Annotated in this window: 47 protein-coding genes (1 of these 47 running past the window's edge); 14 read left to right on the top strand and 33 right to left on the bottom strand. The window is 54.1% G+C overall.

Going from position 1 to position 57,671, the window contains the following annotated elements; all coding sequences use genetic code 11:
• Positions 1-178: 178 nt before the first annotated feature.
• From ACQG2G_RS14135 to ACQG2G_RS14270, 28 genes are all read right to left on the bottom strand, one after another.
• Entirely contained in the window at positions 179-796 is a 618-nt protein-coding gene (locus ACQG2G_RS14135) for an HAD family hydrolase (protein ID WP_426769274.1), read from the bottom strand.
• On the bottom strand, positions 793-1,605 hold the full coding sequence (locus ACQG2G_RS14140; RefSeq protein ID WP_426769275.1) for a glycosyltransferase domain-containing protein: 813 nt from the start codon (positions 1,603-1,605) through the stop codon (positions 793-795). The genes ACQG2G_RS14135 and ACQG2G_RS14140 overlap by 4 nt, the downstream gene beginning before the upstream one ends.
• Positions 1,560-2,378 (bottom strand): glycosyltransferase, encoded by an 819-nt coding sequence (locus ACQG2G_RS14145; protein WP_426769276.1) that lies wholly within the window; start codon positions 2,376-2,378, stop codon positions 1,560-1,562. The genes ACQG2G_RS14140 and ACQG2G_RS14145 overlap by 46 nt, the downstream gene beginning before the upstream one ends.
• 3 nt (positions 2,379-2,381) lie before the next feature.
• Entirely contained in the window at positions 2,382-3,437 is a 1,056-nt protein-coding gene (locus tag ACQG2G_RS14150; protein WP_369118605.1) for an EpsG family protein, read from the bottom strand.
• 3 nt (positions 3,438-3,440) lie between these two features.
• Entirely contained in the window at positions 3,441-4,316 is an 876-nt protein-coding gene (gene rfbA, locus ACQG2G_RS14155) for a glucose-1-phosphate thymidylyltransferase RfbA (RefSeq protein WP_369118606.1), read from the bottom strand.
• A 52-nt stretch (positions 4,317-4,368) separates the two neighbouring features.
• On the bottom strand, positions 4,369-5,268 hold the full coding sequence (gene rfbD, locus ACQG2G_RS14160; protein ID WP_369118607.1) for a dTDP-4-dehydrorhamnose reductase: 900 nt from the start codon (positions 5,266-5,268) through the stop codon (positions 4,369-4,371).
• 2 nt (positions 5,269-5,270) lie between these two features.
• Positions 5,271-6,353 (bottom strand): dTDP-glucose 4,6-dehydratase, encoded by a 1,083-nt coding sequence (rfbB, locus tag ACQG2G_RS14165; protein WP_369118608.1) that lies wholly within the window; start codon positions 6,351-6,353, stop codon positions 5,271-5,273.
• Between the two features lie 354 nt (positions 6,354-6,707).
• On the bottom strand, positions 6,708-7,604 hold the full coding sequence (galF, locus tag ACQG2G_RS14170; protein WP_251999479.1) for a GalU regulator GalF: 897 nt from the start codon (positions 7,602-7,604) through the stop codon (positions 6,708-6,710).
• 175 nt (positions 7,605-7,779) lie between these two features.
• Positions 7,780-9,171 carry a colanic acid biosynthesis protein WcaM gene (gene wcaM / locus ACQG2G_RS14175; RefSeq protein ID WP_369118609.1) on the bottom strand — a complete coding sequence of 464 codons (1,392 nt, stop codon included), beginning with the start codon at positions 9,169-9,171 and terminating at the stop codon, positions 7,780-7,782.
• Between the two features lie 12 nt (positions 9,172-9,183).
• Positions 9,184-10,404 carry a colanic acid biosynthesis glycosyltransferase WcaL gene (wcaL, locus tag ACQG2G_RS14180; protein ID WP_369118610.1) on the bottom strand — a complete coding sequence of 407 codons (1,221 nt, stop codon included), beginning with the start codon at positions 10,402-10,404 and terminating at the stop codon, positions 9,184-9,186.
• Positions 10,401-11,681: a colanic acid biosynthesis pyruvyl transferase WcaK gene (gene wcaK, locus ACQG2G_RS14185; RefSeq protein WP_021558691.1), complete on the bottom strand. Its 1,281-nt coding sequence runs from the start codon at positions 11,679-11,681 to the stop codon at positions 10,401-10,403. Before wcaK ends, wcaL begins: the two co-directional genes overlap by 4 nt.
• 17 nt (positions 11,682-11,698) lie before the next feature.
• The gene (gene wzxC, locus ACQG2G_RS14190; protein WP_023622057.1) at positions 11,699-13,177 is read right to left on the bottom strand and encodes a colanic acid undecaprenyl disphosphate flippase WzxC; all 1,479 of its coding nucleotides are present in this window, start codon (positions 13,175-13,177) and stop codon (positions 11,699-11,701) included.
• A 1-nt stretch (position 13,178) separates the two neighbouring features.
• On the bottom strand, positions 13,179-14,573 hold the full coding sequence (gene wcaJ / locus ACQG2G_RS14195; protein WP_014832616.1) for an undecaprenyl-phosphate glucose phosphotransferase: 1,395 nt from the start codon (positions 14,571-14,573) through the stop codon (positions 13,179-13,181).
• Positions 14,574-14,619: 46 nt separating this feature from the next.
• Positions 14,620-15,990: a colanic acid biosynthesis phosphomannomutase CpsG gene (gene cpsG, locus ACQG2G_RS14200; RefSeq protein WP_013097871.1), complete on the bottom strand. Its 1,371-nt coding sequence runs from the start codon at positions 15,988-15,990 to the stop codon at positions 14,620-14,622.
• 109 nt (positions 15,991-16,099) lie between these two features.
• Positions 16,100-17,536: a mannose-1-phosphate guanyltransferase gene (cpsB, locus tag ACQG2G_RS14205; RefSeq protein ID WP_045294484.1), complete on the bottom strand. Its 1,437-nt coding sequence runs from the start codon at positions 17,534-17,536 to the stop codon at positions 16,100-16,102.
• A gap of 3 nt (positions 17,537-17,539) precedes the next feature.
• Positions 17,540-18,763 (bottom strand): colanic acid biosynthesis fucosyltransferase WcaI, encoded by a 1,224-nt coding sequence (wcaI, locus tag ACQG2G_RS14210; protein WP_013097872.1) that lies wholly within the window; start codon positions 18,761-18,763, stop codon positions 17,540-17,542.
• A complete protein-coding gene (locus ACQG2G_RS14215) occupies positions 18,760-19,239 on the bottom strand; it encodes a GDP-mannose mannosyl hydrolase (RefSeq protein ID WP_348595883.1) in 480 nt (159 codons plus the stop codon). Before ACQG2G_RS14215 ends, wcaI begins: the two co-directional genes overlap by 4 nt.
• 2 nt (positions 19,240-19,241) lie before the next feature.
• Positions 19,242-20,207 carry a GDP-L-fucose synthase gene (gene fcl / locus ACQG2G_RS14220; RefSeq protein ID WP_013097874.1) on the bottom strand — a complete coding sequence of 322 codons (966 nt, stop codon included), beginning with the start codon at positions 20,205-20,207 and terminating at the stop codon, positions 19,242-19,244.
• A gap of 2 nt (positions 20,208-20,209) precedes the next feature.
• Positions 20,210-21,331, bottom strand: coding sequence for a GDP-mannose 4,6-dehydratase (gene gmd, locus ACQG2G_RS14225; protein ID WP_003863514.1), 1,122 nt, complete (start codon positions 21,329-21,331; stop codon positions 20,210-20,212).
• Positions 21,332-21,355: 24 nt separating this feature from the next.
• Positions 21,356-21,904 (bottom strand): colanic acid biosynthesis acetyltransferase WcaF, encoded by a 549-nt coding sequence (gene wcaF, locus ACQG2G_RS14230; protein WP_013097875.1) that lies wholly within the window; start codon positions 21,902-21,904, stop codon positions 21,356-21,358.
• A gap of 15 nt (positions 21,905-21,919) precedes the next feature.
• A complete protein-coding gene (gene wcaE, locus ACQG2G_RS14235) occupies positions 21,920-22,666 on the bottom strand; it encodes a colanic acid biosynthesis glycosyltransferase WcaE (RefSeq protein WP_013097876.1) in 747 nt (248 codons plus the stop codon).
• A gap of 16 nt (positions 22,667-22,682) precedes the next feature.
• A complete protein-coding gene (gene wcaD, locus ACQG2G_RS14240; RefSeq protein ID WP_013097877.1) occupies positions 22,683-23,903 on the bottom strand; it encodes a colanic acid polymerase WcaD in 1,221 nt (406 codons plus the stop codon).
• Positions 23,878-25,095 carry a colanic acid biosynthesis glycosyltransferase WcaC gene (wcaC, locus tag ACQG2G_RS14245; protein ID WP_047023870.1) on the bottom strand — a complete coding sequence of 406 codons (1,218 nt, stop codon included), beginning with the start codon at positions 25,093-25,095 and terminating at the stop codon, positions 23,878-23,880. Before wcaC ends, wcaD begins: the two co-directional genes overlap by 26 nt.
• Complete coding sequence (gene wcaB, locus ACQG2G_RS14250; protein WP_248766572.1) at positions 25,092-25,583, bottom strand: colanic acid biosynthesis acetyltransferase WcaB; 492 nt, start codon at positions 25,581-25,583, stop codon at positions 25,092-25,094. Before wcaB ends, wcaC begins: the two co-directional genes overlap by 4 nt.
• Positions 25,583-26,425 carry a colanic acid biosynthesis glycosyltransferase WcaA gene (gene wcaA / locus ACQG2G_RS14255; protein WP_014832623.1) on the bottom strand — a complete coding sequence of 281 codons (843 nt, stop codon included), beginning with the start codon at positions 26,423-26,425 and terminating at the stop codon, positions 25,583-25,585. Before wcaA ends, wcaB begins: the two co-directional genes overlap by 1 nt.
• Before the next feature lie 108 nt (positions 26,426-26,533).
• A complete protein-coding gene (gene wzc / locus ACQG2G_RS14260) occupies positions 26,534-28,696 on the bottom strand; it encodes a tyrosine-protein kinase Wzc (protein WP_151347962.1) in 2,163 nt (720 codons plus the stop codon).
• 2 nt (positions 28,697-28,698) lie between these two features.
• Positions 28,699-29,142 (bottom strand): low molecular weight protein-tyrosine-phosphatase Wzb, encoded by a 444-nt coding sequence (gene wzb, locus ACQG2G_RS14265; RefSeq protein ID WP_013097882.1) that lies wholly within the window; start codon positions 29,140-29,142, stop codon positions 28,699-28,701.
• Positions 29,143-29,148: 6 nt separating this feature from the next.
• Positions 29,149-30,288, bottom strand: coding sequence for a polysaccharide export protein (locus tag ACQG2G_RS14270; protein WP_014170829.1), 1,140 nt, complete (start codon positions 30,286-30,288; stop codon positions 29,149-29,151).
• A 691-nt stretch (positions 30,289-30,979) separates the two neighbouring features.
• On the opposite strand from ACQG2G_RS14270, the gene ACQG2G_RS14275 reads away from it, so the two are divergent.
• A complete protein-coding gene (locus ACQG2G_RS14275) occupies positions 30,980-32,563 on the top strand; it encodes a TerC family protein (RefSeq protein ID WP_029881804.1) in 1,584 nt (527 codons plus the stop codon).
• A gap of 74 nt (positions 32,564-32,637) precedes the next feature.
• Here the strand turns inward: ACQG2G_RS14275 and asmA are convergent, their stop codons facing one another.
• The 3 genes from asmA to udk all read right to left on the bottom strand — a co-directional run bounded on the left by asmA (position 32,638) and on the right by udk (position 35,822).
• Positions 32,638-34,488, bottom strand: a complete 1,851-nt coding sequence (gene asmA / locus ACQG2G_RS14280; protein ID WP_061772704.1) for an outer membrane assembly protein AsmA — start codon at positions 34,486-34,488, stop codon at positions 32,638-32,640.
• Between the two features lie 22 nt (positions 34,489-34,510).
• Positions 34,511-35,092 carry a dCTP deaminase gene (gene dcd, locus ACQG2G_RS14285; protein WP_013097886.1) on the bottom strand — a complete coding sequence of 194 codons (582 nt, stop codon included), beginning with the start codon at positions 35,090-35,092 and terminating at the stop codon, positions 34,511-34,513.
• A gap of 88 nt (positions 35,093-35,180) precedes the next feature.
• Positions 35,181-35,822, bottom strand: a complete 642-nt coding sequence (gene udk / locus ACQG2G_RS14290) for a uridine kinase (RefSeq protein ID WP_008500855.1) — start codon at positions 35,820-35,822, stop codon at positions 35,181-35,183.
• A 344-nt stretch (positions 35,823-36,166) separates the two neighbouring features.
• Here udk and ACQG2G_RS14295 point away from each other — a divergent pair, with 344 nt between their 5' ends.
• Positions 36,167-39,496, top strand: coding sequence for a diguanylate cyclase (locus ACQG2G_RS14295; RefSeq protein WP_028028088.1), 3,330 nt, complete (start codon positions 36,167-36,169; stop codon positions 39,494-39,496).
• Here the strand turns inward: ACQG2G_RS14295 and alkA are convergent.
• Positions 39,461-40,333 (bottom strand): DNA-3-methyladenine glycosylase 2, encoded by an 873-nt coding sequence (alkA, locus tag ACQG2G_RS14300; protein WP_045294491.1) that lies wholly within the window; start codon positions 40,331-40,333, stop codon positions 39,461-39,463. The two genes, ACQG2G_RS14295 and alkA, sit on opposite strands and share 36 nt — an antisense overlap.
• A 130-nt stretch (positions 40,334-40,463) precedes the next feature.
• Between alkA and yegD the strand changes: the two genes are divergently transcribed.
• From yegD to yegS, 11 genes are all read left to right on the top strand, one after another.
• The gene (yegD, locus tag ACQG2G_RS14305; RefSeq protein ID WP_013097890.1) at positions 40,464-41,816 is read left to right on the top strand and encodes a molecular chaperone; all 1,353 of its coding nucleotides are present in this window, start codon (positions 40,464-40,466) and stop codon (positions 41,814-41,816) included.
• Between the two features lie 177 nt (positions 41,817-41,993).
• Complete coding sequence (locus ACQG2G_RS14310; protein ID WP_061772107.1) at positions 41,994-43,196, top strand: MdtA/MuxA family multidrug efflux RND transporter periplasmic adaptor subunit; 1,203 nt, start codon at positions 41,994-41,996, stop codon at positions 43,194-43,196.
• Positions 43,196-46,318, top strand: coding sequence for an MdtB/MuxB family multidrug efflux RND transporter permease subunit (locus ACQG2G_RS14315; protein WP_369118611.1), 3,123 nt, complete (start codon positions 43,196-43,198; stop codon positions 46,316-46,318). Before ACQG2G_RS14310 ends, ACQG2G_RS14315 begins: the two co-directional genes overlap by 1 nt.
• Positions 46,319-49,396: a multidrug efflux RND transporter permease subunit MdtC gene (gene mdtC / locus ACQG2G_RS14320; RefSeq protein ID WP_369118612.1), complete on the top strand. Its 3,078-nt coding sequence runs from the start codon at positions 46,319-46,321 to the stop codon at positions 49,394-49,396.
• Complete coding sequence (locus tag ACQG2G_RS14325) at positions 49,397-50,812, top strand: MFS transporter (protein ID WP_248766574.1); 1,416 nt, start codon at positions 49,397-49,399, stop codon at positions 50,810-50,812.
• Positions 50,809-52,212 carry a two-component system sensor histidine kinase BaeS gene (gene baeS, locus ACQG2G_RS14330; protein ID WP_057072583.1) on the top strand — a complete coding sequence of 468 codons (1,404 nt, stop codon included), beginning with the start codon at positions 50,809-50,811 and terminating at the stop codon, positions 52,210-52,212. The genes ACQG2G_RS14325 and baeS overlap by 4 nt, the downstream gene beginning before the upstream one ends.
• Entirely contained in the window at positions 52,209-52,931 is a 723-nt protein-coding gene (gene baeR, locus ACQG2G_RS14335; RefSeq protein ID WP_013097904.1) for a two-component system response regulator BaeR, read from the top strand. Before baeS ends, baeR begins: the two co-directional genes overlap by 4 nt.
• Positions 52,932-53,094: 163 nt before the next feature.
• The gene (yegQ, locus tag ACQG2G_RS14340; RefSeq protein ID WP_040022494.1) at positions 53,095-54,456 is read left to right on the top strand and encodes a tRNA 5-hydroxyuridine modification protein YegQ; all 1,362 of its coding nucleotides are present in this window, start codon (positions 53,095-53,097) and stop codon (positions 54,454-54,456) included.
• Positions 54,457-54,803: 347 nt separating this feature from the next.
• A complete protein-coding gene (locus tag ACQG2G_RS14345) occupies positions 54,804-55,046 on the top strand; it encodes a hypothetical protein (RefSeq protein WP_013097906.1) in 243 nt (80 codons plus the stop codon).
• Positions 55,039-55,254 (top strand): membrane protein insertion efficiency factor YidD, encoded by a 216-nt coding sequence (gene yidD / locus ACQG2G_RS14350; protein WP_071829996.1) that lies wholly within the window; start codon positions 55,039-55,041, stop codon positions 55,252-55,254. Before ACQG2G_RS14345 ends, yidD begins: the two co-directional genes overlap by 8 nt.
• A 124-nt stretch (positions 55,255-55,378) precedes the next feature.
• The gene (yegS, locus tag ACQG2G_RS14355) at positions 55,379-56,278 is read left to right on the top strand and encodes a lipid kinase YegS (protein ID WP_038420159.1); all 900 of its coding nucleotides are present in this window, start codon (positions 55,379-55,381) and stop codon (positions 56,276-56,278) included.
• Positions 56,279-56,322: 44 nt separating this feature from the next.
• Here yegS and fbaB read toward each other — a convergent pair whose 3' ends face one another.
• Positions 56,323-57,375, bottom strand: coding sequence for a class I fructose-bisphosphate aldolase (gene fbaB, locus ACQG2G_RS14360; RefSeq protein WP_008500869.1), 1,053 nt, complete (start codon positions 57,373-57,375; stop codon positions 56,323-56,325).
• 251 nt (positions 57,376-57,626) lie between these two features.
• Here fbaB and ACQG2G_RS14365 point away from each other — a divergent pair, with 251 nt between their 5' ends.
• Positions 57,627-57,671, top strand: the start of a protein-coding gene (locus ACQG2G_RS14365; protein WP_248766575.1) for a nucleoside permease. Its footprint extends 1,233 nt past the window's final position; only the first 45 of its 1,278 coding nucleotides appear in the window; it begins with the start codon at positions 57,627-57,629; the stop codon falls past the right edge of the window.

Genomic DNA, 57,671 nt, shown 5'->3' on the forward strand with positions numbered 1-57,671 from the left:
GTTAATACAATAAAAATAGAAAGAGCCAGACATTCTGTATATGTATAATCATTATAAATTAGAAAAACACATATCATTATTGGTATAATGTATGAAAGAACCCAAGCAATTCTTTTTTTATTACTATTTAATCTTGTATTAAAAGAATAAAGAATGGGAAAGAAAAAGAACAAATGATTCATATAATGATATCCACTTTAAAACCATTCCGTTCCCAAAAAGCAATGTTTTTGGGTTTTGAAAGTATTGTGACTTTTTCAGATTTTTTAGCGAGTTTGAGATCTGAAATATTATCCGTAATTACCCAGTTCACTTCAGAGAAATATTTGTGCTTGTTTCCTAATAAATCCTGACTTAATTTTCCTGTGCAAATATCATTTTTAAAGTCTAAACTACTCGAATATGCAATTCCTTCAAAAATCTTTTCATTCTTAATTATTGCTTCGATTACTATATTTAATGATGCGGAGGCTAATATAAATTTATAATTATTTATCTCCTTATTAATAGCATTAAATGTTGATAATATTTTCAGTCGATCAAGCTTGTTCTTATAAAATTCATTTGCTATATCTTCTAATTCTTTTTTTTTAAAACCTCTTAACCTTTTAATGTAAAGATATCTATAAATATCTTTATGTAAGAACCTACCCATAATAATTAATGTATATTTAATCGGTTTTACTTTTAGTAGGATTATTTTTTTATTCTTCTTATTCAAGACAAAATCAACATAATCAAAAGTGGTGTTACTCCTATAGAGTGTATGGCATACGTCGACAATCGCAGTTTTCACTTTTTCACCTTCTTAATAAATCGGCTCAAAATACCATATACCCAGTTTACATTGCTATTGATTAATATATAGAGGCATATTTTTTTTGGTAATGGAAGATTCATTTCATTTTTATGCAATTTAATTTTGAAAAATCGATGCGATTGTTTCCCTCCCCAAGGGAAAGGTTTACATTTCAAACAATTTTTCCACATTAAATAACACAGACTGAGTTGGTCTCTTCCAGAATTAGACTTTAACTCCTCATACCATAAATTCATAAGATTCGTGATTTCAGGTTTATTATGGTTCCTGAAAATAGTGTTGTTTTCGTATAGTCCATTGTGTTCCGGATAGCATTCGCTTTTATATTTTTCTATTTGGGATTTAATTTTTTCAGATACACCTTTGCCAAGATTTATACATATATCAGCCTCTTCATATAAACAATCTCTATCAGGGTGTGGAGGTATAGATATGTCATATTCAGACAATGCTTCGTCAAATGCAAGATTAATATCATCTGATTGAATCTGAATATTTCCGTCGATATATAAACTTTGATCATAGTTTTTTAAAAATAGATGTGGGAAAAATTTATATTTACGGTTAAGTATAGCCTTATTATTTAATTTATCGTTAGAAATATATACTACATGCCATTTTGAAGATTGCACATCTTGATTATCAGTGAAACATATATAATCAATATTTGATTCTATTCTCTTAGGTTCTTGTAAAAGATCATAATCACCAAATATCGCAGTATATACAACTCTTTTTATCATCGGCATTTTTTGTACATTATTCTCTTGATAAATTTTGGACATAATGCAAAAACTCCCCTTGCAATTATAAGACCATATATTTGAGGATCGAATTCTCTCATTTTTATAGCAAAAGATAACCTGATTTTTAATTCACTTAATGCTTTTTTGAAACCAGAACGACGCTCAAGTGTTTTATCATCTAATCTATAATTTAATAATACAGCGTCAACATTACCAAATCTATAACCGTATATTAATAATTTGAACCATAATGCAAGATCTTCACTCAATCTCGTTTGTAAAGGATAACGGTTCTGTTTATTATCAAAAACTCGCACTCGAAACATTACCGTAGGATGTATGAAGGGACATTTGTAAAATGTATATTTAACAAGATCTTCATGAGTGAGTGGAATCTTTTTAATATCTAATGCATAACTCGAGCCAAATTCATGGCAGAATGAGCCTATCACATCTACTTCTTGTTTTTTATGAAAATAATTTATTTGCTCCTCTAGCCTGTGAGGTAAAGAGATATCATCGCTATCCATTCTTGCAATAAATTTATATTCTTTTTTCGCAACGACAACATCTATGAGTTCATTAAGCGAATGAGCTAAACCTTTGTTTATATCTCTTCTAAAAATTTCAATTTTTTTATGACTACTGTAGTTATGCAATAAATCATTAATATTTTTACTAACCTGGCCATCGACCATTATGAATAATTTTATTTCACTATACGTTTGAGAAAGTATACTTTCGATTGCTTGTTTTATATATAAAGAATTGTCTTCTCTATATACGCTCATTATTACCGCAATTTTTTCCATTTCTTATTCAGCCTGATAGTAAATAAGTTCAAGCGGGACACTTCCATGTTTATTTGCATCATACATGACTTCATACGAGGAAAATGCCAACGTTAGTAAAATCACTCCTGTACTCAACATGAAACTAAGATTGTCTTTGAACATGATTTTTTTAATGATTATACATAACAGTATAAATCTTAAATAAATTAAATAGAAGCTAATTCTCTCGAATATGTCATAGTTAATGAAAACAACATTAATGATAGTTCCGATAATAAATAGGTTAACCAGCATCGGCTCATCTATTTCGTATTGATATGCTAGTATGAACATAGCTAGTACGATCCAGAATATAACCCCTAGCCCACTTCCTTCAGGAATAATCACCATGTCGTTGAAGCGCTGTATATAAAGTTCTGAATAATATGGCACATGGCTTATGATATTGATTAGAATAGTATGGACAGCATCGACTTTCATTAATATAAATGCTAAAACCAGTAGAACACACCAAATATAAGATTTTATTCTTCTTCTAGGGACTAAATAGGCAAATATAAGAATGGCAGAACTGAAATGTAAAAAAACTGTTGATATGGTTACGCATAAAACATATTTCAATAGTTCTCTGCTAGGGATAAATCTCATGTAATATATGAAGAATGCCGTTGCTAATGCTTGTCGCACTTGATTGTCAGCATAAAATATAAAGCCTGTCGAAAACATCAGTATTGGCGCAAAATTATATATGTTATATTTTTTTATTCCGATATAACATAGCATGTATGTAAGAAATGTATAAAACGCCATCAAAAAATTAAAACCGTAATCAAACGGACTCAATAATTTGGATAGAATTATATAAGTTGGTTCAATCGCCGAATACAAACCAACGTTAATTTGATTATATATATTCTCATATTGCGCATAATCATTTCCAATTCCTTCTCTTAACCCATAAAATATCGCATAAAAAAAAGGAGTAGTTAGCAATAAGAAATTAACATTTCTTTTAAAGATCAATGAATGCATCGTTAGGAATACTGAAAATCCTATATATAGCAGGAGCGATGACATAAATTAATCCATTGACAATTTTAGGAGATAACGACCATAATTATTTTTACTAAGGGGGAGCGCGAGTTTTTTTAACTGTTCTGTATCAATAAACCCTTTGCGATACGCAATCTCTTCCGGGCAAGAAACCTTAAGCCCCTGACGCTCTTCAATCGTCGCAATAAAATTACTTGCCTCAATAAGGCTCTGATGAGTACCCGTATCCAGCCATGCATAGCCACGCCCCATCATCGCAACGGACAGACGCCCCTGCTCCAGATAAATACGGTTAATATCGGTAATTTCCAACTCACCGCGCGCTGAAGGCTTAAGGTTCTTCGCCATTTCCACTACATCATTGTCGTAGAAATAAAGACCCGTTACAGCATAGTTGCTTTTAGGTTCCAGCGGCTTCTCTTCCAGACTGATGGCCGTACCATTTTTATCGAACTCCACCACGCCATAACGTTCAGGATCGTTGACGTGATAGGCGAATACCGTTGCACCCTCGCCTTTACTCACTGCGGCTTCCAGCTGTTTAGGCAGGTCATGGCCGTAGAAAATATTATCGCCCAGCACCAGCGCACAGTTGTCGTCACCAATGAACTCTTCGCCAATAATAAAGGCCTGAGCCAGTCCATCAGGGCTTGGCTGTACTTTATACTGAAGGTTTAATCCCCACTGACTGCCGTCGCCCAGAAGTTGTTCAAAGCGCGGGGTATCCTGTGGCGTACTGATGATCAGAATGTCTTTAATCCCTGCCAGCATCAGTGTAGACAGCGGATAGTAAATCATTGGTTTGTCGTAAATGGGCAGCAGTTGTTTACTCACCGCCATAGTCACAGGGTAGAGACGAGTGCCGGATCCACCAGCAAGAATAATACCTTTACGCGTAGCCATTATAATTTCTCTGTAAACGCAAAATGCCCGAATCCGGACATTTATTTAATGATTAAAGTGATTGGGCTGTAAAAAGCTCAGCTAACATGCGCTTCACGCCAACATCCCATGCTGGCAATACCAGACCAAAGTTATCCTGGAATTTCTCTGTGCTTAACCGCGAATTCTGCGGCCGACGAGCAGGTGTCGGGTAAGCACTTGTTGGCACTGCGTTAAGCTTTTCAATCGCCAGTTCAATGCCAGCCTTTCTGGCTTCATCAAATACCAGCGCTGCATAGTCATACCAGGTTGTCGTATCGGATGCTACCAGGTGATAAAGACCAGCCACTTCTGGTTTTACCATCGCTACACGAATAGCATGCGCGGTACAGTCTGCCAGTAATTCTGCTCCCGTAGGCGCACCTACCTGATCGTTAATAACAGAAAGTTCTTTACGCTCTTTCGCCAGACGCAGCATGGTTTTCGCGAAATTGTTCCCTTTACCCGCATAGACCCAGCTGGTACGGAAAATAAGATGGTTAGGGCAATGTTCTTGCAGCGCTTTCTCACCATCACGTTTAGTCTGCCCATAAACATTCAAAGGCGCTGTTGCATCCGTTTCACGCCATGGTTTATCGCCATCGCCCGGAAAAACGTAATCTGTTGAATAATGAACAACCCAGGCCCCAATTTTTGCAGCTTCCTTCGCAATAGCTTCAACGCTGGTTGCGTTCAGTAACTGCGCAAACTCTGGCTCAGATTCTGCTTTATCTACGGCAGTGTGAGCAGCTGCGTTAACGATCACATTAGGTTTGATAGCACGAACCGTCTCAGCAATCCCTTCCGGATTGCTAAAATCACCACAATACTCTTTCGAGTGCACATCAAGGGCAATTAAATTACCTAATGGAGCGAGTGCTCGCTGAAGTTCCCAACCCACCTGCCCTGTCTTGCCGAACAGAAGAATATTCACAATTATCGTTCTCCGTAGTTCTGTTCGATCCAGGTCTTATAGGCACCGCTTTTAACGTTGTTAACCCAGTCCTGGTTGCTCAAATACCATTCCACAGTTTTACGAATTCCACTTTCAAACGTCTCTTCCGGCTTCCATCCCAGCTCAACGCCAATTTTATGCGCATCAATCGCGTAGCGGCGGTCATGCCCGGGGCGGTCAGCGACGTAGGTGATCTGCTCGCGATAGGAGCCTTCTTTCGGCACGATTTCATCAAGCAGATCGCAAATGGTGTGCACCACTTCCAGATTTTGCTTTTCGTTATGCCCACCGATGTTGTAAGTCTCACCCGGTTTACCCTGAGTTACGACGGTGTACAGCGCACGCGCATGGTCTTCAACGTACAGCCAGTCGCGGATCTGGTCGCCTTTGCCGTAAATTGGCAGCGGTTTACCGTCCAGGGCATTCAAAATCACCAGCGGGATCAGCTTCTCAGGGAAGTGATACGGCCCGTAGTTATTGGAGCAGTTGGTCACGATCGTAGGGAAACCATAGGTACGCAGCCATGCGCGAACCAGGTGATCGCTGGACGCTTTAGACGCAGAATATGGGCTGCTCGGCGCATAGGCTGTGGTTTCTATAAACAGCGGGAGCTCAGCAGAGGCAGGATGTTCATCAGGATGAGGTAAGTCACCGTACACTTCATCCGTAGAGATATGGTGGAAGCGAAACGCCGCTTTGGCCTCGTCATCCAGCGTCGACCAATAAGACCGTGCGGCTTCCAGAAGCACATAGGTACCGACAATATTGGTCTCAATAAATGCAGCGGGGCCGGTAATAGAACGGTCAACATGACTTTCTGCCGCAAGGTGCATGACCGCATCCGGTTTATGCTCGGCGAAAATGCGATCCATTGCCGCTTTATCGCAAATATCCGCATGTTCAAATACATAACGATCGCTATCATTAACGTCGGTCAGTGACTCCAGGTTACCGGCATACGTCAGTTTATCCACATTGACGACTTCATCATGGGTATTTTTAATAATATGTCGTACCACTGCTGAGCCGATAAAGCCGGCCCCGCCCGTCACAAGAATTTTCACGTGATCTGTTCCGTCTATTGAATTTGTCGAGATATTGGCGTTCTGATACCGGGTAATTAATATCGGCTTCAGAAATTTTGCACGCTACCGCCCCTGGCTTAACAGCTACCAGTGCACTGAGCGAAGTTTGAATAAATGATTTTTCTGGTCTGGATTCAGACAAAAACTGCCGTTAATTGTCGTCCTAAATGACCTCAGAAACAAGCACAAATCGTTACAAATCTGACCAGATTTAAATCAGATAAATCCATGTTATCATTAGAATTAATAACAAAAAACGGCAGCTACCATTTTGGTTATGTTTCAACATACCCAAATGATGACTGCCGCTTGTGCAAATCAAGTAAGAAAAAATCAGTCGTTAGCTAACAACTTCTCAATCCGGCTTCTGAACTTCGCCCCTTCCTTCAGGTTGCGCAGCCCATAGTTCACAAACGCCTGCATGTAGCCCAGCTTCTTACCGCAGTCGTAGCTCTCACCGGTCATCAGCATCGCGTCAACAGACTGCTTCTTCGCCAGCTCGGCAATGGCATCGGTCAACTGGATACGATCCCAGGCGCCTGGTTCGGTTTTTTCCAGCTCGGCCCAGATATCCGCGTTCAGGACATAACGACCAACCGCCATCAGGTCTGACTCCAGCGTCTGCGGCTGATCCGGTTTTTCGATGAACTCAACGATGCGGCTCACCTGCCCTTCTGTCTCCAGCGCTTCTTTGGTCTGGATAACAGAGTACTCGGACAGATCGCCTTTCATGCGTTTCGCCAGCACCTGGCTGCGGCCTGTTTCGTTGAAACGCGCCACCATCGCCGCCAGGTTATAACGCAGCGGATCCGCAGAAGCGGTATCAATGATGATATCAGGCAGGACCACGATAAACGGGTTGTCGCCCACGACAGGACGAGCACACAGGATGGAGTGGCCCAGGCCCAGCGGCTGCGCCTGACGCACGTTCATGATGGTGACGCCAGGAGGACAAATGGACTGCACTTCGGCCAGCAGTTGACGTTTAACACGCTGCTCCAGCAGCGCTTCGAGTTCGTAAGAGGTGTCGAAGTGGTTTTCAACCGCATTCTTGGACGAGTGCGTAACCAGAACGATTTCTTTGATCCCTGCAGCAACAATCTCGTCGACGATGTATTGAATCATCGGCTTGTCGACGATCGGTAGCATCTCTTTAGGAATGGCTTTTGTGGCTGGCAGCATATGCATGCCCAGTCCGGCTACCGGAATGACTGCTTTCAAATTAATCATTATTTCTTCCACCTTAAAATGGTTGACGAATTATAGCTCTTAAACCTGTTTTCGCCAGTATGATTTGCCGTAATCCTGTAATGATATTACGCCTTAGCACCACAAATTACAGTAGTTGTAATCTGAATAGAATGCGATTCCGTGCCAGGAATAGTCGCAAAAAGCCAACTGACGATTATCTGTGCGGCAGCGCAAAATTCAGCCGTTCCGTATTCACCACATGCTGATCCACCCGGTCAATATCCACCGAGCTCTGCCCTTTCTCATTCACTGCTTTGATGTTTGCCAGTGACAGCAACGTCTCGTCTTTCGCCATAAACTTACCCCGCACATCCTTACGCAGGTCGAAGTTCAGCTTCAGCGCGGGTCCGATTGCTGCTTCCTGCATCACATTGATATTGCGTAAGAAAAGGTGCTGAGGTTTGTTATGCAGTTCAAGCGTTGCGCGCTGCATCTCGACGTTGGTGATGGCCACAAACGAGGTCGCATTACCGGATGAAATTTGTATGCCGCGCAGCTTATAGGCAAGCTGGATATTATCCAGACGAATATCGTTAAGCTTGAAGTTCTGCGGAATCGACAGGTAGTCACCTTTAATCACGCCGTAACCGATTAACATGCCGGCACTATTGACCATATCGACATTATCAATAACGAAATTATCACAGCCATAAATTGCTACCGTGGCATTGTCTATTCCCGCCTTTTTACTGAAATCAGGCGTAATATTTTTGGCTTTAATATTGCGGATAATAAAGTGTTTACCGTTCTCAACGTGCACCAGCTGGCGGCAGTTGCTGCCGGTGATATTGGCAACCACAAAGTTCTTCACGGTCTGTTTTTCCGGGTAGTCGTTGTCGTAGGTACTGCCCGCAAGGCCAATACCAATCCCCCAGTTAATCTTCCCGTTGGTGCAGTTGATGTTGTCGATCACATGGTCGGAGATCAGAATATTGCGGTCATTGATGGCCACATTCCACTCGATCGCATCGCCCTGCAGGTGGCTGAATTTGCTGTTGGTGATGCGGGCGCCATCCACCTGGTTGTGAAACCCCTGGCGCAGGATGGCGTAATTGGCCTGGCTCACGCGGATGTTATCAATGACCAGATTACGCATCACGCTGGGCTTTTTGCCGCCAATGTAGATTTGCGTTACCGGGCCAAATCCGCTCATCGCCAGCCCTTTGATGACACAGTCAGAGCCACGAACGTCAAGGGTAATATTTTCGGTACGGCCTTCGCCCTCACCGATGACTTTGCTGCCCTCCTGCAGGACAAAGCGTCCCCGGCCATTGCCGGTTAACGCCCCGCGAATCAGCAGCGTTTTGCCGTCAGGAATGAAAATGCCCGTGTTGATGTTTTTGCAGGTGAGCCCTGCAGGCACAACGACGGTGTCGCCTTCGTTAAACGCCTGCTTAAAGGCGGCGATCCAGTCGTTGTTAGTGTACTGATTTACAGAGACCGTCTTGCCGGTTGCCGCCCGCGCAACGCGGGGCGACAGTAGCGGCATTGCCGCCAGGACGGACAGAGAAGAGACAAAGCTGCGTCGGGTAATCTTTTTCAGCATACAACCTCGGCGTTACAACGTTTGCAGCAGGCTCGCTAACTGGCGATTGATCACCTGCTGGTTAAAATCTGCCTCGACTTTTTGTCGGGCATTGTGCAGCACGGGCTCCAGCGCCTGCTGGTCGATATCGCTAAACGCGGCCAGCCGATCGGCCAGGGCCATGGCGTTATTTTCGGGGACCAGCCAGCCGGAATGATCTGACTTGATCAGCTCCGGGATCCCGCTGTGCAGCGTCGATACCACCGGAATCCCCACCGCCATCGCCTCCATCAGCGCCACCGGTATGCCTTCCATGTCGCCATCGGCGCCCGTAACGGACGGCAGCAGAAACACGTCGGCTTCATCGAGCATGGCCTTCACCTCGTGGCTCGGCTTAAAGCCCGGCATCTCCACGTGCGTTTCCAGCTCATACTGTTCAATAAGCGTACGCAGACGACGCTCCCACGGGCCGATACCGAGTATGCGATAACGGAAATCCACCCCGCGCGCCTTGAGCTGGCGGCAGGCTTCAATCGCCACATGCAGCCCTTTTTTCTCGGTCAGTCGGGCAACGGAGATAATCTGCAGCGGTTTACCCGGCACCTTGACCGGACGTCGGGTAAAGCGCGCCAAATCCACCCCCATCCGCGAGACGGTGATTTTCTCGCCCGGGCAGCCCATCTTTTTGAGGCGTCCGGCCCACAGGTCGCTGATGGGCAGCATCATGTCGCCGCGCTGGAACAGCTGCTGATACTCCGGCGTGTAGTGGTTCAGCACTTCACGGCTGGAGATATCAATGCCGTGGAAGATCGTGGCGATCTTCCCGTCAATCACCCCCAGCTCGCGCAGTTTGGCTGCGGTCACCCCTGCCGGGCCAAAGTGGGCGATATAGACATCAGCGCGGTACGGCTGCGCCGTTTGCCCACAGATGGCCGACAGGATCAAATTGCGCGACTCCGCGCCATAGCGGGAGATGTTCAGCGCTCGCCAGGTCGACGCGCGATGGAGCCCGCGTAAAGTCTGGCTGGCACGGTAGCGCAGCTTGTTCACTTTTCCGGATGGCTCATCCTGCAGCCAGCGGGTTTTCGCCTCCAGCCCATACTGGGTATACGCCGCATGGGTGTTTTGCGTATCGCCCTTTTGCAGGGCGATAATTTCCACGTCATATCCCATATCGATAAACGCGGTGATTTGATTGAGTACAAAGGTTTCAGACGACAGTGGAAATTTCAGTAAGAAGAAACCAACCTTCATTTCCCCTCCCGCACGCGGTCAAGCACCGACTTCACCATCCCCATTCCCTTTTCGCGCTCGGCTTTCACTGCCACGGCCAGGCGCTCATTCACGGCGGGCAGTTGCCCAAGGGTGTCGCCCACCATTGCGCCGAGCGAGCCATCCAGCAGATGACGGATATCCACGGCCATTTCCGGCATCCCCAGCTGCTGCATAATCCCGGCAGACTTGTGCTCATAGTTGATGGCAATGGCTGGCGTGCCAAAGTTCATCGAGATGATGGCAGAGTGCAGACGGGTACCCACGGTCAGGTCACAGGCTGAGAGCAGTTTGCCCATCTCCAGATCGTTCAGTTCGTCCATCACCACGTGATACCGGGACGGATCGTTCACCAGATGGCGCAGGTTCAGCGCCACCATGCGATCATCCTTGTTGTAACTATCGATACCGGTACAGGTGGAGAGCGCCAGCACCTGATAACCGCTGTCCAGCACGCGGTTAACGACCTCGGCAAAGGCCTTCTCGTAGGCGGCCTGAGTCGTACCTAAACGCTTATCAAAAGGTGCCAGCTCGCGCAGGGTAATGGCGACGGTTTTCTGTTTCGCCGCCACGTCCAGCCAGTGCTGCACCGCGTAGCTCGGCTGGAAGCTGTCGTCCTGGTGATCCACCAGCCACGCGGTATCCACGCCGTGCTCGACTTTCGAAGTGTCGATCTCGCTGCGCTTCATCATGTCGAGGCTGACTGACTCACGCAAAATCAGGGCATCGCAGTGGCCAAACACATAGTTTGCCAGCTGGTTGAACTGAGGTTCCTGGAATGGCCCGACACTGTGACCAATCATAAACAGCGGCTTCTTCGCCATAAAGGTACAGAGCGCATGCTCAAACTGCGGCACGCCGTAGAGATCGACGAAGAACGAACCGCCCACCTGAATGATCGCGTCATAGCCGGAAAGCAGACGCACAAAATCGGTAAAGCCCTGCGCGATGGCGATGTTGCGCAGCTTGCCGGTGTCGGTTACGCGAGAAAGCAGCACCTGATGCTGGTAGCGGCGACGCAACACTTTCTTCACGCGTCCCATCACGCCCGCAGCGTTATTGTGCTGTTTCATCTGGCTGTAGAGCGGGTCGCCCATCACCGGGCGGTTCAGTAACCAGGATGAGCTGACCGGGTAACGGCTCATCACGTCCACTTCTGTCTCAGGCTTAAGGGTGTTAATTGCATCCAGTAAACCGCGCAGGATGGCGCTGTCGCCACGGTTGCCGCAGGTATGGTTGCCAAGAATTAATAATTTCATAATGGCCTCTTAAATAACTAGCCTGCGCGAAGCAGCGTTTTCATTTTTTCGTTACGGCAAAACTGGCGCTTCATCTCCACCACCAGCGCATTGCGTGACAGCACAATCATCACCCCAAACGCCAGCGCGCCCGCGGCAACCTGCACTGCCAGCAGCGCGGCCAGCGGCAAATGGCCCTTCAGGAGCACGCCCAGACCGTAGCTCACCACCAGGGTCGGCAAGGAGAGATAAAACGGCAGCCACAGGCTCAGGATGTACTGACGGTAGCTGGAGCCCAGCACCGGCTTGATCATGATGAAGTAGCTCAGCACGGTGTTGATGATTTGCACCAGCAGAAAGCCCAGCGTGACGCCAATGGCGCCCGCCATGTGTCCGCCGACGATAATTGCCGGAATAAACAGGAAGGTTTTAAATACGTTGAATTTAAAGCTGATATCCACGCGCGCTTTCGCCATCAGCAGGGAGCCAATCGGGTTACCCACGGAGCGCAGCAGCCCCACCACGCAGAGCAACTGCAGGATCGGGATGATGCTGTTCCACTTCTCGCCAAATACCAGCGGCACAAAGTTGCTCGACACCACCATCAGACCCAGCAGTACCGGGAAGTTAATAATGCCGACCACGGAGAGCAGCTTGTAGAAGTTGACGCGCAGCTTTTCAGTGTCGTCCTGAATTTTGGCGAACGCCGGGAACAACACGCGGGTGATAATCGGGTTGAGCTTCATCGGCGGGACGACCGCAACGTTGTAGGCCAGGTTATAACCCCCCGCGACGCTCGCCCCCAGAATGCGCGCCAGCACCAGCGTGGAAAGGTTGGTATTGACGTAGTTGATGATGCTGTCGGCCGTCAGCCAGGCGCCAAAACGCAGGTTCGAGGAGACGGACGCCAGGGAAAAATGCAGCCCCGGGCGGTAGATCTTGCGGCCAAAGTAGCCGAACAGCAGCGTACGCACGGTAGAGTTCACCAGATACCCCAGAATGGCGGTCATGGCCAGCGGCCAGAAATGGGCGCTCACCACCGTGAAGGTAAAGCCCGCCAGCACGGCGCTGGTTTCAATCATGCCGATCTTGTTGAACTCCAGCTCTTTTTGCATCAGCGCGCGGAACTGCTGCCCGTGCGGGATCACCACAAAGGCAAACGACAGCGTGCGCATCAGCGGGGCCAGATCCGGGTTGTGCAGCACGCTGGCGATCACATCGCTCAGCAGGAACACCAGCACAAAAACAAATATTCCCAGCCCCACGTTCAGCCAGTAGAGCGTGGTCAGCTCCAGCTGGCTAATCTCTTTGCGCTGGATAATCGAGTTGGCGATACCGAAGTCAGACAGCGTGTCGGCCAGCGCGATAATCACCAGCGAGACGGTCAGCAGACCGAACTGATGATTATCGATAATGCGCGCCAGCACGGTCATCTGCACCAGCCCCAGGCCAATGATGACGATAGTCGCCATCGCTGACCACTTGGCGCCGCTGATGGTTTTTTCACGTAAGCTCATCTTAGTACGCCGCTTTGTTCACGAAACCTTTGAAGATGGTCAGAAAAACAATTTTGATATCGAACCAGAGGCTCCACTCACGGATGTACTCAAGGTCGAATTCAATGCGTTTTTCCATTTTTTCCAGCGTGTCGGTTTCACCGCGCCAGCCGTTGATTTGCGCCCAGCCGGTAATGCCTGGTTTCACTTTATGGCGCAGCATGTAGCCTTCAATCAGAGAACGGTACTGCTCGTTATGGGCAACCGCATGCGGACGTGGCCCGACAATCGACATACCGCCGGTAAAGACGTTGATAAACTGCGGCAGCTCGTCCAGCGAGGTGCGGCGCAGGAAATTCCCCACGCGGGTCACGCGCGGATCGTTCTGCGTAGCCTGCGTCACCACTTTGTCGTTCTCCATCACCTTCATGGAGCGGAATTTCCACACCATGATCGGCTTACCGTCCATGCCGTAGCGCGTCTGACGGAAGATGACCGGGCCGGGAGAGCTCAGCTTCACCGCCAGGGCAATGCAGCACAGCACCGGAGAGATCAGCAGAAGGATCAGTGAAGAGAGCACAATGTCTTCCAGACGTTTGAGAACACGGTTGATACCTGACAGCGGCGTGTCGTACAGCGGCACTACCGGTACACCGTTCACCTCTTCGATACGGGAATGGAGAATGTTGAAGGTAAAGACGTCCGGAATGAGGATCACGGAACAGGTGGTGTCCGCCAGGTCGCGCATCAGTTTCTTAATGCGGGACTCCTCTTTCATCTGCATGGCAATGTAGACGTTGTGAATTTTTCCCGCTTTCGCATCGTCAATAAGCTGATCGTAGTTGCCCGCCCAGTCCGACGGCACGCCACCCGGTTTCGCGTCGTGGTAGATCCCAACCACTTCAAAACCTAACCACGGCTCTTTGCGGAAGCTATCAAGCAGCACCTGGCCCACAGGCAGATCGCCGGCAACGGCGACATAGCGGCGGTTGTAACCACGGTTACGCAACCAGCCCGCGCCAAAGCGGATCAGGGAGCGGCAAACCACCATGCCGACGCTGGTTAACAGATACCAGCACAGATACGTCACCAGACGATTATCAAAATCATGGCTGAACGCCACCAGGCCCGCGCTGAAGATCAGGCTTAAGGTCCAGTTCTGCAGCAACAGCATCAGTTCGGTGGTCATCTTGACGCCACGCCACGAACGATAGAAATCCGTCATCCCGCCGATCATCTGAAACACGACCAGCGCAATCAGTGCCATCAGCAGGTGCATGTATAAGAACGATTGCCCGCTGATCCAACACACCGCCCACAATCCGCCGACCATGATGGTGATATCAGAAAAACGCTGCACCATAGAGATTAACGATGCATTCGTTCTCGCTCGTTCGCGCTTTTTTAGATTCGTCATCGTTGTTCCTGTATTCGGTTTCCCCTCCCACCGGGAGGGGCAAATATTACTGATTCAACAGCGCCAGAATGTCCTTCGTTCGGGCTTCCATCAGCGCGGTGTCGGCGCGGGATTCCACGTTCAGGCGCACCACCGGCTCGGTATTGGACGAGCGCAGGTTAAAGCGCCACTGCGGGAACGCCATGCTGATACCGTCGGTACGGTCAATTTCCAGCGCGTGAATAGCAAAGTGCTGTTCCACGCGGGCAATGGCCTCAGCCGGCTGCGCCAGTTTGCTGTTGATCTCTCCACTTGCCGGGAAGGCCGCCATACGGTCGCGCACCAGCTCGCCCAGGGTCTGACCTTTCAGGCACAGCAGTTCGGTCACCAGCAGCCACGGGATCATCCCGCTGTCGCAGTAGGCAAAATCGCGGAAGTAGTGATGGGCGCTCATCTCGCCGCCGTAGATGGCGTCTTCTTCGCGCATACGCTCTTTGATAAACGCGTGACCGGTTTTGGACATCACCGGCGTGCCGCCTGCGGCAGACACCACGTCAACGGTGTTCCAGGAGAGGCGCGGGTCATGAATGATCTTCGCCCCCGGATTTTTCTCGAGGAACGCTTCCGCCAGCAGGCCGACAATGTAATAGCCCTCGATGAACTGCCCTTTCTCGTCGAACAGGAAGCAGCGGTCGAAATCGCCGTCAAAGGCGATGCCCATATCCGCACCGTGTTCAATCACCGCATTGCGGGTGTCGTCGCGGCACTCTGGCAGCAGCGGGTTCGGGATACCGTTCGGGAAGTTGCCGTCCGGGGTGTTGTGTACCTTGACGAAGGTCACCGGCACGTTCAGCGCCTTAAAGCGGGCTTCCAGGGCATCCACCACCGGGCCCGCCGCGCCGTTGCCGGAGTTGATGACCAGCTTCAGCGGCTTAAGGTTTGCTACGTTGATGTAACCCAGCAGGTGGTCAATGTACTCTTTACGCAGATCGATCTGCTTGTAGCTGCCGCGTGCAGACTCGTTCACCGGCGGGAAGTCGTTGGCTTCCGCCAGACGCTGCACGTCGCGCAGGCCGGTATCACCGCTGATAGGGCGCGCACCCTTGCGCACCAGCTTCATACCGTTGTAATCCATCGGATTATGGCTGGCCGTGACTTCAATCCCGCCGTCCACGCCCAGGTGGAAGGTGGCAAAATAGATCTCTTCGGTACCGGAAAGGCCGATATCCAGCACGTCCACGCCCGCGTCCTGCAGCCCTTTCGCCAGCGCCAGCTTCAGGGATTCGCTGGTCAGACGCACGTCGCCGCCCAGAACGATAGTTTTCGGTTTCAGGTATTCGCCGTACGCACGGCCGATGCGCCACGCAATGTCTTCATTCAGCTCTTCACCCAGCTTGCCGCGAATATCGTAGGCTTTAAAACAGGTTAACTTTTCCATCATGACCCCTTTTCAGGCAACAGTTGGCCCGCCCAATTAACAGGCAAAATATTTTTTATTCATTCGTAGGCCCGGTAAGCACAGCGCCACCGGGCATGATGCGAAGCGGTTACACCCGGCCGTAGCGGTCCTGGAAACGGACAATATCGTCCTCTTCCAGATACGCGCCGGAGCGCACTTCAATTAAATCGAGAGGTATCTTCCCTGGGTTTTCCAGACAGTGTGTCGCCCCCAGCGGAATATAAATTGACTCGTTTTCACCGAGCAGTTTCACTTCACCGTCGATGGTCACTTTGGCGGTACCCGCCACCACCACCCAGTGCTCGGCACGATGGTGATGCATCTGTACCGACAGGCCTTCGCCCGGCTTCACGGTAATGCGCTTCACCTGGTAACGTTCGCCCGCATCGATGGAGTCGTATTTGCCCCACGGCCGGTACACTTCGCGGTGAATATGGTGCTCGTGGCGACCGTCGGCTTTGATCTTCTCCACCACCTTTTTAACGTCCTGCACGGCGTTACGGTCGGCAATCAGCACGGCGTCTTTGGTCTGGACGACCACCAGATCCTTCACCCCCACCGTGGTCACGAGGCCGGATTCGGCGTAGACGTAGCTGTTCTCGGTTTTGTGGCTAATCACATCACCGTGATGGACGTTACCCTCCGGGGTATGCGCGCTGATCTCCCACAGGGAGGACCAGGAGCCAACATCGCTCCAGCCTGCATCCATCGGCACCACCACCGCATCCGCCGTGCGCTCCATCACCGCATAGTCAATGGACTCTTCCGGGCAGGCGAGGAAAGCGGCTTCGTCGACGCGAATAAAGTCGAGATCCGGATCCACCACGTTCATGGCTTTTTCGCAGGCGCCCAGGATATCCGGACGATACTTTTGCAGTTCTTCCAGATAGCGACCGGCGCGGAACAGGAACATACCGCTGTTCCAGTAGTATTCACCGCTGGCAACGTAGGCCTGCGCGGTTTCCAGATTCGGTTTCTCAACGAACTGCGCCACGTCAAACGCCACGCTGTCGCCTTCGCCCGGCGTCACGCTGCCGCGGCGGATATAGCCATAGCCGGTTTCTGGCAGATCCGGCACGATGCCGAAGGTCACCAGCTTGCCGCTTTCTGCGTAAGGAATGGCCGCCCGCACTGCGTCGCGGAACGCCTCTTCCTGCTGAATGACGTGGTCTGCCGCCAGGACCAGCATCAGCGGATCGCAATCCGGGCTGCTGCGTTTTGCCGCCAGCGCCGCCAGGGCAATGGCTGGGGCGGTATTTCGTCCGGCAGGCTCCAGAATGATGTTTTCTGTGAGTTTGTTCAGCTGGCGCAGCTGCTCGGCAACAATAAAGCGGTGCTGTTCGTTACAAATCACCACCGGGCTTTCACACTCCACACCCTGCAGACGGTTAACCGTCGTTTGCAGCATGGTGAGATCCCCTTTCAGGCAGAGGAACTGTTTTGGATAGAGCACGCGGGACAGCGGCCACAACCGGCTACCAGAGCCACCTGCCATCACAACCGGATACAACGTGGTTTGACTCATGATTTATCCCCGTATATCTGCAATAAATTGGCTCAGCACGTTCTCTTTCTCGAGCGTGCGTTCGGCATATTCACGTGCCACCGTGTTCACTTTTGGCATGGCGAGTGCCTGTTCAATTCCGGTCACCAGCGCCGGAACCGATTCCGGCTCCACGCAAACGGCGATCCCCGGGTAGCTGTCACACAGCTGGCCTAATTCGGTTTCGGCTTCTGCCGTGATCACGGCGTTCCCGCCCACGGCCAGAATGTTGGTCAGCTTGGACGGCAGCACCGCATCCGCCGCGCCGCGCTTTTGCACCACCAGATGGCAGTCACCCATCTTCAGCAGCGCAGGCAGCGCCTCGTAAGACTGAAGCGGGAAGAATTTCACGTTAGTCAGGCCGCGTTCGCTTGCCATCTTCTCCAGACGCGCTTTTCCGCCGCCCTGACCGACAATCACAAACATCCACGGATGTTCGCTAAGCTGTTGAGCCGCCTCGATAACGTTCTCCAGCCCCTGCTTTTCGCCGATATTGCCTGAATAAAGAATGATTTTTTGGTCATCAGGCAAACCGAGCTCTGCGCGAAGCGCCTGCGCGTCGTGTTCTGTTACGTCACGGAAACGGGCCACTTCGGACCAGTTCGGGAAAAAGATCACCTTTTCCGGCGCGACGCCCTTCTCCTGCGCTTTGTTCATCATCGAGCGCGAGATGGTGGAGACATAATCCACGTTATGCAGACCGCTGCGCTCAAAAGCGCTGGCGAGTTTCGCCACTTTGCCGCCCTTGCCTTTACCTGCCATCCCCAGGCCCAGCATGGCGTCGACTTCATAATCCTGAATGTGCAGCAACGTGCGCGCTCCGGAGAGCTTGCCCAGCAGCCGCATGCCCGGCGTGCAGAACAGCGTCGGTACCACGCCGATGATGCGATCCGGCTTCCAGCGACGCTGCGCCATCAGCGGGAAGAAACTGCTCAGGGCAAAGCTGCCCAGATGAATTAAACGTTTCAGCGTCGAGGGCTGCTTCGGCACGTACAGCGGGCAACGCCAGACGGTCGCAGCGCCCTCTTCGCGGCGATAGCGCCAGCTGGAGTAGCGCTCGCCCACTTTCCATTCCGGGTAGTACGGCGGCGCGGTAATGACCCGCACGTCATGTCCCTGGCTCGCCATCCACTCGACCATCTCGCCGGTGTATTTCCCGATACCGGTCAATTCCGGCGAGTAGTTGATTCCATATACGAGGATCTTCATAGTCCCGGCACCTCAGACTGACGATCGGCCAGGAAATAGGCACGACTGTTGTCATGCACATTGTCGCTGGCCAGCAGCGCCTCTGGCGTCTGCCAGCGGTAGTCGTCGTGCTGAGAATCAGGCAGACGCAGGTCTGCCTCACTCACCTTCAGGCGGAACCCCAGCACGATGTAGTGCGTGGTGAAGTCGGTGCCTGAAAAGTTATCGTCATAGAAGTGCTGCCAGACCCCGTAAAACTGGCCTGCTGCCATCGGCAGTTGCAGGCCCAGTTCCGCCAGAGTGAGACGCTCAAACGCGTTGGTCAGCGTCTCATCCTTCTGCACGCGCCCGCCGGGCACGAACCAGAAGCCCTGAGCAGGACGATTGGTTCGTTTCCCCAGCAAGAACTCGCCGCGTTCGTTCTCCACGATCAAATCAATTGAGATGAGCGGAGTGGAGCGCACTACCGTGGCAAAATCTTCCTGACTTAAAAACATTGTTACCCCCGGAAGCGGTGCTGGTTTTCCAGGAACCACTGGTAGGTACTTGCCAGCCCTTGTTCCAGCGACACCTCGTGATACCAGCCCAGCTGATGCAGACGGGTGACGTCCAGCAGTTTGCGCGGCGTGCCGTCCGGTTTGGTGGCGTCAAACACCACGCGGCCCTTATAGCCCACCACCTGAGCGATAGTCTGCGCCAGCTCGCGAATGGTGCAATCCACGCCAGTGCCAACGTTGATGTGCGACAGCATCGGCTCGGTGTTCTCCTGCCACACCTCGCGATCCAGCTCCATCACGTGAATGCTGGCCGCGGCCATGTCATCCACGTGCAGGAATTCGCGCATCGGCGTGCCGCTGCCCCACACCACCACATCCGGTGCGTTCTCGGCGGTCGCCTCGTGGAAACGACGCAGCAGCGCCGGGATCACGTGCGAGTTGCTCGGGTGGAAGTTATCGTGCGGCCCGTACAGGTTGGTCGGCATTACCGAGCGATAGTCACGGTTGTACTGACGGTTGTAGGACTCGCACAGCTTGATCCCGGCAATTTTGGCAATGGCGTACGGCTCGTTGGTTGCTTCCAGCGTCCCCTGCAGCAGTTCGCTCTCGGCGATCGGCTGTTTCGCCATTTTCGGGTAGATACAGGATGAGCCGAGGAACAACAGCTTGTTCACGTTGTGCAGATGCGCCGCGTGAATTATGTTGCTCTCAATCATCATGTTCTCGTAGATGAAATCTGCGGGGTAAGTGTTGTTAGCGACAATGCCGCCCACTTTTGCCGCCGCCAGATACACCTGATCGATACGTTCATTGGCAAAGAAGTCCTGTACCGCACGGCTATCGAGAAGATTCAGCTCGTCGCGGGTACGGACAACCACTTCCACGTCACCGCGCTGCTCCAGCTGGCGAACAATCGCGGAACCCACCATTCCGCGATGACCGGCGACAAAAATACGTTGTTTTGTCATTCTCAGGACTCCAGCGCGATGGCAACCTCGTAGCCATGAGATTTGAGCAGGGAGTGTTTTTTCGCTGCTTCAAGATCTTTGGCTACCATCTCAGAGACCATCTCCTGCAGCGTGGTTTCTGGTTTCCAGCCCAGTTTCTCGTGCGCTTTGGTTGGGTCGCCCAGCAGGGTTTCCACTTCCGCAGGACGGAAGTAACGCGGGTCAACCTGCACAATCACATCACCTGGTTTCACGCCCGGTGCGTCATGGCCGGTCACAGAGACAACGATCCCCTTCTCTTCCACGCCAGTGCCTTCGAAGCGCAGTTTGATACCCAGCTGTGCGGCAGCCATTTCCACGAATTGACGGACGGAGTACTGCACGCCGGTCGCAATCACGAAGTCTTCTGGCTGCTCCTGCTGCAGCATCATCCACTGCATCTTCACGTAGTCTTTGGCATGGCCCCAGTCACGCAGGGAGTCCATATTGCCGAGGTGCAGGCAGGATTCCAGACCCTGAGCGATGTTGGCGATAGCGCGGGTAATTTTACGGGTCACAAAGGTTTCGCCACGACGTGGGGATTCGTGGTTAAACAGAATGCCGTTACAGGCGTACATGCCGTAAGATTCACGGTAGTTTACGGTGATCCAGTAGGCATACAGTTTGGCTACCGCGTAAGGAGAACGTGGGTAGAACGGGGTGGTCTCTTTCTGCGGGATTTCCTGCACCAGACCGTACAGTTCAGAGGTGGATGCCTGGTAGAAACGGGTTTTCTTCTCAAGGCCGAGGAAACGAATCGCTTCCAGCAGACGCAGCGTACCCATGGCGTCAACGTCAGCGGTGTATTCCGGGGATTCGAAAGAAACCGCTACGTGGCTCATCGCGCCCAGGTTGTAAACTTCATCCGGCTGTACTTCCTGCAGGATGCGGGTCAGGTTGGAGGTATCGGTCAGGTCGCCGTAGTGCAGATGGAATTTCGGGTTCGCCGCATGCGGATCCTGGTAAATATGATCCACACGTTCCGTGTTGAAAGAAGAAGCACGACGCTTAATACCGTGAACTTCATAACCTTTTTCCAGCAGTAACTCTGCCAGGTAAGAACCATCCTGCCCGGTAACGCCGGTGATGAGAGCGACTTTAGACATGTTTATATTCCTCTACTTATGAATTTAATCAGTTTCAACGCGTTCGCGTATCACCACTGCGGGGTTGCCACGGCAAATTTTATTTGCCGGTAGCGATTTAAAAACGCTGCTGCGGGCACCGACTACCGTGCCATCGCCAACAGAAACACCAGGTGCAACAAATACATCTGTTGCCAGCCAGCATTTTTCGCCAATCACAATTGGCGAAGCGGTAATATCAAAATGCTGACTCATAAAATCGTGGCTGCCGGTACACAAATAACACTTCTGTGACACCACTGCGTTTGCACCAATCGTGATATCGCCAAGGGTATATAACACGGCGTCATCCCCTACCCAGGCGTAATCGCCAAGCGTTAATTTCCAGGGGTAAGTAATTTTTACCGATGGACGAATAACTACGTTTTTTCCGATTTTTGCGCCAAACAGACGCAATAAAAAGGCACGCCAGCGATACAGTATTTGCGGTGACCAGGCAAATAAGGTGGCCTGAACGGCCCACCATAACTGCACTTTAATTCCGTTCCCGCCCCGAAAACCTTTCGGCACGGTGAACCCGTTAAGATCCTGCATTACATTTCCTTATATTCAGGCTTTGTTATATAAGGTTTTCGTTTTACCCGTAGTGCGTAGGCGGAATAAATAAGACAATTCCGCCCAGAATGCGGGCACGCGTAATATCTTACGCTGTACGTTTTTTGCATCCTGGCACAATTCCAGATTATTCGAGGTGGATACACCGCCCATTGAAAATTCAGACACCAGCCCTTTAATTCGACGGAACGGGTAGCCTGATTTATACAGACTGGCGGCCAGGGCATAATCTGATGACACTTTATACTGCAGATCGTAAGGCTGTTTTTTCAGACCTTTTACCGGGAAGAAAATGGCCTGATGGCTTGCCGGTAAACTGTGATAGATATACCAGCCGGGTTTCGCGCTGCGGCAAATTTTATGCCCGTCGCCAAAATCGAGCAGCGCATCGCCAATATACATCGCGTCGTCTTTCTGGCGCGCCAGCTGACGGGCAAACTGGGCTACATCGTCATGGAACACATCGCCCGAGTTAAGGAAGATGGCATAACGGCCTTGCGCCATGTTAATGCCTTTGTTCATCGCATCGTAGATGCCTTTATCTTTCTCGCTAACGAAGCGTAAGTTGAACTCACCGTTGAGTTTTTCCAGAAACTCCGCCGTGCCATCGTTCGAGCCGCCATCGACCACGATCCACTCAAAGCTGAGACTCGGATCGCGCGCCAGGTTGCGCAGCGAGCGCCAGGTTTTTACCACCCCTTCGTAATTACGAAAGGCAACAGTAATGACGCTAAGAAACATAAATCACCTCATTTCGTCATACGTTCGTAATATTAAGCGCTTTGCGCAGAATAAACGGACAGACAATCAAGAAAGCATATTCCGGGCTAAATATTGACCCCGTAAAAAACAGCGACACTGGCGTAAACAGATAAAGCTGCACGCGAAAGTTCTGGTTATCCCCAAACGCGTTAATCATCATTTTGAAAACTTTAAACAGATACCAGAGCGTCAACAGTACGGCGAACCACGAAAAATAAATAATTAACAGATACAGGCCATTGTCTATGGTTTTACCGACATCCGCACCGTTAAAGATTCCGAATGATGCAACATATTCGTAAAGTGAGCCGAATCTTACTACACCGTCGATATGGGTTAAGGAATAACCCACCATCACCAGCGGCCCGATAATGCGATAATAGGACGATGAGCCTTCCGTTCCCAAATCTCCCAGACGCTCTGAGATATACGGGAATGCAAATATCACGCCTACTAAAAATACCGTCAGGGAGATGATCGCCAGCGGCAGCTTTTTCTTAATCGCATCTTTGTTCAGGTACTGGAATGCCCACTCCAGGAGGTAAAACAGGATAAATGTCATGACCCCTGAGAACGAACCAGACAGAACGATTCCTGCAAGAATCATAGCATCGGTCTTAGGGGTTTTGATACCAAACTGTTTGATGCTGAGCCAAATTGAGATTAACGCCAGAGCGAAAAACGCCGGTTCAAAATAGAGGGCTGTCGTACGCTTACCGCCAAACTTAATGAAGTTCAGTACATAGCTGTTACTGTAAATGAGATATTTCGAAATTATCTCCATCAGGCTGCTACCACCGGTGAGAATAATTTGTGCCATTTCCAGTGCAGCAAGCATAACAATTAACGCAACGGCAATATAAAAGAGCCTGAGGATTTTCCGATAATTGTGCGGAGAAATAGTTTTAAAACGAATACTCCACACCATGCCAATAATAATGACAATATAAACAAACAGCATGGTAGAGGTGACGTACTTGCTGGGATCCAGCGACTGGCCAAAGATGTAGTTAAACAGCGTCAGGCCAAAGCCCATCCCTAAGGCAATCATCAGCTTCTTGAGGTTGATTTTATCGACGTACAACAGAAGCAGAGCAGGCAAGAAGGTCACAATGGTTATCGGGAAGCTTTCGCCGAGCTGGGCAATTTTGACGTTGACCAGCAGATAGATCAGCGGCAGCAGCAGATAACTACAGACTCTGATAGAACGAGACATATTCCTCCAGCATCTGTTGTCCACTGTAGGCCTTGCGGCTGCGGTTGCGGAACGATTCCAGGTCAGTGCCAAAAACGGCCTGCGCAATCTGCGGCTTCGGCAGTTGCACCAGCGGCAGCACCTCCTGTTCCGCGAACGTTTTCCCGCCCGATTTTTCCAGCACTTCACGCGCCGCATCGCTGTGGGTGGCGATCACCGGCACGCCAATCGAGAGCGCTTCGCAGAGGATCAGCGGGTAGTTATCGACGCGCGAGCTGAACACCAGCGCATCCATCCCGTTGAGGGCGCTCATCAGCTTGCGCTTATCCGTTTCAAACCCGTGATTCACCACGTTAGCGCCATCGAACGGCGAGAATTTGCCGAAGGTATGCAGTTCGATTTTGTCACCCAGCGCCATCATGTCGCGCACCAGCTGCTGGTTGGTTTTGCCGTCGTAACGCAGGTCATGCGCGACGATTGCGATTTTCGGTTTGCCTGCGGTTTCCGCAACCGGGGTCAACTCGGCCAGAATCGCTTCCGTCGCCACGTCGATCCCGTTGTTGATGATCTGACACCGCCCTGCCCCATACAGACTGTTGAAGGCATCGGCCACATGCTGGCTTGGGGAGATAAACGTGCAGCCGAGCGACAGCATGTCGCGGAACAGCTGACGTTTTCCGTCCACCAGCTGGTGAGCGCGATCCACTTTCACCGGCGGGTAATTGGTTAATGTCGGACACTTCTGGCAGGCGTTTTTCCAGCCTTCACAGCCGTCGGTGAACGCGCAGCGCCCGGTCACGCTCCAGTGGTCGTGCAGCGTCCAGATGAAGCGGGTATCCGGCTTGTGAGCCTGTACCTTCTGGCAAAACGTCACCACCTCTTGCAGGTTCAGCCAGTAGCTGTGCAGCACGTGAAAATGAAGCACAACCGGGCCGGAGGTTCGCGTGACCGTACGATAGAGGTTGTTCAGGTTGCCAAACAGATCGCGGTTAAACAGACGAAACAGCGCAATGTTGGCGACAGACGTCAGACGTGGCGTCTGCTTGTGCACCTGCGGATAGATATCGTGGCTGACGCTTTTCTTACCGCCTTTGCCGTAGCCGTAGATAAAACGAGACTGAAGTCCTTTTTGCAGCGCACGCTGGTGCAGATCCAGCGCCACACCGGCTGCTCCGCCTTCGGCGAGACGGACGTTAAATTGCAGAATGTTCATTTGATCACCTTCACGCGGGCTTTTTCGCCCATTACCAGCGCGTTATCCGGGATGCTGTCCAGCACCACGCTGCCTGCACCAATCGTGACGTTGTTACCAATGGTAATGTCGCCAATGATCACCACGTTCGCCCCCAGCTCGACGTTGTTGCCGATAACCGGACAGGCCAGGCTCTCCGGCCCCCGGTTACCGATGGTGACCGCATGACGAATAGTGAAATCATCCCCGGCGACCACGAACTTATTGATGACCACCGCATAGCCATGGTGAATGGTAAAGCGGCGGCCGATGGTGGCCGCAGCCTGAATTTCATAACCAAAAATGCATTCGGTGATAATCCGGTACAGCACCAGAACCGGTGCCGCCCAGAGGTTGTTCAGAACATTTTTCTTACGCCACACCGAGCAGAAATGCGCGATGCGGTACGCCAGAACCATGCAGCACGGGCGCAGGCTCCAGCTGTTAGCGCGGCAATCTTCCAGAAACATTATTTCCCCCGCAGTCCATCAGCCAGTCGCTTGCCGTTGCGCACGGAAAACAGCGTCAGCAAGGTACGCCAGGTCATCCGCTTATTGCGGATCTGATAGAGGGTAAAGAGCTGGTACTTCCGGCTGCCACGGTCAAACTTATCCTTATGCTTACGGTAAAAATGGAAGTAACCCGAGAATTTTTTTGGCGAGGAGGTGATTTGCATCTCCCCGTGGTTGATATGCAGGATCTGCGTGGCCTCTTCCACTTTCCACGGCTCGCCATACTCCACCACCATCCGCAGGAAGATGTCGTAATCCTGCGCGGCCTTCAGTTCGGTATCGAACAGGCACTCTTTAAAGCGCCACGCCCAGGTGAACACCTGATTGCCAATGATGTTGCGCTTGTAGAACAGGCGGCGAGAGTATGGTGATTTCGGGTATAGCGGCAGGCTGGCAGGCTGCGAGTAAACCTCGCCCTGACAGACATAGTCGTTGGCATACAGGAAAGCGTGCGTGACCAGTTGTTCCTTGTGCGACAGGAAAATGGACAGACGGTTTGGTGTCCATTCGTCATCGTCATCGATGCCGGTCAGATACTGCCCTTTGGCCTGCATAATCGCCTGATTACGCACCGCACACGCCCCGGAGTTGATCGCGTTATGGGTGTAGCTGACGCGCGGGTCATTAAGGTCGGTGACAAACTTTTGCAGCTGCTCATACGAAGAGGAACAGTCATCAACAATGATCAGCTCCCAGTTATCGTAATCCTGGCGCAGCACAGATTTGATTGCACGGATCGCCAGCTGCTGACGATTCCATGTCGGCATATAAATAGAAACTAAAGGGCGTTGTGTGGTCATGGTCTTCCCCTGATCCCTCACCCCGCCCCTCTCCCAAAGGGAGAGGGAGAATAGCTGCACCGGGCAGTTCCCTCTCCCCTCGGGAGAGGGTTAGGGTGAGGGGGATTGTTATTTGCTGTCAGACTTATATTCGTACTCGTAATACCCGTAATCCTGGTACCCGGTCGCACGGCGGAAGATGGAGTTCAGGATCACCCCTTTCACCTCAATGCCGTTCTGCTCGAAGCGGCTCAGGCTGGTTTCCACTTCCTTCAGGGTGTTCACCGCATAGCGCGCCACCATCAGCGTGGTTCCCGCCAGGCGACCGACCACGGCCGCATCGGTCACGGCCAGAATTGGTGGTGTATCGATCAGCACCAGGTCATAGTTTTTGCTCGCCCACTCCACCAGCTCGGCAAAGCGGTCGCTCATCAACAGTTCGGATGGGTTTGGCGGCACCTGACCACGTGGGATGAGGTCAAATTTCGGGATGCTGGTCGGTTTTGCGCTCTGGCTAATCTCACCCTTGCCAAGCAGGATTTCCGACAGACCGTTGACGTTATTGGTCCCCAGCAGCTCGTGGGTATAACCCTTACGCATATCGCAGTCGATCAGCAGTACCCGTTTATTGGTCTGGCTGACCACCGCCGCCAGGTTGGCACAGACAAAGGTCTTACCTATCGACGGGCTGACACCGGTTAACATCAGTACGTTGTTTTTGGCCTGCATCATGGCGAAGTGGAGACTGGTACGCAGGCTGCGCACCGCTTCAATTGCCAGGTCCGTCGGGTTACCCACTGCCAGCAGCTGACTCTGTTTGTAACGCTTGACGCCTTTGACGCTTTTGACCCGGTCATGCGACTTCTGCCATTCGGAGAGCGGGATACTGGCGTAAACGTTGATACCGTTTTCTTCCAGCACTTGCGGGCTTTCGATACCGCGGTTGAACAGCGAGCGCAGCAGCACACCAACAATGGAGAGCATCAGGCCGAGGATAATGCTGCCGAGGATAATCAGCGCTTTCTTCGGCTTCAGTACGCCAGGCTGGGTAATGGCCGGGTCAACAATACGCACGTCGCCGACGGTACTGGCTTCGGTAATCTTCAGCTCCTGCTGTTTGTTCAGCAACTGCATATAGACCTGCTGGCCGGATTCCACGTCGCGGGTCAGACGCACAATCTCCTGCTGCGTTTTTGGCATCGCGGTGACGCGGTCATTAAGCTTCGCTTTTTCCTCTTCGAGGGTGCGACGTTTTTCCAGCAGCGTGCGATAGGCCGGGTGACGTTTGGTGTAGAGCTTAGAAATTTCCGCCTCTTTGAAGGTCAACTCATTAAGCTGCGCATCAATGTTGACCATCGAATCGAGCACCGATTTCGCTTCCAGCGGCAGATCGACGGAGTCTTTATCCTGACGAAACGCGTTCAGTTTGTTCTCTGCGTCATCCAGACGTGCGCGCACTTCCGGGAGCTGTCTGGCGAGGAAGGCCAGGCTTTTCGCCGCTTCAGCCGACTTGCGTTCGACGTTCTGCTCAAGGTAGTTGCGGGTAATGCTGTTGAGAATTTCGCGGATTTGATCCTTATCTTCACCGGTAAAGGTCATGCTCAGGACACCCGTGTCCTTGCCATTTTCGGTGACCGTCAGGTTGTTTTGCAGATTGTTGATCATCCCCAGGGTGGAGAATTTGGTGACGGTAAACTCGCTGCCTTCCTGCGCCTGAATAGCGCTCACCATCATGCTGACGCCATCTTTTGTCAGCATCTGCCCCACTTCACCGCGCGCGCTGAAGCCCGCGTCGCTGGTCAGCTGATACTGCTTCGGCCCTAGCACGGTCAGGGTAAAGGTTTGATCCGCGCTCCCTTTCGGCAGCACAAAGTCGGTAACTTTTACCGTGTCGTTGCTATGCCCGGTCAGGCGATCCCAGCCGGCACCAAATATCGGGAAGGTATTTTTGGTGACGGAGATATCAAGCCCCAGATCGTGAACCGTTTTGCCCAGCACCAGACGCGACTGGATCAGCTGAATTTCGGCCTCGGAGGCAGGCGGTTTGTTCGCCAGGGCAGAGCCAATATCCTGCACCAGCGAGTTGCCGGTGTTCTGCTCAATCTGCACCAGCGCATCGGCGCTATAGATGGGTGTCGCAAACAGCGTATAGACGATCGCCGCGGCGGCAAACACGGCGGTGATCCCAAGTACCCACCACTTCGCCTCTATGACGGTGCCGACCAGGCGACCAATATCGATTTCATCACTGCCCGAAATCGGGGCGGCAGAAGGTTTTGTTTTTTCTGTCATTGTTATCCCTGCTGAGCTTTCAGTGCCTGCGCCCACTGACGGGCAGACTGGTCAAGTAAGGTATACACCGCCTCAAAGGCCTCACGGCTTTTGCGATAGGGATCGGGGATTTCGCGTTCGTTTTCCCAGTGACCAAACAGCATCACTTTGCCGCGCATCTCCGGTGCGATTTCGCATAGCGAGTGAATATGGCGTTTTTCCATCGTCAGGATCAGGTCATACTCCCGGCACATGCGGCCGGTGACCTGGCGGGCGCAGTGCCCGTCAAGAGAAAGGTTGTGATCGCGGGCCACGCTCGCGGCGCTTTCATCGGCACCTTTACCGACCAGTGCGCCCAGCCCTGCAGATTCGACGGTGAGCTCGGGCTGGTAGTGTTTCAGCAACCGCTCAGCCGTTGGGGAACGGCAAATGTTCCCCACGCATACCACCAGAATTTTATTAAACATCGCGGATTACCAGGTATGAATGTCGCGCGCCGTATCCGTCATGTAGCGAACGCCACTGATGGTTGGCAGCAACTGGTTGATCAGACGGTTCCAGCGGGCAACCGGTGCGGTGGTGACATACACCACGTCATAAGGCTGGAGGCGGAACTCCGTTGCCATTACCAGAGAAGTCGCATCGGACATATCCAGCTGGTAAATATTGGCAATCTTACCTTTCGCACTGCCCTCGCCTTTCAGCGGACGGATCACGAAGATACCGGTGGCATTAGAGGTGGTGAGATCGATACCCTCTGCATTACCCAGGGCTTCGGTCAGGGTCATGCCGCTGAAGTCCATTTTGAGGGTGCTCTGTTTCTTCACTTCACCCATCACGAAGACTTTCAGATCGTCATTACGCGGTACATACAGAATGTCGCCCGGATAGAGCAGACGGTTCTGGGTCAGGTCGCCGTTTTGCATCAGCGCCTGCAGAGAAATGCGTTGTTCTTTACCGTTGTGGGTCAGAACGACGTTGCGCCAGTCGGCACCGTCGGTTAAGCCGCCCGCGGCGTTAATGGCGTCCAGCACGGTCAGCGGCACGTTGGTGATGGCCTGCTGGCCAGATTTGTTCACCTGTCCGGAGATATAGGCTTTTTGCGAACGGAATGCGGCGATATTAACGTCCACCTGCGGATCGGCGATGTACTGCGCTAAGCGGCCGGTAATATCACTACGGATTTCGGCAAGGGTTTTCCCGGCAACGTGTACTTTGCCGATATAGGGATAGAACATGGTGCCATCAGACTGCACCCAGTTACCGGTGTCGCTTGAGCTGCGGTATTGGCCCGCTGGCGTGGTCAATTCCGGATGGTCCCACACGGTAACGTTAATCACGTCACCCGGACCTACGCGGTACTGGTAGGAGGCAATTTCCTGGTCCAGAGACATATTCGGCTGCGCAACATTTGGACGTGGACGTAATTGTTCGACCAGACGTGGTGTCAGTGGATAAACATTCACCATTTTGTCGAGATCAAAATCAGCATCCTGTTGTTTGATCACATCCTTACCCATTGTTGACATATTGCTGCCGGGAAAGACTGTACAACCACTCATCAAGGTCACAGACACCAATAATGGCATCAATTTCATTTTGGATTTCATCATTGATTATTTATCACTTTGGCAGAGTAATTATCCTGTGCAATTAAATAAGCCGGGTCGATTTGGCTTTCAGCATGCAGTTGTTCAAATAGAAATATAACTGGCATCAGTCCTAAAAAAAGCTTATTCATCCATTGGCTATTGACAGAATAATCGAGGCTGATTCACACGCTTTCAGGCACGCTACCGCCCTTGGCTTTCAGTTACCAATCCACTGACTAAACAATGCGTTATGGATAGACACCCTCTTTGATAAGGCCTTCTGGAAATATATCAGCCGCTTACGATACACGGCAGATAATGAATAACCATCACTGAAGACCGGAACAATAATAGCAACAAGGAGATTTAACATTTGATGCTGGGAGAATTGTTGCAGCTAACCTAATAGCAGGCAAGGAGACAACTGTCCTAATAACGGTTTTTAAGATTAATATTAAGAGCAAAGTTTTGACGTTTTAGGATTTTCTTTATATTGACAAAATTAAAATAAAAACCATTTATTGCGATATATCCTAAAATGCGTTCGCCGTAATTAAATCTACGTATTTAGCTTATTTACAGATTCCGCATTGTTCTTCCTTTTTGCCGGATCGTATTAAGAGAAATCTCAGCCCGGCATTGCAATTTCCCCTGGCTTTATCCATGATCGAAGTGTGACATTGCTCATATAACAGAAGGTATTGCGATTACTATGGAATGGATTGCCGATCCATCAATCTGGGCCGGGCTGGTTACGCTGGTCGTCATCGAATTAGTGCTCGGTATTGATAACCTGGTCTTTATCGCCATCCTCGCCGAAAAACTCCCCCCGGCGCAGCGCGACCGTGCGCGCGTAACGGGCCTGCTGCTGGCGATGGTGATGCGACTGCTGCTGCTGGCCTCAATCTCCTGGCTGGTGACCCTGACAAAGCCCCTTTTCTCCGTTCACGGCCTGAGCTTTAGCGCGCGTGATTTGATCATGCTCTTCGGCGGGTTGTTCCTGCTGTTTAAAGCCACGGTAGAACTGAACGAGCGGCTCGAAGGCAAAGACAGCGAAAACCCCACCCAGCGGCGTGGGGCTAAATTCTGGCCGGTGGTGGCGCAAATTGTGGTGCTCGATGCGGTCTTCTCCCTGGACTCCGTCATTACCGCCGTCGGGATGGTCGACCATCTGGCGGTGATGATGGCTGCGGTGATCATTGCCATTACGCTGATGGTGATGGCGAGTAAAGCGCTGACCCGGTTTGTGAACAGCCACCCGACTATTGTGATTCTCTGCCTGAGTTTCCTGTTAATGATTGGCTTTAGCCTGGTGGCAGACGGCTTTGGGTTCCACATTCCGAAAGGCTATCTCTACGCCGCCATTGGTTTCTCCGTCATGATTGAGGCGCTTAACCAGCTGGCGATTTTCAACCGCCGCCGTTTCCTCTCGGCAAATCAGACATTACGTCAACGCACCGCCGACACGGTGATGCGCCTGCTCAGCGGGAAGAAAGAAGATGCGGAGCTGGATGCCGAATCCTCTGCGATGCTGGCCGATCACAGTGACGGGCAGATCTTCAACCCGCAGGAACGACTGATGATTGAGAGGGTGCTCAATCTTAACCAGCGCACGGTCAGCAGCATCATGACGTCGCGCCATGACATCGAACATATCGACCTCACCGCCCCGGAAGAGCAGATCCGCGCCCTGCTGGACAGAAACCAGCATACCCGGGTGGTCGTGACGGGGGGTGACGAGGAAGAGGAGCTGCTGGGCGTGGTGCACGTTATTGACCTGCTGCAACAGCAGCTGCACGGTGAGGCACTCAATTTGCGCGCCCTGGTGCGCCAGCCGCTGGTGTTCCCGGAGGGGCTGCAGCTGCTCTCTGCCCTTGAGCAATTCCGTAACGCGCGTACGCACTTTGCCTTTGTGGTGGATGAGTTTGGTTCGGTTGAGGGGCTGGTCACGCTCAGCGACGTGATGGAAACCATCGCCGGTAATTTGCCAAACGAAGTGGATGAAATCGATGCGCGCCACGACATTCAGAAAAACGCGGACGGTTCATGGACGGCCAACGGCCATATGCCGCTTGAAGACCTGGTCCAGTATGTTCCCCTGCCGCTGGATGAAAAGCGCGAGTATCACACCATTGCGGGTCTGTTGATGGAGTATCTGCAGCGCATTCCCCAGCCGGGTGAAGAAGTTCAGGTAGGCGACTATATGCTCAAGACGCTGCAGATTGAAAACCATCGCGTGCAGAAGGTGCAGCTGATACCGCTGCGCGACGAAGACGAGATGGATTTTGAGGTGTAGGAAAAACACGTTGCTCCCTCTCCCGTGGGAGAGGGATGGGGTGAGGGCATCAGGCCGCACTGGCACAACAGGCATCACAGCTTATCGAGCAGCTTCTTCACGTCCTTCCCGTTTTGGGTATCTTTATTGCGATCCGCCCAGTCGTTCAATCGACGTTTGGCTTCATCCTGCAGATGCTTGCGCAGGATCTGATCCACCTGCAGGCTGTAGTTCAGCGACTGCCATTGGCCATATACGCTCAGCGGTACCGGCGTCTCTTTCAGGAAGTCGATCAGCTTACCTTCACCCTGCCAGCCGGACAGCACCTGAACGTTGAAGTGGGTATCTGCCGTCTCTTTTACCAGATCGAGCTTGCCCTCGCCGGTTAATGACAACAGTGAGGAGGTCCCCTGCATGCCGTTCAGGGAGAGCTGCCCATTGTCGAGTGTCAGGTCACTGCTAAAGCTATCGAGACGCGTGGCGCTGTCGTAATTTTCCTGTGCTTTAACATCGCTGCTACGCTCCACCGCCTGCTGCACCAGCTGCTGGAAGTTGAGCCCTTCCATGCGGGCATCTTTCAGTTCAAGGTGAGCCTGCCCCTGCCAGTCGCGGCGGAAAGCATCAGCATCGATCTTCGTGCCCGAGAAATCCCCCGCCAGCGTCAGTTGACCCGTCATAGAGATGGGGTAGTCAAAGGCTTTCAGGATGGTGCCAATCTCAACGTTGTCGAGACGCGGCTGAAATTCCGCAGTCGAGGCCTCTTTACGCACATCCAGCGTGCCCGGCAGGGAAAGGCGCCCGGCGCCCATTTTGCCGCTCAGTTCGGAGATCACCAGCAAACCGTTCTGGTTGAACATCTGGCTGCTCACGTCGGTGAAATCGATACCGCGCCAGCGCAGGCTGTTGGCCTTCAGCAGAATGTCCGCCGTGAAGCCCCGCAGACCGTTATAGTCCGGCTGATCGAGATTAGACGAGATAACCGGACGCGTCTGTTTCCCCTGGTTTTGCCCGAGCTGCGCGGGATCGTTGTCCGTAGCGCTCGCCGGAGGCGGAGGAAGCAGGTTTTCCAGGTTGAGCTTGTCAAACTGCAGATTGAGCACCCATTTCGGCTTCGCCTCCAGAATGACGCTCGCCTGCCCTTTCAGGCTGCTGTCGTTCGCCTGCAGGTTGAGATTATTCATCTCCAGCTGTTTTAACTCTTCACGCCAGACGGCCTGCATCGTTCCCTGACCGGCAATACCCTGGGCAGGGAGATCGGCTCCTGTCAGTTGCCAGTTCAGCTGCTGAATGTCGGCGGTAAGCTGGTGCGGATAATCCGACGCATTGACGCTGGCATTCAGAGACAGGGTGAGATCGCGCTGATCGCGGTTGACCCGTCCGCTAAACTCCAGCGAAGCAAGATGGTGCTCATCCTGCTCCATTTTGAGGTTGATATTCCGTACGGTGACCTGCTCATCGTCTTCATGCTGGAAAACCAGCACGCTATCGGCCACCTTCAGTTTGCCAATATCGAATGACCAGCCCGTATCTGACGGTTCATCAGGTAAGGTATTTTCCCGCGGCGCAACCGGCGCATCCGCGTTACGCACGGCTTCAGTTTGCTGGGTAAGCTGAATCACCGCGCCTTTTAACATCACCTGGTTGACCTGCAACTGGTGCGAAAAGAGCGGAACTAACGCCACATCAAGGCGCATGTTATCGGCAGACACCAGGGGCTGGGCAGCCCCCGGTGCAGTTAACGACATGCGGCCAGAGAGAATGCTGAGCTGGGGCCAGACGTGCCAGCGCAGCGGCCCATCCAGCTTCAGTTGATAACCACTGCGGGCTTCGACCTGCCGCACCATATAGGCGCGGAAATCATTCGGGTTAACCAGCAGAACCAACGCTGAAAGGCCAGCAACCAGCACCACCAGCAAAATCATCAGCGTTGTCAGAACTCTTCTCATGGCATCCTCAATGGACTAACGATCAGTCTTTATCAATACGGCTGGCAACCGCACCCTGCTGGTCGCGGTATTTTGCGTCCTGACGGCGGTTGTAAGGACGATCGGCCGGACCCGTCAGCGGTTCAAAGCTCAGCGCACCAATCATCATGCCCGGGCGCAGCGCCAGCGGCAGTTTACCGGCGTTGAAAAACTCCAGCACGATTCGGCCCGACCAGCCTGGATCGATACGGTGCGCGGTCACGTGTACCATCAACCCCAGACGCGCCAGAGAGGAACGGCCATCAAGCCAGCCCACCAGATCCGCGGGCAGCGTCACCGATTCAAAGGTCACCGCCAGCGCCAGCTCGCCCGGATGCAGATAAAAGGCTTCGCCTTCGTCGATAACGATTTCGTCACTCATCACGCGATCAAGCGCGGCGCTGACTTCATCCTTCGGCCCGCTAAGGTCGATGAACGGTGCGGTATGGCCGCTGAAGGTGCGGAATTTATTCCCCAGTCGCACATCAACGGTGACACCATTGATACGCTCCACGGGTGGACGTGGGGTAATAGACAGGCGGCCTTCATCCAGCCAGGCTTCTATATCGCGATCACAAAGACGCATGGCACTCTCTCCTTTCGTGCATCGTGCCCTGAGGATAACGACTCAGGGCAAAGCAGGTTATCTCTGAACGGTACACAATTCGCGCGGCTTATTCAAAAAACTGGCTGATTTTCGCTTTTAAGATATCAATGGCAATGCGGTTTTTGCCTCCGCGCGGCACGATAATATCGGCGTATTGTTTGGATGGTTCAATAAATTGCAGGAACATTGGGCGAACGGTTTTCTGGTACTGCGCCATGACGGAGTCCATTGAACGGCCACGTTCGTTCACGTCACGCTTGATGCGGCGCATCAGGCAGATGTCCAGCGGGGTATCAACAAAGATGGAGAAGTTCATTGACTCGCGCAGACGCGCGTCGGTCAGAAGCAGGATGCCTTCAAGGATAATCACTTTCTTCGGCTCAATGCGAATCGTTTCCTGCGTGCGGGTATGTTCCACGTAACTATAAACAGGCAGTTCAATCGCCTGGCCGCTCTTGAGCGCTTCTAAATGCTGGAACAGCAAGCTGTGATCCATGGCATTAGGATGGTCATAGTTCGTTTTTACGCGCTCTTCCATCGACAGATGGGATTGGTCTTTGTAATAGCTGTCTTCGGGAATGACGCCGATGTGCTCATCACCAACTTGTTCACGCAGTTCGCGGTAAAGCGTACTGGCAATAAGACTTTTACCTGAAGCCGATGCGCCGGCAATGCCTATAATGACGCACTGATGAGACTTATCAGTCATAAATTTAGCGACCTGATTAACCTGGATGTTAAGGAAGGACGACGCCGGAGCGTCAAACGCGGCAATTATAGGGATTTCACGGGCGTGATACCAGTCGAAAGCGCAGGTTATGCGAGACAGGCTGAAAAGTGACGTCATGTTCCCTGAGTGAAATTTTTACGCGCGTTTTTTCAGCGTTTAACAGGATTTTTTTAAACACTAACTATTTAATAAATCTATGATGTCAAATTATGAGCAGTCGCCATATGAATTGTAAATTGTTTGTACTAGCATAAACCAAATTAGCACATTCACTCGTCCGGACCTTCACTCCCGACGGCATGGCGTCTCTGGATAAAGCGGTAATGAATAAACAACACCAGCGGGTTTTGGTTACCACCCCACATCCTCTTATGCGACTTGTCTGTCTGGGCCTGGTCACCTTTATCTTTACCCTTTTTTCGCTGGAGTTGACCCGCTTCGGCGCACTGCTGGCTCCGCTCTGGTTTCCCACCGCCATTATGATGGTGGCGTTTTATCGCCACGCCGGAAAAATGTGGCCCGGTATTGCTCTGGCCTGTTCGTTTGGCAATATTCTGGCCTCGTGGATGCTCTTCTCCTGGTCGTCGATTAATCCGACCTATACCGCCATTAACGTAGTGGAAGCGGTAGTTGGTGCGTTATTACTGCGCAAACTGCTCCCCTGGTACAACCCGCTGCAGAATCTGAATGACTGGATCCGCCTGGCCATCGGCAGCGCGCTGATCCCCCCGCTGGTGGGCGGTGTGCTGGTGCATTTACTGATACCCAGCCCGGAGCCGCTGCGTAATTTCCTCGTGTGGGTCTTGTCTGAAGCGGTTGGCGCACTGGCCCTGGTGCCATTAGGGTTACTGTTTAAGCCGCACTATCTCCTGCGCCATCGAGACCCGAAGCTGCTGCTGGAAACGCTGGTAACCATGGCCGTGACGCTGGTCCTCAGCTGGGCGGCCATCGTCTGGCTGCCGTGGCCTTTTACCTGCGTCATTGTCTTGCTGATGTGGAGCGCTGTGCGCCTGCCGCGCATGGAAGCCTTTATGGTGTTTCTGGTCACCGTGATGGTGGTTTCGCTGATGATTGCCCATAACCCGGAGGCACTGACCACGCAGCACACCGGCGCGATGCTGAACGCCCCCTGGCTGCCGTTCCTGATGCTGCTTCTGCCAGCCAACGTCATGACCATGGTGATGTATGCCTTTCGCGCAGAGCGAAAACACATCACTGAAAGTGAAGAGCGTTTTCGTAATGCGATGGAGTATTCCGCCATTGGCATGGCGCTGGTCAGCATTGACGGCCAGTGGCTGCAGGCCAATAAAGCGCTGTGTAACTTTCTTGGCTATAGCCAGACGGAGCTGCAGTCGCTCACCTTCCAGCAGCTAACCTGGCCGGAAGACCTGCACACCGATCTCGAACAGCTTGAACAACTGGTCAACGGGGATATCAACACCTACACCCTTGAGAAGCGCTACTACACCCGCAGCGGCGAAGTGGTCTGGGCGCTACTTGCCGTCTCGGTTGTACGTCATGCCGACGGTTCACCGCTCTATTTCATTGCCCAGATTGAAGATATTAACGATCTGAAGCAGACCGAATGGGTCAATAAACGACTGATGGAGCGCATTACCCTTGCCAATGAAGCGGGCGGCATTGGCATCTGGGAGTGGGATCTTGAGCCGGACATCATCAGCTGGGATAAGCGGATGTTTGAGCTATATGAAATCCCGCCGCACATCAAACCTACGTGGCAGCTCTGGCACGATACGATGCTGCCTGAAGATCGCGCCCATGCGGAAAAAGTGCTTCGGGAATCACTCATTTCACGGCTGCCGTTTAAGCTTGAATTCCGTATTCGCGTGAAAGAGGGGGTACGCCATATTCGCTCCCTGGCGAACCGGGTCCTGAACAAACAAGGGGAAGTCGAACGCTTGCTCGGTATCAATATGGACATGACCGAAGTGAAGCAGCTCAATGAGGCCCTGTTCCAGGAAAAAGAGCGTTTGCACATTACCCTCGACTCCATCGGCGAAGCAGTGCTGTGTACCGATGTCGACATGAATGTCACCTTTATGAACCCGGTCGCCGAGAAAATGAGCGGCTGGCTGCAAACCGAGGCCATCGGCCAGCCGGTGCTAAAGGTTCTGCATATCACCTTCGGCGAAAAAGGGCCGCTGATGGAGAATATTCACAGCGGCGATATGTCCCGTTCAGATATCGAGCAGGATGTGGTGCTGAACTGCCGTACCGGCGGCGTTTTTGATATCCATTACAGCATCACACCGCTCAGCACGCTGGACGGGCAGAATATCGGCTCGGTGCTGGTTATTCAGGACGTCACCGAATCGCGCAAAATGCTGCGTCAGCTCAGTTATAGTGCTTCTCACGATGCCCTCACCCATCTGGCAAACCGGGTCAGTTTCGAAAATCACCTCAAGCGGCTGCTGCAAACCGTACAGGAGACGCGCCAGCGACATGCGCTGGTGTTTATCGATCTCGATCGCTTCAAAGCCGTCAACGATACCGCAGGCCACGCGGCGGGCGACGCCCTGTTGCGGGAGCTTGCGTCCTTGATGCTGACCATGCTGCGCTCCAGCGACGTGCTGGCGCGTCTGGGCGGGGATGAATTCGGGCTGCTGCTGCCGGACTGCAATATTGAAAGTGCCCGCTATATTGCGGGTCGGCTGGTCCATACCATCAACGACTATCACTTTATGTGGGAGGGCCGCCTGCACCGGATCGGCGCCAGCGCGGGGATCACGCTGATTGATGAAAATAATCATCAGGCCTCGGAAGTCATGTCCCAGGCCGACATTGCCTGCTACGCCTCGAAAAACAACGGTCGCGGCGTGGTGACGGTGTACGAGCCGCAGCAGGAGCGGGCCCACAGCGCGCGCAGCATGATGTCGCTCGATGAACAGTGGCATATGATCAAAGACAACCATCTGATGATGATCGCCCGCAGCGTGGCCTCCCCGCGCATCCCGGAAAGCTGCAACTTCTGGCTGATTTCGCTGCGCCTGTGGACCAGCCAGGGAGAAGTGCTGGAAGAGCACGCCTTCCGTTCCGGCCTGGCGGAGCCTGAGCTTTTACATGCGCTGGACCGCCGTATATTTAGCGAATTCTTCCGCGCGTATGCCGCTCCGGTTGCCAAAAAAGGCCTCGGGGTCGCCCTTCCCCTGTCCGCCGCGGGTTTAGCCAGCGCCACGCTGATCGACGAATTGCTCGACCTGCTGGATAAAGGGCCTTTACCGGGCCGTCTGCTGCATCTGGTCATCGCGATCGACGTTGTGGCAAACCCGGATCCAAACGTCCAGACGGGGCTGCAAAAGCTCCGCCACGCTGGCTGCCGCGTGGTGCTCAGCCAGGCGGGACGCAACATGGAGCTTTTTAGCCACCTTGGTGCCAACGTGGCTGATTATCTGATGCTGGACGCCGAAGTGGTGACCAATGTGCACGGCAACCTGATGGATGAGATGATGGTTACCATTATTCAGGGCCATGCCCAGCGTCTGGGGATGCGTACCATCGCCGGTCCGTGTAACCAACCCATCATGATGGATACGCTCTCCGGCATCGGCGTTGATTTTATTTTCGGTGACACCATCGGTGAGCCGCAGCCGCTGGATCTACTGCTGAACACCAGCTATTTCGCCATCAACTGATGGCGTCCAGCCGTCGGTATACCAGATGTGCAACAGGGCGTAAGAGCGCCACGGCTGCCAGCGCTGGGCGTAGCGGCGAATTTGCGCGGGCGTCATGCCGGCAAAGCGTTGCTTAATCAGGTAGTCATCCGGCAGGAACACATCTTTCGCCTGCCAGCCGCGCAGGGCAAGGTAATTTGCCGTCCAGCGCCCTATCCCCGGACGCTGCTGTAAGGCTTTCATCCCGGCCTCAATATCCGCAGGCGGGAACAGGGGAAACGTGCCATCGACCACGGAGCGGGCCAGATGAATCAACGACTCCGCCCGTTTGACCGGCATGCCGAGGGCCTTCAGCGCCAGCGGATCCACCGCAGCCAGCACCTCAGGTGTGGGAAAGCACAGATAGCCCGGCGCATCTTTTACCGGTTCGCCGCACAGGGCTACCACCCGTGAGGCCAGCTTCGCCGCCATCGCCACGCTGACCAGTTGCCCCAGGATCGCCCGCACGCCCTGCTCGTAGGCATCCATCGCCCCCGGTAAGCGCAACCCTGGTCGCGCAGCGCCAAGGTCGCCCAGCGCCTGCTGAATTTGCTGCGGATCGCAGGCAAGATCGAACAGACCTGCGATGCGTTCAAGACAGGTCTGCGCAACCGGGATTAACCCCGGGCTGAGCGTGACGTTGAGCGTGTTGGCGTTCAGATCCGGGGTGACGCGAAAGATCCCCTGGTGTCGCTGGCAGGTGAAACTGCGCTCGTAGTAGCGTTCGGTAACCGTCTCGATCCCCTCCACCGCACGCGCGCCAAGAAAGCCAAACATCCATTGCCAGTCGTAAGGGGGTTGCCAGGTCAGGGTATACATTGTCACTCCTTTTTTGTTCACCTCAGCATAAACCGAAAGGCCTTGTTTCGCCTTGCTTTCATATTCCTGTTGTCGCCGGTCGGGCATTCCGCTAAAGTCTCGCCCCTTCTCACTGGCATGGGGATTAATCGTGTTTATTGGATTCGACTACGGTACGGCGAACTGTTCGGTTGCGATTATGCAAAACGGACAACCATTGCTCCTGAAAATGGAAAACGAGAGTACGCTGCTGCCGTCAATGCTCTGCGCACCAACCCGCGAAGCGGTCAGCGAATGGCTGTTCCGCCACCATCAGGTTCCGGCCACGGCGGCGGAATCACAAGCGTTGCTGCGCCGGGCCGTCAGTTTTAACCGCGAAGAAGATATCGACGTCACACCGTCGAGCGTCCAGTTCGGCCTCTCGTCGCTCGGACACTACATTGACGACCCGGAAGAGGTCTACTTCGTTAAATCGCCAAAATCGTTTCTCGGCGCCAGCGGGCTGAAGCCGCAGCAGGTGGCGATGTTTGAAGATCTGGTCTGCGCCATGATGCTGCACATTCGCAATCAGGCGCAAACCCAGGTACCGGAGGCGATCGATCAGGCGGTAATTGGCCGTCCGATCAACTTCCAGGGGCTGGGTGGCGACGAGGCTAACCAGCAGGCGCAGGGGATCCTTGAGCGTGCCGCGCACCGCGCGGGCTTTCGCGACGTGGTATTCCAGTATGAGCCGGTGGCGGCGGGGCTGGATTTTGAAGCCACGCTGACAGAAGAGAAGCGCGTGCTGGTCGTCGACATCGGCGGGGGCACCACCGACTGCTCATTGCTGCTGATGGGGCCGCAGTGGCATAACCGTCGTGACCGCGAAAACAGCCTGCTGGGGCACAGCGGCTGCCGCGTGGGCGGTAACGATCTGGATATCGCGCTCGCCTTTAAGAGCCTGATGCCACTGCTGGGCATGGGTGGGCAAACGGAAAAAGGGATCGCTCTGCCGATCCTGCCCTGGTGGAACGCTATCGCCATCAACGACGTCCCCGCGCAGAGCGATTTTTACAGCAGCGCGAATGGCCGCTTCCTGAACGATATGGTGCGCGATGCCCGGGAGGCCGACAAGGTCGCCCTGCTCTACAAAGTCTGGCGTCAGCGTCTGAGTTATCGCGTGGTGCGTACTGCCGAAGAGAGCAAAATCGCCCTCTCCGATCGCCCGGAGCACGCGGTTTCCTTGCCGTTTATCAGTGAAGATCTGGCAACCGCCATTTCTCAGGAAGGACTGGAAACCGCGCTCGCCCAGCCGCTGCAGCGCATTCTGGAACAGGTGCAACTGGCGCTGGAGAACGGCAAAGAGAAGCCGGACGTGATTTACCTGACCGGCGGTAGCGCCCGTTCGCCACTGATCAAGAAAGCGCTGGCAGAACAGCTGCCGGGCATTCCAATTGCCGGCGGCGATGACTTTGGCTCCGTCACGGCAGGGCTGGCGCGCTGGGCGCAGGTGATGTTTAGCTAGCGTTAGTGCGGTCTGGTGCCCTCACCCCAACCCTCTCCCACGGGGAGAGGGGGAAAACCGCGGCGCTACACTCAGACAATTCCCGACAGTCTTCCATATTTCCTCCATTTTTCTGCCGACTGACCTGACTAAACTAGTATCATTCCCCGAAGTGTTTCAGGATGAGAACGTATAACAATGAAAGGCAGTCATAAATCCCGCTGGGCAATCGCCGCTGGCATCATTGTGGTGGTCCTTGCCGCCGCCTGGTACTGGCACACTCAATCCGCCGAGCCTTCTACTCCGGCAGGGGCCAGCAGTCAGTCAAAACGCCCTGTGGGCGGGGGTCGTCACGGTATGCGCGGCGGCGCGCTGGCACCGGTTCAGGCGGCCACCGCGGTGAATAAAGCCGTGCCTCGCTATCTCACAGGCCTGGGGACCATTACCGCCGCCAACACGGTCACGGTACGCAGCCGCGTTGACGGTCAACTCATGGCGATCCACTTCCAGGAAGGTCAGCAGGTGAAAGCGGGCGATTTACTGGCCGAGATCGACCCAAGCCAGTTCAAAGTCGCCCTTGCCCAGGCTCAGGGGCAACTTGCCAAAGACAAAGCCACGCTCGCTAACGCCAGGCGCGATCTGGCGCGCTACCAGCAGCTGGTGAAAACCAACCTGGTTTCTCGTCAGGAACTGGACACGCAGCAATCGCTGGTCAGCGAAACCCAGGGCACCATCAAAGCTGACGAGGCCGCAGTGGCCAGCGCACAGCTGCAGCTTGACTGGAGCCGCATCACCGCGCCAATTGACGGACGCGTTGGCCTCAAGCAGGTCGATATCGGCAACCAGATCTCAAGCGGTGATACCACGGGCATCGTGGTCATAACCCAGACCCACCCAATTGATTTAGTCTTCACCCTGCCGGAAAGCGAAATTGCGACGGTGGTGCAGGCGCAGAAAACCGGAAAGGGGCTGGTGGTGGAAGCCTGGGACCGTACCAACAAGCAGAAATTGAGCGAAGGTTCTTTGCTTAGCCTGGATAACCAGATCGACACCACCACCGGCACCATCAAGCTGAAAGCGCGCTTTAACAACCAGGACGACGCCCTCTTCCCGAATCAGTTTGTAAACGCACGCATGCTGGTGGCGACCGAAGAAAACGCGGTGGTGATCCCCACCGCCGCGCTGCAGATGGGCAACGAAGGTAACTTCGTCTGGGTGCTGAACAGCGACAATAAAGTCAGCAAGCACCTGGTGAAAACCGGGATTCAGGACAGCCAGACGGTTGTGATCAGCGCCGGACTCTCTGCGGGCGACCGCGTGGTGACGGACGGTATCGATCGTCTGACCGAAGGCGCCAAAGTCGAAGTGGTTGAACCCGCGAAACAGGGAGCGAACTCCTGATGCAGGTCATGCCGCCAGGCGCAACAGGTGGGCCATCACGCCTGTTTATTCTGCGCCCTGTTGCCACCACGCTGCTGATGGTGGCGATCCTGCTCGCCGGGATTATTGGCTATCGCTTCCTGCCCGTCTCGGCGCTGCCGGAAGTGGATTACCCCACTATTCAGGTCGTTACCCTCTATCCTGGCGCCAGCCCGGATGTGGTGACCTCCGCCATTACCGCTCCGCTGGAACGCCAGTTTGGTCAGATGTCGGGCCTGAAACAGATGTCATCGCAAAGCTCCGGTGGGGCGTCGGTGGTAACGCTGCAGTTCCAGCTCTCGCTGTCACTGGACGTGGCCGAGCAGGAGGTGCAGGCTGCGATCAACGCCGCCACCAACCTGCTGCCGTCAGACCTGCCTAACCCGCCGGTCTACAGCAAAGTAAACCCGGCGGATCCGCCGATCATGACCCTTGCTGTCACCTCTTCCGCCATGCCAATGACCCAGGTGGAAGACATGGTCGAAACTCGCGTGGCGCAGAAAATTTCCCAGGTCTCCGGCGTCGGGTTGGTAACGCTGGCGGGCGGACAACGCCCGGCGGTGCGCGTGAAGCTTAACGCGCAGGCCATCGCTGCGCTGGGGCTGACCAGCGAAACCATCCGCACCGCCATCAGCAACGCCAACGTCAACTCGGCGAAAGGCTCGCTGGACGGCCCCACCCGCGCCGTGACGCTCTCGGCTAACGATCAGATGCAGTCTGCCGATGAGTACCGTCAGCTGATTATTGCCTACCAGAACGGTGCGCCGGTACGTCTGGGTGACGTCGCCACCGTTGAGCAAGGCGCGGAAAACAGCTGGCTGGGTGCGTGGGCCAACAAACAGCAGGCGATTGTGATGAACGTGCAGCGCCAGCCGGGCGCTAACATCATTGAAACCGCCGACAGCATTCGCACCATGCTCCCGCAGCTTATTGAAAGCCTGCCCAAATCGGTCACTGTGAAGGTGCTTTCCGACCGCACCACCAACATTCGCGCGTCGGTTACCGATACCCAGTTTGAGCTGATGCTGGCGATTGCGCTGGTGGTGATGATCATCTATCTGTTCCTGCGCAACGTACCGGCAACCATCATTCCCGCCGTTGCCGTGCCACTCTCGCTGGTGGGAACATTTGCCGTGATGGTGTTCCTCGATTTTTCGATCAACAACCTGACGCTGATGGCGCTCACCATCGCCACCGGCTTCGTGGTGGATGATGCCATCGTTGTGATCGAGAACATCTCGCGCTATATCGAGAAAGGCGAAAAACCGCTGGCCGCTGCGCTGAAAGGTGCGGGCGAGATCGGATTTACCATTATCTCGCTGACCTTCTCGCTGATTGCGGTGCTGATCCCGCTGCTGTTTATGGGCGATATCGTCGGGCGACTGTTCCGCGAGTTTGCCGTCACGCTGGCGGTCGCCATTCTGATCTCTGCCGTGGTGTCGCTGACCCTGACGCCAATGATGTGCGCCCGCATGCTGAGCCATGAATCCCTGCACAAGCAAAACCGTTTCTCTCGCGCCTCTGAGCGGATGTTCGAACGGATCATTGCCGCTTACGGCCGGGTGCTGGCAAAAGTGCTTAACCACCCGTGGGCGACGCTCAGCGTGGCACTCGGCACGCTGGCACTCAGCGTCATGCTGTGGATCGTCATCCCGAAAGGCTTCTTCCCGATTCAGGACAACGGCATTATTCAGGGCACGCTTCAGGCGCCCCAGTCGGTCTCCTTCGCCAGTATGGCGCAGCGTCAGCAGCAGGTCTCTGACATCATCATGAAAGATCCGGCGGTGGAAAGCCTGACCGCGTATGTGGGCGTCGATGGCACCAACCCGTCGCTGAACAGTGCGCGTCTGCAAATCAACCTCAAGCCGCTGGATGACCGCGACGATCGGGTCAACGCCGTTATTGAGCGGCTGCAAACTGCCGTGGCGCGCGTGCCGGGGATTGAACTTTACCTGCAGCCAATTCAGGATTTGACCATCGATACCCAGGTCAGCCGCACGCAGTACCAGTTCACGCTTCAGGCGACCAGCCTTGATGCGCTGAGCACGTGGGTACCGCAACTGGTCAACAAACTCAAGGCGCTGCCGCAGCTTTCTGACGTCAGCAGCGACTGGCAGGACAAAGGGCTGGCGGCATATGTGAACGTCAATCGCGATACTGCCAGCCGACTGGGCATCACCATGTCCGACGTGGACAACGCGCTCTATAACGCCTTTGGTCAGCGCCTCATCTCCACCATTTATACCCAGGCGAATCAGTATCGCGTGGTGCTGGAACACAACACCGATAACACGCCCGGCCTGGCCGCGCTGGACTCGGTGCGCCTGACCAGCAAAGACGGTGGTATTGTGCCGTTAAGCGCCATAGCCAGCGTGGAGGAGCGTTATACGCCGCTGTCGATTAACCATCTCGATCAGTTCCCGTCCACCACCATCTCGTTCAACGTACCGGACAACTATTCGCTGGGTGAAGCGGTCGAGGCCATTCTGGGCGCGGAGAAAGAACTCAACTTCCCGTCTGATATTCAGACCCAGTTCCAGGGCAGCACCCTGGCGTTCCAGGCTGCGCTGGGCAATACCATCTGGCTGATCGTGGCTGCCGTGGTGGCGATGTACATCGTCCTTGGGGTGCTGTACGAAAGCTTTATCCACCCAATCACCATCCTCTCTACCCTGCCGACCGCCGGGGTGGGTGCGCTACTGGCCCTTTGGCTTTCGGGCAGCGAACTGGACGTCATCGCCATTATCGGCATCATTCTGCTTATCGGGATCGTGAAGAAAAACGCCATCATGATGATCGACTTCGCCCTTGCCGCCGAGCGCGAGCAGGGCATGTCGCCGCGAGACGCCATCTTCCAGGCCTGTCTGTTGCGTTTTCGTCCGATCCTGATGACCACGCTCGCCGCCCTGCTGGGCGCGCTGCCGCTGATGCTCAGCACCGGCGTCGGTGCGGAGCTGCGCCGTCCGCTGGGTATCGGCATGGTCGGTGGTCTGCTGGTGAGCCAGGTGCTGACGCTGTTCACCACGCCGGTGATTTACCTGCTGTTTGACCAACTGGCCCTGTGGACCAAAAGCCGCTTCCCGAAACGTGAAGAGGAGGCGTAAGTGAAGTTTTTCGCCCTCTTCATTTACCGCCCGGTGGCGACGATTTTAATCTCGCTCGCCATTACGCTGTGCGGCGTGCTGGGCTTCCGCCTGCTGCCGGTGGCCCCCCTGCCGCAGGTGGATTTTCCGGTGATCATGGTCAGCGCATCGCTGCCGGGCGCGTCGCCGGAGACCATGGCCTCGTCGGTTGCCACACCACTGGAACGCTCGCTCGGGCGAATTGCGGGGGTCAACGAGATGACCTCCAGCAGCTCGCTCGGCAGCACGCGCATCATTCTGGAGTTCAGCTTCGACCGGGATATTAACGGTGCGGCGCGCGACGTGCAGGCGGCGATCAACGCCGCGCAAAGCCTGCTGCCGAGCGGAATGCCAAGCCGCCCGACCTACCGTAAAGCCAACCCGTCCGACGCGCCGATCATGATCCTGACGCTGACCTCGGATACCTATTCCCAGGGGCAGCTCTACGACTTTGCGTCGACCCAGCTGGCGCAGACGATCTCACAAATAAACGGTGTGGGTGACGTGAGCGTTGGCGGTAGCTCCCTGCCCGCCGTGCGCGTCGGCCTGAATCCGGAGGCGCTGTTTAACCAGGGCGTGTCGCTGGACGATGTGCGCTCCGCCATCAGCAGCGCCAACGTGCGCAGGCCGCAGGGGGCGATAGAGAACACCAGCCACCGCTGGCAGATCCAGACCAACGACGAGCTCAAAACCGCCGCCGAATATCAGCCGCTCATCATCCACTACAATAACGGCGCGGCGGTACGTTTAAGCGACGTAGCCAGCGTCACCGACTCGGTGCAGGACGTGCGCAACGCCGGGATGACCAACGCCAAACCGGCCATCTTGCTGATGATCCGCAAGCTGCCGGAAGCCAATATTATTGAAACGGTAAACAGCATTCGCGCGCGTCTGCCGGAGTTACAGAAGACCATCCCGGCCGCTATTGATCTGCAGATTGCCCAGGATCGTTCGCCGACCATTCGCGCCTCGCTTGAAGAGGTGGAACAGACGCTGGTGATCTCCGTCGGGCTGGTGATTCTGGTGGTGTTCCTGTTTCTGCGCTCGGGCCGCGCAACGCTTATTCCCGCCGTTGCGGTACCGGTGTCGCTGATTGGTACCTTCGCCGCCATGTACCTGTGCGGCTTTAGCCTGAATAACCTGTCGCTGATGGCGCTGACCATCGCCACCGGCTTTGTGGTGGATGACGCCATCGTGGTGCTGGAGAATATTTCCCGCCATCTGGAAGCCGGGGTAAAACCGCTGCAGGCCGCCCTGCAGGGCACGCGCGAAGTGGGTTTTACGGTGCTCTCCATGAGCCTGTCGCTGGTGGCGGTATTCCTGCCGCTGCTGCTGATGGGCGGGCTGCCGGGGCGACTGCTGCGCGAATTTGCCGTCACCCTTTCGGTGGCTATCGGCATCTCGCTGATTATCTCGCTAACGCTCACGCCAATGATGTGCGGCTGGATGCTTAAGCGCAGCAAACCGCACTCGCAGCCGCGTCGTAAAGGGTTTGGCCGTTTCCTGTTGGCAATGCAGGAAGGGTACGGAAAATCACTGAAGTGGGTGCTCAACCATACGCGGCTGGTTGGTCTGGTGCTTGTCGGCACCATCGCGCTCAACGTCTGGCTGTATATCTCCATCCCGAAAACCTTCTTCCCTGAGCAGGACACCGGCGTGCTGATGGGCGGCATCCAGGCTGACCAGAGTATTTCCTTCCAGGCGATGCGCGGCAAGCTGCAGGATTTTATGAAGATCATCCGCGAAGACAAGGCGGTGGATAACGTCACCGGCTTTACCGGCGGGTCACGCGTTAACAGCGGGATGATGTTTATCACCCTTAAGCCGCGCGGCGAGCGCAATGAAACGGCGCAGCAGGTAATAGACCGGCTGCGAATGAAGCTCGCCAAAGAGCCAGGCGCCAACCTGTTTTTGATGGCCGTTCAGGATATCCGCGTGGGCGGACGTCAGGCGAACGCCAGCTACCAGTACACCCTGCTCTCTGACGATCTGGCCGCGCTGCGCGAGTGGGAGCCCAAAATCCGTAAAGCGCTGGCCGCCCTGCCGCAGCTGGCGGACGTGAACTCCGATCAGCAGGACAACGGGGCAGAAATGGCGTTGACCTACGATCGTGAAACCATGTCGCGGCTGGGCATTAACGTTGAAGCCGCCAACAGTCTGCTGAACAACGCTTTTGGCCAGCGCGAGATTTCCACCATCTATCAGCCAATGAACCAGTACAAGGTGGTGATGGAAGTGGACCCGCGCTATACCCAGGACATCAGCGCGCTGGATAAAATGTTTGTCATTAACAACGACGGTAAAGCGATCCCGCTCTCTTATTTCGCCAGCTGGCGACCCGCTAACGCGCCGCTCTCTGTGAACCATCAGGGGTTGTCGGCAGCGTCCACAATCTCCTTTAACCTGCCCACCGGCTCGTCGCTTTCCGAGGCCAGCGAGGCCATCGACCGTGCCATGACCCAGCTCGGCGTGCCCTCGACCGTGCGCGGCAGTTTTGCCGGGACCGCGCAGGTCTTCCAGGAGACGATGAATTCGCAGGTGATTTTGATTCTGGCGGCCATTGCCACGGTCTATATCGTGCTTGGCGTGCTGTATGAGAGCTATGTTCATCCGCTGACCATTCTCTCGACGCTGCCATCGGCAGGCGTGGGGGCGTTGCTGGCGCTGGAGCTGTTTGGCGCGCCCTTTAGCCTCATCGCCTTAATCGGGATCATGCTGTTAATTGGTATTGTGAAGAAAAACGCCATCATGATGGTGGACTTTGCGCTGGAGGCTCAGCGTAACGGCAACCTGACGCCAGAAGAGGCAATTTTCCAGGCCTGCCTGCTGCGTTTTCGTCCGATCATGATGACCACGCTGGCGGCGCTGTTTGGCGCGTTGCCGCTGGTGATCTCCGGTGGCGATGGTTCAGAGCTGCGCCAGCCGCTGGGGATCACTATTGTCGGTGGGCTGGTGATGAGTCAGCTCCTGACGCTCTACACCACGCCGGTGGTCTATCTGTTCTTTGACCGCCTGCGGCTGCGTTTTTCACGTAAAAACAGAACCACGGTGACCGGGTAAATGACTGATCTTCCCAGTAACGTTCGCTGGCAATTATGGATAGTGGCCTTCGGCTTTTTTATGCAGTCGCTGGATACCACCATCGTCAACACCGCCCTCCCCTCAATGGCAAAAAGCCTGGGGGAGAGCCCGCTGCACATGCATATGGTGATTGTCTCCTATGTGCTGACCGTTGCCGTGATGCTCCCTGCCAGCGGCTGGCTGGCGGACAAAGTGGGGGTGCGCAATATCTTCTTCACCGCTATCGTGCTGTTTACCGCGGGGTCGCTGTGTTGCGCGATGGCGAATACGCTGGATCAGCTGGTAATGGCACGCGTTCTGCAGGGCGTCGGTGGGGCTATGATGGTGCCAGTCGGGCGACTGACGGTGATGAAGATCGTCCCGCGCGAGCAGTATATGGCGGCAATGACTTTTGTGACCTTACCAGGCCAGGTGGGTCCGCTGCTTGGTCCGGCGCTGGGCGGGATACTCGTGGAATATGCCTCCTGGCACTGGATTTTCCTCATCAACCTGCCGGTGGGCATGATTGGCGCTATCGCCACCCTGGCGCTGATGCCCAACTACACCCTGCAGACGCGGCGCTTTGATGTAGTCGGTTTTCTGTTGCTCGCCACCGGTATGGCGACGCTGACCCTCGCTCTCGACGGGCAAAAAGGGCTGGGAATCTCCTCCCTGACGCTCGCCATTCTGATCGTTATCGGGATGAGCGCCATTTTGTGGTATCTGTGGCATGCCAGAGGAAACGACCGGGCGCTGTTCAGCCTGACGCTGTTTAAAAACCCTACTTACCGGCTTGGACTGTTCGGAAGTTTTGCGGGGCGCGTGGGCAGCGGCATGCTGCCGTTTATGACGCCCGTGTTCCTGCAAATCGGTATGGGCTTTTCACCGTTTCACGCGGGGCTGATGATGATCCCGATGGTGCTGGGCAGCATGGGAATGAAGCGCATTGTGGTGCAGGTGGTTAACCGCTTTGGTTATCGCCACGTGCTGGTGACTGCCACGCTGGGGCTGGCACTGGTCAGCCTGCTGTTTATGGCCGTAGCGCTGATGGGCTGGTACTACGCCCTGCCGCTGGTGCTGTTCTGCCAGGGCATTATTAACTCCATGCGCTTCTCGTCGATGAACACCCTGACGCTGAAGGATCTGCCGGACGAACTGGCAAGCAGCGGCAACAGTTTGCTGTCGATGATCATGCAGCTCTCCATGAGCGTGGGGGTCACCATTGCCGGTTTACTGCTCGGCATGTACGGTCAGCACCATCTCAGTGTCGACACGCCGGTGGCGCATCAGGTCTTTTTATACACGTATCTCAGCATGGCGGTTATCATCGCCCTGCCCGCTTTCATCTTCGCCCGCGTGCCGGATGATACCCGTAAGAACGTCGTTATCCGGCGCAGTAAAAGGAGTGGATCATGAAATTCTGGCGTCCGGGCATTACCGGTAAGCTCTTTCTGGCAATTTTTGCCACCTGTATTGTCCTGCTGATCACCATGCACTGGGCCGTGCGGCTCAGCTTTGAGCGCGGTTTTATCGATTACATTAAGCATGGTAATGAGCAGCGCCTGCAGGGTTTGAGCGATGCACTGAGCGAGCAGTATGCCCAGCACGGGAACTGGCGTTTTTTACGCAACAATGACCGTTTTATCTTCCAGATCCTGCGCTCGCTGGAGCACGATAGCGGCGATGACCGCCCCGGCCCGGGCATGCCGCCCCACGGCTGGCGCACCCAGTTCTGGGTGATCGACCAGGATATGCGCACGCTGGTTGGCCCACGTGCGCCCATCCCCCCGGACGGTACCCGGCGGGCGATCAAAGTGAATAACGCCACCGTCGGGTGGGTTATCGCCTCGCCAGTGGAGCGCCTGACGCGTAACACCGATATCAACTTCGATCGTCAGCAGCGCCGGGCCAGTTGGCTGATCGTCATCCTCTCCACGCTGCTGGCCGCGCTTGCCACCTTCCCGCTGGCGCGGGGCCTGCTCGCCCCGGTGAAAAGGCTGGTGGAAGGCACGCATAAACTGGCCGCCGGGGATTTTTCCACCCGCGTGGACACGCGCAGCCAGGATGAGCTGGGCAAGCTGGCGCAGGATTTTAACCAGCTCGCCAGTACGCTGGAGAAAAACCAGCAGATGCGGCGCGATTTTATGGCCGATATTTCACACGAGCTGCGCACCCCGCTGGCAGTGCTGCGCGGCGAACTGGAGGCCATTCAGGACGGCGTGCGCAAGTTCACGCCCGAATCCGTGGCCTCGCTGCAGGCGGAAGTGGGTACGCTGACCAAACTGGTAGACGATCTGCACCAGCTCTCCATGTCAGACGAAGGGGCGCTGGCCTACCAGAAAGCACCGGTGGATGTGATCAACATTCTGGAGGTTATCAGTGGGGCTTTCCGCGAACGTTTTGCCAGCCGCAACCTGACCATTGACCTCTCCCTGCCGGACAACGCGGTGGTGTTTGGCGATAAAGATCGTCTGATGCAGCTCTTCAACAACCTGCTGGAAAACAGCCTGCGCTACACCGACAGCGGTGGCGGACTGCACATCTCCGGCAGACAGGAAAACGGCCGCTTCGCCCTCACCTTTGCCGACTCCGCTCCTGGCGTGCAGGATGCGCAGCTGGAAAAACTGTTTGAACGTTTTTATCGCACCGAAGGCTCCCGCAACCGTGCCAGCGGCGGCTCCGGGCTAGGACTGGCGATTTGCGTTAATATCGTCGAGGCGCACAATGGCACCCTGCGTGCCGCCCATTCGCCTTTTGGCGGGGTTAGCATTACAGTAGAGTTACCGCTGGAACGGGATTTATCGAGAGAAGCATGACCGAATTACCGATTGACGAAAACACGCCACGCATTTTGATTGTGGAAGACGAGCCTAAGCTTGGGCAGTTACTGATCGACTATTTACGTGCGGCCAGCTACGCCCCGTCGCTTATCAGCCATGGCGATCAGGTGTTACCGTACGTGCGCCAGACGCCGCCGGATCTGATCCTGCTGGATCTGATGCTCCCCGGAACGGATGGCCTGACCCTGTGCCGGGAAATTCGTCGCTTCTCCGACGTGCCGATCGTCATGGTGACGGCAAAAATCGAAGAGATCGACCGCCTGCTGGGACTCGAAATTGGCGCGGACGATTACATCTGCAAACCCTACAGCCCGCGTGAAGTGGTCGCCCGCGTGAAAACCATTCTGCGTCGCTGTAAACCGCAGCGCGAGCTTCAGGTGCTGGATGCCGAAAGCCCGCTGATTGTTGATGAGAGCCGCTTCCAGGCCAGCTGGCGCAGCAAGCTTCTCGATCTCACGCCTGCTGAGTTCCGCCTGCTGAAAACCCTTTCCCACGAGCCGGGAAAAGTGTTCTCTCGCGAGCAGCTGCTCAACCACCTGTATGACGATTACCGCGTGGTGACGGACCGCACCATCGACAGCCACATCAAAAACCTGCGCCGTAAGCTGGAGGCGCTCGACGCCGAACAGTCATTTATTCGCGCGGTGTATGGCGTGGGATACCGCTGGGAAGCGGATGCGTGCAGGATTGCATAGCTAAACGCCCCCTCACCCTAACCCTCTCCACAAAGGGGTGAGGGGCAAAGCTTTACCTCCCTGCCCCGCGGCGCTACAATGCCCGCCCTTAAAGTGGGGGATCTCCCCTTACCGCTGCACCTGGTGCACGCGGATCTGACCTGTCATCAGAACGAGAATAAACATGTTTAAACCGGAACTCCTTTCCCCGGCGGGAACGCTGCAAAATATGCGTTACGCTTTCGCCTATGGTGCCGACGCCGTCTACGCGGGCCAGCCGCGCTACTCGCTGCGCGTGCGCAACAACGAATTCAACCACGAGAATCTGCAGCTCGGCATCAACGAAGCGCATGCCCTGGGCAAAAAATTCTACGTGGTGGTCAACATCGCGCCGCACAACGCCAAGCTGAAGACGTTCATCCGTGACCTGAAGCCGGTGGTGGATATGGGGCCGGACGCGCTGATCATGTCGGATCCGGGTTTAATCATGCTGGTTCGGGAGAACTTCCCGGAGATGGATATTCACCTCTCCGTGCAGGCTAACGCCGTTAACTGGGCGACGGTCAAATTCTGGAAACAGATGGGGCTGACCCGCGTCATTCTGTCGCGTGAACTTTCCCTCGACGAGATTGAAGAGATCCGCACCCAGGTGCCGGATATGGAAATCGAAATTTTCGTTCACGGTGCGCTGTGCATGGCCTACTCCGGGCGTTGCCTGCTCTCCGGTTACATCAACAAGCGCGACCCGAACCAGGGCACCTGCACCAACGCCTGCCGCTGGGAATATAATGTCCAGGAAGGCAAAGAGGACGATATCGGTAATATCGTCCACAAGCATGAGCCAATCCCGGTTACGAACGTTGAGCCTACGCTGGGCATCGGCGCACCAACCGACAGCGTGTTTATGATTGAAGAGGCCAAACGTCCGGGCGAGTACATGACCGCCTTTGAAGACGAGCATGGCACATACATCATGAACTCAAAAGATCTGCGCGCCGTCGCCCACGTTGAACGCCTGACCCAGATGGGCGTGCACTCCCTGAAAATTGAAGGCCGCACCAAATCCTATTACTACTGCGCGCGTACCGCACAGGTGTACCGCAAAGCGATTGACGACGCGGCAGCCGGTAAACCGTTCGACACCAGCCTGCTGGAAACTCTGGAAGGTCTGGCGCACCGCGGCTATACCGAAGGTTTCCTGCGTCGTCATACCCATGACGACTACCAGAACTACGAGCACGGCTATTCTGTGTCCGAGCGTCAGCAGTTTGTCGGCGATTTTACCGGCGAGCGCAAAGGTGCGCTGGCCGCCGTGGCGGTGAAAAACAAGTTCACCAAAGGCGACAGCCTGGAGCTGATGACCCCGCAGGGCAACATGAACTTCACGCTGGAACACCTGGAGAACGGCAAAGGCGAAGCGATTGAGGTTGCGCCGGGCAATGGCCATACCGTCTGGCTGCCGGTACCGGAAGAGGTGGAGCTGGAGTTTGCCCTGCTGATGCGTAATTTCAACGGTGAAAGCACCCGAAATCCGCATAGTAAATAGTCAACCAGGGAAATTTTTTCGCGCCGGGAAAATTCTTAGAATCGGATCACATACCGCTTCGTTCAATACGGGTATTATCCCCAGCGCTGAAAAACATAACCCATAAATGCTAGCTGTACCAGGAACCACCTCCTTAGCCCGCGTAATCTCCCTTACGTGGGCTTATTTTTTTAATGCTCTGTTTTTCGCCATTCTGCTGCAATTGCATGGAACATCTCCTGAGGAAATAAAATTACACTTTTGATGCCTGTAGGCGATCGCATCACCTTGTTTCTGCAACAATCCATTTGAATCAAAAGATGTCAGGCCTTACCATCAATAACCACTCAAAAAGCAAGGGATTCTATATGTACACCTATAAGATGGTTCAGATTCCACCAAACATTTCTATCAAGGCAAAGGATAATAAAGATGGCATTGCAGCAGCGTATTTAGAGCAAGAAGTGAATTCCTGGGCTGCCGAAGGGTGGGAATTCCAGCGCGTTGATACAATCGGTATAGAAGAGCGGCCAGGGTGCTTTGGCGGAAATAAATCAACATTGACACACTATTATGTCATTACTTTCAGAAAAGAAGTGACAGATGCTTAAATGGCTTAGCATACATTTCATACTCTTATACCGTAACCATGCCCCAATGAGTATCCGTAATCGCTGCCGCCATACTCCTTCCTGCTCAAAGTACACGCTGATTAGCCTGAAGCGGTTCGGTTTTCTGAAAGGGTGGAGATTGGGATTACAACGCATTTATCGCTGTCGTCCTCCTCATGGAGGTTTCGATTACCCTCCTCATAAATGAGTCTAAATTGGTAAGGCCTCCAGATAAAATTGGCGGCCTTATTTTTCCCTTTCATCCTGTTCTTACCCGCTTTTTTCCGCCCTGCTATACACTCTTACTAACGCTAAAAAAGGGAGCAGCGAGGATGGCAACCTATCCAGACAGTTTATTGATTCTCAATGGTAAAAGTGCAGGCAACGATCTGCTGCGTCAGGCAATCACTGATTTGCGGGAAGACGGGGCGCGGATCCATGTACGGGTCACGTGGGAAAAAGGCGACGCGGCACGGTATATCCATGAAGGCCTGACGTTGGGTGTCGAGACTATTATCTCCGGCGGCGGCGACGGCACCATCAATGAGATCGCCTCTGCGCTTGTCGACCTGCCCAGCGAAGACCGTCCGGTGATGGGCATTTTACCGCTCGGTACCGCCAATGATTTTGCCACCAGCGCTGGCATTCCGGAGGAGTTGAGTAAAGCCCTGCAACTGGCGATCCTTGGCAAAGCTACCGCCGTGGACATTGCGCAGGTGAATGACAAAACCTGCTTTATCAACATGGCGACGGGCGGGTTCGGCACGCGGATCACCAGCGAAACGCCGGAAAAACTCAAAGCGGCGCTGGGCGGTGTCTCTTATCTGATCCACGGCCTGATGCGCATGGACACCCTCAAGCCTGACCGCTGCGAAATTCGCGGCGAGGATTTCCAGTGGCAGGGAGACGCGCTGGTGATTGGCATTGGCAACGGACGTCAGGCTGGCGGCGGGCAGCAGCTGTGCCCGGAGGCGCTAATTAATGACGGTCAGCTTCAGCTGCGTATTTTCACCGGCGACGGCCTGCTGCCCGCGCTGTTTACCACGCTGACGCAGCCCGAAGAGAGTCCAAACATTATTGCCGGAAAATCCGCGTGGTTCGAAGTAAATGCCCCGCACGGGATGACGTTTAATCTGGATGGGGAACCGTTGAGCGGGGAGCATTTCCGCATAGAGGTATTGCCCGGCGCGCTGCAGTGCCGGTTGCCGCCGGATTGTGTGCTTCTGCGCTAATCCCCTCACTCTCCCTCTCCCACAGGGAGAGGGAGAGTGAGGCGTCAGGCGATCGTCACTTTGCTGTCCAGATAGACATCCTGAACTGCATTGATCAGCTTCACGCCGTCAGCCATCGATTTCTTAAACGCTTTACGGCCAAGTATCAGCCCCATACCACCTGCGCGTTTGTTGATAACCGCCGTGCGCACCGCGTCAGACAGGTCAGTATCTCCACCCGCTGCACCGCCGGAGTTAATCAGCCCGGCGCGTCCCATGTAGCAGTTCGCCAGCTGGTAGCGCACCAGGTCGATCGGGTTATCGCTGGTCAGCTTGCTGTAGACACGGTCATCGGTATAACCGAAGTTCACCGCCTTATAGCCGCCGTTATTCTCGGCCATTTTCTGCTTCACGATGTCAGCACCAATGGTTGCGGCCAGGTGGTTCGCCTGGCCGGTCAGGTCAGCTGAAACGTGGTAATCCACCCCATCTTTTTTAAACGCGGAGTTACGCAGATACGCCCACAGCACGGTCACCATCCCGAGCTCGTGTGCGCGTTCAAAGGCAGCGGAAATCTCTTCAATCTGACGACGGGACTGCTCAGAGCCGAAGTAGATCGTTGCCCCAACCGCTACTGCGCCCATATTGAACGCCTGCTCCACGCTGGCGTAGAGGGTCTGGTCATATTCGGTTGGGTAGCTGAGAGTCTCGTTGTGGTTCAGTTTGACGAGGAAAGGAATGCGGTGGGCATAACGCCGTGAAACAGACGCCAGCACGCCATAGGTAGAGGCCACACAGTTACAGCCCGCTTCAATCGCCAGCTCAACAATATTCTTCGGATCAAAGTAGAGCGGATTGGCTGCAAAGGAGGCGCCTGCCGAGTGCTCAACGCCCTGGTCAACCGGCAGAATCGAGAGATACCCGGTACCGCCCAGCCGCCCGGTATTATAGAGCGTCTGCATATTTCTCAGCACGGCCGGTGGACGGTTGTTATCCACCATCACGCGGTCAACGTAGTCGTGGCCGGGCAGATAAAGCTGGTCGGCTGGAATGGTCATACAACGATGCTGTAAAAGGCTGTCGGCGTCTTTGCCAAGCAACTGCGCAATATCAGTCATAGCGATGCTCCCGTAATTCCGACGTCATGTCGGTGAGTGTTTATCCAGACCCACATTTTTATGGGCAGACTAAGCCTGGTACCGACTTAACAGATTTTCCAGCATTTGCATTTTTTTCAGCACAATCTGCTGGCTCGATTCGTGTACAACAAAACTGTTACATTGATCAAACAATCACCACAAAGGTATTTCAAAGGTATTATTGAATGGTATGTTAAAGGCGTACTCTCACTGACATGCAGGATTAAACAATGAAAACGAAAGTCCAACTGTCATTCATGATGTTTGTTGAATGG

The organism is Enterobacter cloacae complex sp. 382A5, assembly GCF_050031095.1.
Classification (GTDB): Bacteria; Pseudomonadota; Gammaproteobacteria; order Enterobacterales; family Enterobacteriaceae; genus Enterobacter; species Enterobacter cloacae.

What these genes read in the sequence shown, in the direction of transcription:
- ACQG2G_RS14140 (WP_426769275.1), bottom strand. Translation starts at nt 1,605, where the DNA reads ATGTCCAAAATTTATCAAGAGAATAATGTACAAAAAATGCCGATGATA.
- ACQG2G_RS14145 (WP_426769276.1), bottom strand. Translation starts at nt 2,378, where the DNA reads ATGGAAAAAATTGCGGTAATAATGAGCGTATATAGAGAAGACAATTCT.
- ACQG2G_RS14150 (WP_369118605.1), bottom strand. Translation starts at nt 3,437, where the DNA reads ATGTCATCGCTCCTGCTATATATAGGATTTTCAGTATTCCTAACGATG.
- rfbA (WP_369118606.1), bottom strand. Translation starts at nt 4,316, where the DNA reads ATGGCTACGCGTAAAGGTATTATTCTTGCTGGTGGATCCGGCACTCGT.
- galF (WP_251999479.1), bottom strand. Translation starts at nt 7,604, where the DNA reads ATGATTAATTTGAAAGCAGTCATTCCGGTAGCCGGACTGGGCATGCAT.
- wcaM (WP_369118609.1), bottom strand. Translation starts at nt 9,171, where the DNA reads ATGCTGAAAAAGATTACCCGACGCAGCTTTGTCTCTTCTCTGTCCGTC.
- wcaL (WP_369118610.1), bottom strand. Translation starts at nt 10,404, where the DNA reads ATGAAGGTTGGTTTCTTCTTACTGAAATTTCCACTGTCGTCTGAAACC.
- wcaK (WP_021558691.1), bottom strand. Translation starts at nt 11,681, where the DNA reads ATGAAATTATTAATTCTTGGCAACCATACCTGCGGCAACCGTGGCGAC.
- wzxC (WP_023622057.1), bottom strand. Translation starts at nt 13,177, where the DNA reads ATGAGCTTACGTGAAAAAACCATCAGCGGCGCCAAGTGGTCAGCGATG.
- wcaJ (WP_014832616.1), bottom strand. Translation starts at nt 14,573, where the DNA reads ATGACGAATCTAAAAAAGCGCGAACGAGCGAGAACGAATGCATCGTTA.
- cpsG (WP_013097871.1), bottom strand. Translation starts at nt 15,990, where the DNA reads ATGGAAAAGTTAACCTGTTTTAAAGCCTACGATATTCGCGGCAAGCTG.
- cpsB (WP_045294484.1), bottom strand. Translation starts at nt 17,536, where the DNA reads ATGAGTCAAACCACGTTGTATCCGGTTGTGATGGCAGGTGGCTCTGGT.
- wcaI (WP_013097872.1), bottom strand. Translation starts at nt 18,763, where the DNA reads ATGAAGATCCTCGTATATGGAATCAACTACTCGCCGGAATTGACCGGT.
- ACQG2G_RS14215 (WP_348595883.1), bottom strand. Translation starts at nt 19,239, where the DNA reads ATGTTTTTAAGTCAGGAAGATTTTGCCACGGTAGTGCGCTCCACTCCG.
- fcl (WP_013097874.1), bottom strand. Translation starts at nt 20,207, where the DNA reads ATGACAAAACAACGTATTTTTGTCGCCGGTCATCGCGGAATGGTGGGT.
- gmd (WP_003863514.1), bottom strand. Translation starts at nt 21,331, where the DNA reads ATGTCTAAAGTCGCTCTCATCACCGGCGTTACCGGGCAGGATGGTTCT.
- wcaF (WP_013097875.1), bottom strand. Translation starts at nt 21,904, where the DNA reads ATGCAGGATCTTAACGGGTTCACCGTGCCGAAAGGTTTTCGGGGCGGG.
- wcaE (WP_013097876.1), bottom strand. Translation starts at nt 22,666, where the DNA reads ATGTTTCTTAGCGTCATTACTGTTGCCTTTCGTAATTACGAAGGGGTG.
- wcaD (WP_013097877.1), bottom strand. Translation starts at nt 23,903, where the DNA reads ATGTCTCGTTCTATCAGAGTCTGTAGTTATCTGCTGCTGCCGCTGATC.
- wcaC (WP_047023870.1), bottom strand. Translation starts at nt 25,095, where the DNA reads ATGAACATTCTGCAATTTAACGTCCGTCTCGCCGAAGGCGGAGCAGCC.
- wcaB (WP_248766572.1), bottom strand. Translation starts at nt 25,583, where the DNA reads ATGTTTCTGGAAGATTGCCGCGCTAACAGCTGGAGCCTGCGCCCGTGC.
- wcaA (WP_014832623.1), bottom strand. Translation starts at nt 26,425, where the DNA reads ATGACCACACAACGCCCTTTAGTTTCTATTTATATGCCGACATGGAAT.
- wzc (WP_151347962.1), bottom strand. Translation starts at nt 28,696, where the DNA reads ATGACAGAAAAAACAAAACCTTCTGCCGCCCCGATTTCGGGCAGTGAT.
- wzb (WP_013097882.1), bottom strand. Translation starts at nt 29,142, where the DNA reads ATGTTTAATAAAATTCTGGTGGTATGCGTGGGGAACATTTGCCGTTCC.
- ACQG2G_RS14270 (WP_014170829.1), bottom strand. Translation starts at nt 30,288, where the DNA reads ATGATGAAATCCAAAATGAAATTGATGCCATTATTGGTGTCTGTGACC.
- ACQG2G_RS14275 (WP_029881804.1), top strand. Translation starts at nt 30,980, where the DNA reads ATGGAATGGATTGCCGATCCATCAATCTGGGCCGGGCTGGTTACGCTG.
- asmA (WP_061772704.1), bottom strand. Translation starts at nt 34,488, where the DNA reads ATGAGAAGAGTTCTGACAACGCTGATGATTTTGCTGGTGGTGCTGGTT.
- dcd (WP_013097886.1), bottom strand. Translation starts at nt 35,092, where the DNA reads ATGCGTCTTTGTGATCGCGATATAGAAGCCTGGCTGGATGAAGGCCGC.
- udk (WP_008500855.1), bottom strand. Translation starts at nt 35,822, where the DNA reads ATGACTGATAAGTCTCATCAGTGCGTCATTATAGGCATTGCCGGCGCA.
- ACQG2G_RS14295 (WP_028028088.1), top strand. Translation starts at nt 36,167, where the DNA reads ATGAATAAACAACACCAGCGGGTTTTGGTTACCACCCCACATCCTCTT.
- alkA (WP_045294491.1), bottom strand. Translation starts at nt 40,333, where the DNA reads ATGTATACCCTGACCTGGCAACCCCCTTACGACTGGCAATGGATGTTT.
- ACQG2G_RS14310 (WP_061772107.1), top strand. Translation starts at nt 41,994, where the DNA reads ATGAAAGGCAGTCATAAATCCCGCTGGGCAATCGCCGCTGGCATCATT.
- ACQG2G_RS14315 (WP_369118611.1), top strand. Translation starts at nt 43,196, where the DNA reads ATGCAGGTCATGCCGCCAGGCGCAACAGGTGGGCCATCACGCCTGTTT.
- ACQG2G_RS14325 (WP_248766574.1), top strand. Translation starts at nt 49,397, where the DNA reads ATGACTGATCTTCCCAGTAACGTTCGCTGGCAATTATGGATAGTGGCC.
- baeS (WP_057072583.1), top strand. Translation starts at nt 50,809, where the DNA reads ATGAAATTCTGGCGTCCGGGCATTACCGGTAAGCTCTTTCTGGCAATT.
- baeR (WP_013097904.1), top strand. Translation starts at nt 52,209, where the DNA reads ATGACCGAATTACCGATTGACGAAAACACGCCACGCATTTTGATTGTG.
- yegQ (WP_040022494.1), top strand. Translation starts at nt 53,095, where the DNA reads ATGTTTAAACCGGAACTCCTTTCCCCGGCGGGAACGCTGCAAAATATG.
- ACQG2G_RS14345 (WP_013097906.1), top strand. Translation starts at nt 54,804, where the DNA reads ATGTACACCTATAAGATGGTTCAGATTCCACCAAACATTTCTATCAAG.
- yidD (WP_071829996.1), top strand. Translation starts at nt 55,039, where the DNA reads ATGCTTAAATGGCTTAGCATACATTTCATACTCTTATACCGTAACCAT.
- yegS (WP_038420159.1), top strand. Translation starts at nt 55,379, where the DNA reads ATGGCAACCTATCCAGACAGTTTATTGATTCTCAATGGTAAAAGTGCA.
- fbaB (WP_008500869.1), bottom strand. Translation starts at nt 57,375, where the DNA reads ATGACTGATATTGCGCAGTTGCTTGGCAAAGACGCCGACAGCCTTTTA.